General features: G+C 69.8%; 53 protein-coding genes, 2 pseudogenes and 1 riboswitch (1 of these 56 only partly in view). Of the genes and pseudogenes, 32 read left to right on the top strand and 23 right to left on the bottom strand.

The genetic code is table 11. The features are described 5' to 3' along the window. Nucleotides 1–166 precede the first annotated feature (166 nt). Nucleotides 167–490 (top strand): putative quinol monooxygenase, encoded by a 324-nt coding sequence (locus NF20_RS13665; RefSeq protein ID WP_009975396.1) that lies wholly within the window; start codon nucleotides 167–169, stop codon nucleotides 488–490. A gap of 4 nt (nucleotides 491–494) precedes the next feature. Here the strand turns inward: NF20_RS13665 and NF20_RS13660 are convergent, their stop codons facing one another. Further along, nucleotides 495–1,178, bottom strand: a complete 684-nt coding sequence (locus NF20_RS13660) for a hypothetical protein (RefSeq protein WP_009975397.1) — start codon at nucleotides 1,176–1,178, stop codon at nucleotides 495–497. Between the two features lie 117 nt (nucleotides 1,179–1,295). Between NF20_RS13660 and NF20_RS13655 the strand changes: the two genes are divergently transcribed. Next, the gene (locus NF20_RS13655) at nucleotides 1,296–1,493 is read left to right on the top strand and encodes a hypothetical protein (RefSeq protein WP_009975398.1); all 198 of its coding nucleotides are present in this window, start codon (nucleotides 1,296–1,298) and stop codon (nucleotides 1,491–1,493) included. Here the strand turns inward: NF20_RS13655 and NF20_RS13650 are convergent. After that, nucleotides 1,451–2,278, bottom strand: coding sequence for an adenylate/guanylate cyclase domain-containing protein (locus NF20_RS13650; protein ID WP_009975399.1), 828 nt, complete (start codon nucleotides 2,276–2,278; stop codon nucleotides 1,451–1,453). The genes NF20_RS13655 and NF20_RS13650 overlap by 43 nt on opposite strands. Before the next feature lie 122 nt (nucleotides 2,279–2,400). Here NF20_RS13650 and NF20_RS13645 point away from each other — a divergent pair, with 122 nt between their 5' ends. Together NF20_RS13645 and gnd are read left to right on the top strand one after the other, a co-directional pair. Next, a complete protein-coding gene (locus NF20_RS13645) occupies nucleotides 2,401–3,810 on the top strand; it encodes a glucose-6-phosphate dehydrogenase (RefSeq protein ID WP_009975401.1) in 1,410 nt (469 codons plus the stop codon). 16 nt (nucleotides 3,811–3,826) lie between these two features. Further along, the gene (gnd, locus tag NF20_RS13640; protein ID WP_009975403.1) at nucleotides 3,827–4,849 is read left to right on the top strand and encodes a phosphogluconate dehydrogenase (NAD(+)-dependent, decarboxylating); all 1,023 of its coding nucleotides are present in this window, start codon (nucleotides 3,827–3,829) and stop codon (nucleotides 4,847–4,849) included. Nucleotides 4,850–4,862: 13 nt separating this feature from the next. Here gnd and NF20_RS13635 read toward each other — a convergent pair whose 3' ends face one another. Continuing rightward, the gene (locus tag NF20_RS13635) at nucleotides 4,863–5,726 is read right to left on the bottom strand and encodes an alpha/beta fold hydrolase (protein WP_003875404.1); all 864 of its coding nucleotides are present in this window, start codon (nucleotides 5,724–5,726) and stop codon (nucleotides 4,863–4,865) included. Between the two features lie 121 nt (nucleotides 5,727–5,847). Here NF20_RS13635 and NF20_RS13630 point away from each other — a divergent pair, with 121 nt between their 5' ends. From NF20_RS13630 to NF20_RS13620, 3 genes are all read left to right on the top strand, one after another. After that, nucleotides 5,848–6,321: a VOC family protein gene (locus NF20_RS13630; protein WP_009975406.1), complete on the top strand. Its 474-nt coding sequence runs from the start codon at nucleotides 5,848–5,850 to the stop codon at nucleotides 6,319–6,321. Nucleotides 6,322–6,432: 111 nt separating this feature from the next. Continuing rightward, the gene (locus NF20_RS13625; protein WP_031347735.1) at nucleotides 6,433–7,341 is read left to right on the top strand and encodes an alpha/beta fold hydrolase; all 909 of its coding nucleotides are present in this window, start codon (nucleotides 6,433–6,435) and stop codon (nucleotides 7,339–7,341) included. Beyond that, nucleotides 7,342–8,583 (top strand): WS/DGAT domain-containing protein, encoded by a 1,242-nt coding sequence (locus tag NF20_RS13620; RefSeq protein ID WP_023861239.1) that lies wholly within the window; start codon nucleotides 7,342–7,344, stop codon nucleotides 8,581–8,583. It begins immediately after the preceding gene. On the opposite strand, the gene NF20_RS13615 is transcribed toward NF20_RS13620, so the two are convergent. Together NF20_RS13615 and NF20_RS13610 are read right to left on the bottom strand one after the other, a co-directional pair. Further along, nucleotides 8,584–9,189: a hypothetical protein gene (locus NF20_RS13615; RefSeq protein ID WP_011724034.1), complete on the bottom strand. Its 606-nt coding sequence runs from the start codon at nucleotides 9,187–9,189 to the stop codon at nucleotides 8,584–8,586. It abuts the gene before it with no gap. Further along, nucleotides 9,186–10,751: a pyruvate, phosphate dikinase gene (locus tag NF20_RS13610; RefSeq protein WP_019732331.1), complete on the bottom strand. Its 1,566-nt coding sequence runs from the start codon at nucleotides 10,749–10,751 to the stop codon at nucleotides 9,186–9,188. The genes NF20_RS13615 and NF20_RS13610 overlap by 4 nt, the downstream gene beginning before the upstream one ends. A gap of 216 nt (nucleotides 10,752–10,967) precedes the next feature. Between NF20_RS13610 and NF20_RS13605 the strand changes: the two genes are divergently transcribed. Both NF20_RS13605 and NF20_RS13600 read left to right on the top strand, forming a co-directional pair. Continuing rightward, on the top strand, nucleotides 10,968–11,477 hold the full coding sequence (locus NF20_RS13605) for a DoxX family protein (protein WP_019732332.1): 510 nt from the start codon (nucleotides 10,968–10,970) through the stop codon (nucleotides 11,475–11,477). Nucleotides 11,478–11,645: 168 nt separating this feature from the next. Then, on the top strand, nucleotides 11,646–13,394 hold the full coding sequence (locus tag NF20_RS13600) for a DUF3556 domain-containing protein (protein ID WP_010949686.1): 1,749 nt from the start codon (nucleotides 11,646–11,648) through the stop codon (nucleotides 13,392–13,394). A 46-nt stretch (nucleotides 13,395–13,440) separates the two neighbouring features. Here NF20_RS13600 and metE read toward each other — a convergent pair whose 3' ends face one another. The 7 genes from metE to NF20_RS13565 form a co-directional block, all read right to left on the bottom strand. Next, nucleotides 13,441–15,711, bottom strand: a complete 2,271-nt coding sequence (metE, locus tag NF20_RS13595; protein WP_019732333.1) for a 5-methyltetrahydropteroyltriglutamate--homocysteine S-methyltransferase — start codon at nucleotides 15,709–15,711, stop codon at nucleotides 13,441–13,443. 135 nt (nucleotides 15,712–15,846) lie between these two features. Further along, nucleotides 15,847–16,088: riboswitch (cobalamin riboswitch) on the bottom strand. Between the two features lie 68 nt (nucleotides 16,089–16,156). After that, nucleotides 16,157–16,798: an SDR family oxidoreductase gene (locus tag NF20_RS13590; protein WP_031347736.1), complete on the bottom strand. Its 642-nt coding sequence runs from the start codon at nucleotides 16,796–16,798 to the stop codon at nucleotides 16,157–16,159. Between the two features lie 25 nt (nucleotides 16,799–16,823). Then, nucleotides 16,824–17,666: an SDR family oxidoreductase gene (locus tag NF20_RS13585; protein WP_009975421.1), complete on the bottom strand. Its 843-nt coding sequence runs from the start codon at nucleotides 17,664–17,666 to the stop codon at nucleotides 16,824–16,826. Nucleotides 17,667–17,768: 102 nt separating this feature from the next. Next, complete coding sequence (locus NF20_RS13580) at nucleotides 17,769–19,058, bottom strand: TetR/AcrR family transcriptional regulator (protein ID WP_019732334.1); 1,290 nt, start codon at nucleotides 19,056–19,058, stop codon at nucleotides 17,769–17,771. 138 nt (nucleotides 19,059–19,196) lie between these two features. Next, nucleotides 19,197–19,844 carry a nitroreductase family protein gene (locus NF20_RS13575; protein ID WP_023868531.1) on the bottom strand — a complete coding sequence of 216 codons (648 nt, stop codon included), beginning with the start codon at nucleotides 19,842–19,844 and terminating at the stop codon, nucleotides 19,197–19,199. Beyond that, entirely contained in the window at nucleotides 19,844–20,944 is a 1,101-nt protein-coding gene (locus NF20_RS13570; protein ID WP_033710998.1) for an acyl-CoA dehydrogenase family protein, read from the bottom strand. Before NF20_RS13570 ends, NF20_RS13575 begins: the two co-directional genes overlap by 1 nt. Then, complete coding sequence (locus tag NF20_RS13565; RefSeq protein WP_033711004.1) at nucleotides 20,941–22,098, bottom strand: acyl-CoA dehydrogenase family protein; 1,158 nt, start codon at nucleotides 22,096–22,098, stop codon at nucleotides 20,941–20,943. Before NF20_RS13565 ends, NF20_RS13570 begins: the two co-directional genes overlap by 4 nt. A gap of 181 nt (nucleotides 22,099–22,279) precedes the next feature. On the opposite strand from NF20_RS13565, the gene NF20_RS13560 reads away from it, so the two are divergent. From NF20_RS13560 to NF20_RS13520, 9 genes are all read left to right on the top strand, one after another. After that, on the top strand, nucleotides 22,280–24,037 hold the full coding sequence (locus NF20_RS13560; protein ID WP_033710997.1) for a nitric oxide reductase activation protein NorD: 1,758 nt from the start codon (nucleotides 22,280–22,282) through the stop codon (nucleotides 24,035–24,037). Between the two features lie 13 nt (nucleotides 24,038–24,050). Beyond that, nucleotides 24,051–24,893: a CbbQ/NirQ/NorQ/GpvN family protein gene (locus NF20_RS13555; RefSeq protein WP_031348639.1), complete on the top strand. Its 843-nt coding sequence runs from the start codon at nucleotides 24,051–24,053 to the stop codon at nucleotides 24,891–24,893. Nucleotides 24,894–24,975: 82 nt separating this feature from the next. Continuing rightward, nucleotides 24,976–26,094: an ABC transporter substrate-binding protein gene (locus NF20_RS13550; RefSeq protein WP_033710996.1), complete on the top strand. Its 1,119-nt coding sequence runs from the start codon at nucleotides 24,976–24,978 to the stop codon at nucleotides 26,092–26,094. 4 nt (nucleotides 26,095–26,098) lie between these two features. Further along, nucleotides 26,099–27,241: a spirocyclase AveC family protein gene (locus NF20_RS13545; RefSeq protein ID WP_033710995.1), complete on the top strand. Its 1,143-nt coding sequence runs from the start codon at nucleotides 26,099–26,101 to the stop codon at nucleotides 27,239–27,241. Continuing rightward, on the top strand, nucleotides 27,234–28,259 hold the full coding sequence (locus tag NF20_RS13540; protein ID WP_033710993.1) for an SDR family oxidoreductase: 1,026 nt from the start codon (nucleotides 27,234–27,236) through the stop codon (nucleotides 28,257–28,259). The genes NF20_RS13545 and NF20_RS13540 overlap by 8 nt, the downstream gene beginning before the upstream one ends. Before the next feature lie 2 nt (nucleotides 28,260–28,261). Further along, nucleotides 28,262–29,476, top strand: coding sequence for a cytochrome P450 (locus NF20_RS13535; protein WP_033710992.1), 1,215 nt, complete (start codon nucleotides 28,262–28,264; stop codon nucleotides 29,474–29,476). A gap of 90 nt (nucleotides 29,477–29,566) precedes the next feature. Further along, on the top strand, nucleotides 29,567–31,051 hold the full coding sequence (locus tag NF20_RS13530) for an aldehyde dehydrogenase family protein (RefSeq protein ID WP_023861242.1): 1,485 nt from the start codon (nucleotides 29,567–29,569) through the stop codon (nucleotides 31,049–31,051). A 453-nt stretch (nucleotides 31,052–31,504) separates the two neighbouring features. After that, nucleotides 31,505–32,653, top strand: coding sequence for a thiolase family protein (locus NF20_RS13525; protein ID WP_003878513.1), 1,149 nt, complete (start codon nucleotides 31,505–31,507; stop codon nucleotides 32,651–32,653). Beyond that, entirely contained in the window at nucleotides 32,650–33,441 is a 792-nt protein-coding gene (locus tag NF20_RS13520) for a crotonase/enoyl-CoA hydratase family protein (RefSeq protein WP_033710991.1), read from the top strand. The genes NF20_RS13525 and NF20_RS13520 overlap by 4 nt, the downstream gene beginning before the upstream one ends. Nucleotides 33,442–33,450: 9 nt before the next feature. Here the strand turns inward: NF20_RS13520 and NF20_RS13515 are convergent, their stop codons facing one another. The 3 genes from NF20_RS13515 to NF20_RS13505 are packed head-to-tail and all read right to left on the bottom strand — an operon-like array spanning nucleotide 33,451 to nucleotide 36,084. Then, nucleotides 33,451–34,467 (bottom strand): NAD(P)/FAD-dependent oxidoreductase, encoded by a 1,017-nt coding sequence (locus NF20_RS13515; protein WP_155947442.1) that lies wholly within the window; start codon nucleotides 34,465–34,467, stop codon nucleotides 33,451–33,453. Nucleotides 34,468–34,513: 46 nt separating this feature from the next. Then, complete coding sequence (locus tag NF20_RS13510; RefSeq protein WP_011724048.1) at nucleotides 34,514–35,014, bottom strand: isoprenylcysteine carboxyl methyltransferase family protein; 501 nt, start codon at nucleotides 35,012–35,014, stop codon at nucleotides 34,514–34,516. Between the two features lie 20 nt (nucleotides 35,015–35,034). After that, the gene (locus tag NF20_RS13505; RefSeq protein WP_011724049.1) at nucleotides 35,035–36,084 is read right to left on the bottom strand and encodes a type III polyketide synthase; all 1,050 of its coding nucleotides are present in this window, start codon (nucleotides 36,082–36,084) and stop codon (nucleotides 35,035–35,037) included. Nucleotides 36,085–36,369: 285 nt separating this feature from the next. Here NF20_RS13505 and NF20_RS13500 point away from each other — a divergent pair, with 285 nt between their 5' ends. Together NF20_RS13500 and NF20_RS13495 are read left to right on the top strand one after the other, a co-directional pair. Further along, nucleotides 36,370–37,518, top strand: a complete 1,149-nt coding sequence (locus NF20_RS13500) for an NAD(P)H-binding protein (RefSeq protein WP_033710988.1) — start codon at nucleotides 36,370–36,372, stop codon at nucleotides 37,516–37,518. Then, a complete protein-coding gene (locus NF20_RS13495) occupies nucleotides 37,515–38,237 on the top strand; it encodes a CPBP family intramembrane glutamic endopeptidase (RefSeq protein ID WP_033710987.1) in 723 nt (240 codons plus the stop codon). The genes NF20_RS13500 and NF20_RS13495 overlap by 4 nt, the downstream gene beginning before the upstream one ends. Nucleotides 38,238–38,270: 33 nt before the next feature. Here NF20_RS13495 and NF20_RS13490 read toward each other — a convergent pair whose 3' ends face one another. Next, on the bottom strand, nucleotides 38,271–39,083 hold the full coding sequence (locus NF20_RS13490; RefSeq protein WP_033710986.1) for an enoyl-CoA hydratase: 813 nt from the start codon (nucleotides 39,081–39,083) through the stop codon (nucleotides 38,271–38,273). A 119-nt stretch (nucleotides 39,084–39,202) separates the two neighbouring features. Here NF20_RS13490 and NF20_RS13485 point away from each other — a divergent pair, with 119 nt between their 5' ends. Next, complete coding sequence (locus NF20_RS13485) at nucleotides 39,203–40,285, top strand: CaiB/BaiF CoA transferase family protein (protein ID WP_033710984.1); 1,083 nt, start codon at nucleotides 39,203–39,205, stop codon at nucleotides 40,283–40,285. Nucleotides 40,286–40,347: 62 nt separating this feature from the next. After that, on the top strand, nucleotides 40,348–41,112 hold the full coding sequence (locus NF20_RS13480; protein WP_033710983.1) for a 3-hydroxyacyl-CoA dehydrogenase: 765 nt from the start codon (nucleotides 40,348–40,350) through the stop codon (nucleotides 41,110–41,112). Between the two features lie 135 nt (nucleotides 41,113–41,247). Here NF20_RS13480 and NF20_RS28220 read toward each other — a convergent pair whose 3' ends face one another. Continuing rightward, entirely contained in the window at nucleotides 41,248–41,370 is a 123-nt protein-coding gene (locus NF20_RS28220) for a hypothetical protein (RefSeq protein WP_003878506.1), read from the bottom strand. A 312-nt stretch (nucleotides 41,371–41,682) separates the two neighbouring features. On the opposite strand from NF20_RS28220, the gene NF20_RS13475 reads away from it, so the two are divergent. Together NF20_RS13475 and NF20_RS13470 are read left to right on the top strand one after the other, a co-directional pair. Continuing rightward, complete coding sequence (locus NF20_RS13475) at nucleotides 41,683–44,025, top strand: MMPL family transporter (protein ID WP_023861244.1); 2,343 nt, start codon at nucleotides 41,683–41,685, stop codon at nucleotides 44,023–44,025. A gap of 82 nt (nucleotides 44,026–44,107) precedes the next feature. Further along, a complete protein-coding gene (locus NF20_RS13470) occupies nucleotides 44,108–44,743 on the top strand; it encodes a class I SAM-dependent methyltransferase (protein WP_009975471.1) in 636 nt (211 codons plus the stop codon). A gap of 7 nt (nucleotides 44,744–44,750) precedes the next feature. On the opposite strand, the gene NF20_RS13465 is transcribed toward NF20_RS13470, so the two are convergent. Next, complete coding sequence (locus NF20_RS13465; protein WP_023861246.1) at nucleotides 44,751–45,464, bottom strand: NAD-dependent deacylase; 714 nt, start codon at nucleotides 45,462–45,464, stop codon at nucleotides 44,751–44,753. Nucleotides 45,465–45,501: 37 nt separating this feature from the next. Between NF20_RS13465 and NF20_RS13460 the strand changes: the two genes are divergently transcribed. Continuing rightward, complete coding sequence (locus NF20_RS13460; protein ID WP_023861247.1) at nucleotides 45,502–45,867, top strand: GntR family transcriptional regulator; 366 nt, start codon at nucleotides 45,502–45,504, stop codon at nucleotides 45,865–45,867. Between the two features lie 51 nt (nucleotides 45,868–45,918). On the opposite strand, the gene NF20_RS13455 is transcribed toward NF20_RS13460, so the two are convergent. Next, the gene (locus NF20_RS13455; protein WP_085978475.1) at nucleotides 45,919–46,443 is read right to left on the bottom strand and encodes a DUF1697 domain-containing protein; all 525 of its coding nucleotides are present in this window, start codon (nucleotides 46,441–46,443) and stop codon (nucleotides 45,919–45,921) included. A 74-nt stretch (nucleotides 46,444–46,517) separates the two neighbouring features. Between NF20_RS13455 and NF20_RS13450 the strand changes: the two genes are divergently transcribed. The 4 genes from NF20_RS13450 (at nucleotide 46,518) to NF20_RS26325 (ending at nucleotide 48,156) form a co-directional block, all read left to right on the top strand. After that, a complete protein-coding gene (locus NF20_RS13450; RefSeq protein WP_003875444.1) occupies nucleotides 46,518–46,961 on the top strand; it encodes a PPOX class F420-dependent oxidoreductase in 444 nt (147 codons plus the stop codon). 58 nt (nucleotides 46,962–47,019) lie between these two features. Continuing rightward, on the top strand, nucleotides 47,020–47,244 hold the full coding sequence (locus NF20_RS13445; protein WP_023861249.1) for a DUF5302 domain-containing protein: 225 nt from the start codon (nucleotides 47,020–47,022) through the stop codon (nucleotides 47,242–47,244). 161 nt (nucleotides 47,245–47,405) lie between these two features. Beyond that, nucleotides 47,406–47,981: an HhH-GPD-type base excision DNA repair protein gene (locus NF20_RS13440; RefSeq protein WP_023861250.1), complete on the top strand. Its 576-nt coding sequence runs from the start codon at nucleotides 47,406–47,408 to the stop codon at nucleotides 47,979–47,981. 28 nt (nucleotides 47,982–48,009) lie between these two features. Then, nucleotides 48,010–48,156, top strand: coding sequence for a hypothetical protein (locus tag NF20_RS26325; RefSeq protein ID WP_003875447.1), 147 nt, complete (start codon nucleotides 48,010–48,012; stop codon nucleotides 48,154–48,156). A gap of 63 nt (nucleotides 48,157–48,219) precedes the next feature. Here NF20_RS26325 and NF20_RS28645 read toward each other — a convergent pair. Both NF20_RS28645 and NF20_RS28725 read right to left on the bottom strand, forming a co-directional pair. Next, nucleotides 48,220–49,318, bottom strand: a pseudogene (locus tag NF20_RS28645) (hypothetical protein). Between the two features lie 47 nt (nucleotides 49,319–49,365). After that, a pseudogene (locus NF20_RS28725) lies at nucleotides 49,366–50,060 on the bottom strand (hypothetical protein). Between the two features lie 137 nt (nucleotides 50,061–50,197). Between NF20_RS28725 and NF20_RS13425 the strand changes: the two are divergent. Then, nucleotides 50,198–51,511: a mannosyltransferase gene (locus NF20_RS13425; protein WP_023861252.1), complete on the top strand. Its 1,314-nt coding sequence runs from the start codon at nucleotides 50,198–50,200 to the stop codon at nucleotides 51,509–51,511. Between the two features lie 92 nt (nucleotides 51,512–51,603). Here NF20_RS13425 and NF20_RS13420 read toward each other — a convergent pair whose 3' ends face one another. Continuing rightward, on the bottom strand, nucleotides 51,604–51,888 hold the full coding sequence (locus tag NF20_RS13420; RefSeq protein WP_011724058.1) for a 4a-hydroxytetrahydrobiopterin dehydratase: 285 nt from the start codon (nucleotides 51,886–51,888) through the stop codon (nucleotides 51,604–51,606). A gap of 130 nt (nucleotides 51,889–52,018) precedes the next feature. Continuing rightward, entirely contained in the window at nucleotides 52,019–52,792 is a 774-nt protein-coding gene (locus tag NF20_RS13415; protein WP_033711792.1) for a cell division protein DivIVA, read from the bottom strand. A gap of 169 nt (nucleotides 52,793–52,961) precedes the next feature. On the opposite strand from NF20_RS13415, the gene NF20_RS13410 reads away from it, so the two are divergent. Both NF20_RS13410 and NF20_RS13405 read left to right on the top strand, forming a co-directional pair. Then, a complete protein-coding gene (locus NF20_RS13410) occupies nucleotides 52,962–53,354 on the top strand; it encodes a (deoxy)nucleoside triphosphate pyrophosphohydrolase (RefSeq protein WP_031353928.1) in 393 nt (130 codons plus the stop codon). A gap of 418 nt (nucleotides 53,355–53,772) precedes the next feature. Further along, nucleotides 53,773–54,751: the 5' portion of a nitrate reductase subunit alpha gene (locus NF20_RS13405; RefSeq protein ID WP_033711794.1), read on the top strand. 2,714 nt of this gene lie beyond the right edge of the window; the window shows 979 of its 3,693 coding nt (coding positions 1–979); it begins with the start codon at nucleotides 53,773–53,775; its stop codon lies beyond the right edge, outside the window.

The following is a 54,751-nucleotide window of genomic DNA, read 5'->3' as shown; positions in this document are numbered from 1 at the left end:
CCAAAAAAGCGACCTGCCATCGCGGCCGGGGCCGGGCCGCGGTGGCGACCCGGCCCCGATAGGCTGGCGCTGCCCGCGGGCAGGGGCGGGCGTCATCCCAAGTCATCCCAAGTCATCCAGAGCGCCATCCCAAGTCATCCCAGCAGCGAACCGAGGCGGGGCCGCAATGATCTTCATCGTCGTCAAGTTCGAGACCAAACCCGAGTGGGCCGACCGCTGGCCGGACCTCGTCGCCGCGTTCACCGCGGCCACCCGGGCCGAGGAGGGCAACCTGTGGTTCGAGTGGTCGCGCAGCCTGGACGACCCGGCCGAGTACGTGCTGGTGGAGGCGTTCCGCGACGGTGACGCCGGCAGCGCTCACGTCAACAGCGACCACTTCAAGCGGGCGATGCAAGAGCTCCCGCAGGCGCTGAAGTCCACGCCCAAGATCATCAGCCAGACCGTCGAGGCCACCGGGTGGTCGCGGATGGGCGAGATGACGGTCGACTAACCCCTCACCGATCGACCGCGATCTCGATCTCGTCGCCCAGCGCATAGCCCGGCGTGAGCGGAAGCTTGTCGCCGCTCCAGAACGAGCCCGGGTCGAACCAGTTCGAGTACTTCTCGGTGGTGAGCAGACCCATTTCCTCGTAGGTGATCGCCACGGTTTCCGCGCAGTAGGCCGCTTCCAGACCGAGCCGTTGACGTTCCTTTCGTCGGCGCGTTGTCTCCCGAATCTTCTTGTCCACCACGGGGATTCCGCGTGCCCAGTCGTAGGCGGTGGGCAGTCGGCCGCGCAGCCACCGGCCGGTGAGGCGCATGGTGGTGGGAAACGCGGTGCCGTCCATCCGGGCGATCACGCGCAGCAGCCTGTTCTCCTGCTCGCGGGTGGCCGGCGGCGTCAGCTGGCGCAGCCAGCACCGTTGGCGGTAACGCTGCGTCCACTGCAACACCGACTGGTGCAGATCGTTGAGTTGCACGCCACGATGATTCGTCCCGGTCCACAGGTCGACGAGCTTGTCACCCAGCTCGGCGTGCCAGATCAGCGGCGGCAGGTCATCGATGGCCACCGTCATGCCGACGTGATTGACGGGGCTGTTGGTCAACGTCTGGATGGCGCGGTCGGGACCCGAACCGCCGCGAAACAGCCACAGGTCACCGGTCCGGGTCTCCTCGAGCGCTTGGTTCAAGGTGAGCATCGTGTAAGCCCGTCTCCCGCTGCAGTTTTCGCCGACGTCGCCGCCGCCCCGCCCCGCTTCTCGCGGGTAAGGCCATGCGGGGATCCAGTCAATCACAACTACGCCTAGCCTGGTGGCATGCGCAGCATGTGGAAGTGGCTCGGGCTGGCCGGTGCGGCCGGCGTCGTCGCCGGCGGCGTGCTGGTGGTCCGCGACCAACGCAAACGCCGGGCCTATACCGCCGACGAGGTCCGGGATCGTTTGCATCAGCGGCTGGCCGAATACGATGCGATTCAGCCGGGATCGGGCGAGGCCAGCACGGCGAACAACCGGTAGGTGCCGGAGAATCCCTTGAGCTCGACCTCGCGTCCGTCATCGAACCGGATCCCGTCGGAGCGCGAAAGCGCGTCTCGCACCGGCTGACTCACCAGGATCTCCCCGCCGGCGGCCTGGGCGGCGACCCGCGCCGCCATCGCGACGTTGCGGCCGAACAGGTCGTCACCGCGGCGCACCGAGCGGCCCATGTGGATCCCGATCCGGACCCGAATCTCCTCGTGCCGCTTGCGGTTTGCGTTCCGGCGCAACGCGCGCTGCAACTCGATGCCGCACCGCACCGCCTGCTCGGGCCGGGCGAAGGCGACCATGAATCCGTCGCCCTGGCTCTTCACCACGTGACCGGATTGGCGCCGCACCAGATCCGAGACCAGCTTGTCGTGCGAGCTGATCAGCTTGACCCAGGCCCGGTCGCCGATCCGCTCGTTGAGCGCGGTCGATTCCTCGATGTCGGTGAACAGGATCACCACCCGGCCGTCCGGGGTCACCCGGGCCAGGTCGGGCCGCTCCACCTCAGCCCAGTCCGCGAGCTCCTCGATCGAGCTGCGCACCGCCGCGCCGAAACCCTCCTTGCGCACGAGATTGGCGGTGTTCCATACCGTCTTGACCGCTTCCCGCCCGCCCGCGAGCAGCCAGTTGCGGGCGTCGGTGCGCTGACGCAGCTCGTCGAGTTCGGCGCGGCTGCGCACCAGCCGCCGCCACAGCACGGCCAGCGCGCCGGCCTCGACGGCGGCCAGCCCGGCCAGGATGTAGACCGTGACATGCAGCACGTCACCCATGCCGGTCATCCTGTCAGGCGGCGCCGCGGTCGGGCTGGCGCCCCTGCCGGGCTGTGTCTAGTGTTGAGTCCGCCGGCCGCGGGTAGTGAGTCTCAAGGGAGCCGATCGGGTGACTTTCGGGAGGAGCGGTCTTGGCCGACGATGACAGCCATCCATCCGACCTGCTGGTGATCTTCGGAATCACCGGGGACTTGGCGCGCAAGATGACGTTCCGCGCGCTCTACCGGCTGGAGCGCCGCGAGGAGCTCGAGCACCCGATCATCGGCGTGGCCAGCGACGACATCACCCTCGACCAGCTGCTGGACCGCGCCCGGGAGGCGATCAAGGCCACCGGTGAGACGTTCGACGACGCGGTGTTCGACCGCTTGGCGGGCCGGCTTTCCTACCTGTCGGGCGACGTCACCGACACCGGGCTCTACAGCGAGCTCGCCGAGAAGATCGGTGGCGATTCGCGTCCGCTGTACTACCTGGAGATGCCGCCGTCGTTGTTCGCGCCGATCGTGGAGAACCTGGCCAAGGCCGACCTACTGGAACGCGCCAGGGTGGCGGTGGAAAAGCCGTTCGGCCACGACCTGGAATCGGCGCGCGACCTCAACGCCCGGCTGCGCGCGGTGCTCGACGAAGACCAAATCCTGCGCGTAGACCACTTTTTGGGCAAACAGCCGGTCGAAGAACTGCAATACCTGCGGTTCGCCAACAACGCCCTGGCCAAGCTGTGGGACCGCGACAGCATCTCCGAAATCCACATCACCATGGCCGAGGACTTCGGCATCGAGGACCGCGGCAAGTTCTATGACGCGGTGGGGGCGGTGCGCGACGTCGTGCAAAACCATCTGCTGCAGGTGCTCGCGCTGGTCGCCATGGAACCCCCGGTCGGGGCCGGCGCCGACGACCTCAACGACAAGAAGGCCGAGGTGTTCCGGGCCATGCCGTCGCTGGACCCGGAGCACTGCGTGCGTGGCCAGTATCGTGGCTACACCGAAGTCCCCGGTGTGGCAAAGGATTCCACCACCGAGACCTACGTCGCGTTGAGGACCGAGATCGACAACTGGCGCTGGGCCGGGGTGCCGATCTTCCTGCGCGCCGGCAAGGCGTTGCCGCACAAGGTCACCGAGGTCCGGATGTTCCTGCATCACGTGCCCGGCTTCTCCTTCCTGCCCAACCGCCGCCCGCCCGAGCCCAACCAGATCGTGCTGCGCATCGACCCCGATCCCGGGATGCGCCTGCAGCTGTCCGCTCAGGTCGGCGACTCGTGGCACGACGTCCACCTGGACTCCTCGTTCGCGGTGGACCTCGGCGAACCGGTGCGGCCCTACGAACGGCTGCTCTACGCCGCGTTCAACGGCGACCGCCAGCTGTTTGCCCGCGAGGACGCCATCGAAGAGACCTGGCGGATCGTGCAGCCGGTGCTGGACAAGCCGAGCCGCATCCACCAATACGAGCAAGGCTCCTGGGGACCCGAGGCCGCGCAGGCGCTGGTGCACGGTCGCCACGCCTGGCAGCAACCGTGGCTGCCGCAGAGCACGTCCACGAAACGATAAGGAGGCTCGAAACACGATGCAGCTGGGGATGATCGGCCTGGGCCGGATGGGTGCCAACATCGTCCGCCGGGTGGTCAAGGGCGGACACGAATGCGTTGTCTACGACCACAATCCGGACGCGGTCAAGGCGATGGCGGGGGAGGAGAAGACGACCGCGGTCTCCTCGCTGCAAGAGCTCGCCGCGAAGCTGAGCGCCCCGCGGGTGGTGTGGGTGATGGTGCCGGCCGGGACGATCACCACCGGGGTGATCGAGGAGCTGGCCACCACGCTGGAGCCCGGCGACATCGTCATCGACGGCGGCAACTCCTACTACCGTGACGACATTCGTCACTCGAAGACGCTGTCGGAGAAGGGGATTCGGCTGCTGGACTGCGGCACCAGCGGTGGCGTCTGGGGTCGGGAACGCGGTTACTGCCTGATGATCGGCGGCGACGAGGAGGCGTTCGCGCACGCCGAGCCGATCTTCGCCACCGTCGCACCCGGGGTGGACGCCGCGCCGCGGACGCCGGGCCGCGACGGCGAGGTCACCCGGTCGGAGCAGGGGTATCTGCATTGCGGGCCGTCCGGCGCCGGGCACTTCGTGAAGATGGTGCACAACGGCATCGAGTACGGGATGATGGCCTCGCTCGCCGAGGGACTCAACGTGTTGCGCAACGCCGACATCGGCAAGCACGTGCAGGAAGGCGACGCCGAAACCGCGCCGCTGTCCAATCCCGAGTTCTACCAATACGATTTCGACATCCCCGAGGTCGCCGAGGTGTGGCGGCGCGGCAGCGTCATCGGATCCTGGCTGCTGGATCTCACGGCGATCGCGCTGCACGAATCACCGGAGCTCAAGGAGTTCTCCGGGCGGGTCTCCGACTCGGGGGAGGGCCGCTGGACGTCCATCGCCGCGATCGACGAGGGGGTCCCCACGCCGGTGCTGACCACCGCGCTGCAGTCCCGCTTCGCCTCCCGGCATCTCGATGACTTCGCCAACAAGACGCTCTCGGCGATGCGTAAGCAATTCGGCGGGCACGCCGAGAAGCCGGCCAACTAGCCGCGCGGATTTCTCAGCGGCGCTTGACGAACGCCACCACGGCGTCGCTGAACGCGTCGTTGTCGTCGCCGGCCGCGGTGTGCCCGGCGTTGGACAGCTCGACGAACTCCGCGCGCGGCACGGTGGCCAAAAAGTGCCGGACCCCCTCGGGGCTCACCACATCGGAGAGCTTGCCGCGGATCAGCAGGACCGGGATCGACAGGTTCTTGGCGGCCTGCTCGAAGCTTTCGGTGCGCAGTTCGGGATCGTCGCCGGGCTTGGTCATGAACGCCGGGTCCCAGTGCCAGTACCAGCGGCCGTCGCGCAGCCTCAGATTCTTCTTCAGCCCCTCGGGGCTGCGCGGCTTGCTGCGGTAGGGCAGATAGGCGGCGACGGCGTCGGCGGCCTGCTCCAGCGAGTCGAAGCCGTCCAGGCCGCTGATCATGAAGTCGCGGATGCGGGCGCTGCCGTCCTTCTCGAACCGGGGCACCACGTCCACCAGCACCAGGCGGGTCACCTTCGCCGGCCCGGCCCGGTGCGCGGCCAGGATGCCGGTCAGTCCGCCCATGCTCGCCCCGATGATCGTCACCGGCCGCCCGATCGCGTCCAGCACCCGCAGCACGTCGGCTGTCAGCGTCTCGATCTGGTAATCGGCCTGCGGCGAGCGATCGCTGTCGCCGTGCCCCCGGGAATCCAGTGCCACCACGTGCAGCCCCTCGTCGGCCAACGTCTGCCCGGTGTTCTTCCAGGAAAAACGGTTCTGGCCGCCGCCGTGCAGCATCAAGATGCTCGGCCGGCCGGCGCCGTCGGAGCCCCGATTCCATTCGTCGGCGACCAGGGTGATCCCGTCGACGCCGGCAAACTCCACCGTCTCGGGACTGCTGCTGACGGTACTCATGGGTCCTGACGTTACATAGGTGGCATAAGCACTCTTGCGCGGGCCGACGACGCGATGAGTTTCCACGGCCGCCGGGGTCTACCCCAGCACAACCAACCAGCCGGCGAGGAGGCCCGCGGACATGCCATCGATCACCCCGTCCTTGTGGTTTGACGACAACCTGGAGGAGGCGGCCACGTTCTACACCGCGGTGTTCCCGAACTCGCACATCGAGGGGTTCAACCGGACCACCGAGGCCGGCCCGGGCGAGCCCGGGACGGTGCTGTCGGGCAGCTTCGTGCTGGACGGCTCGCGGTTCATCGGGATCAACGGCGGCCCGCACTTCCGGTTTAGCGAGGCGGTGTCGTTCACGGTGCACTGCAAGGACCAGGACGAGGTCGACTACTACTGGGACCGGTTGAGCGACGGCGGCGAGGAATCCCAATGCGGCTGGCTCAAAGACCGCTTCGGCCTGAGCTGGCAAATCGTCCCCGACCGGCTCTTCGAACTGATCGGCGACCCCGATCGCAGCAGGGCGGCGGCGGCCACCCAGGCGATGTATGGCATGCGCAAGATCGTCATCGCCGAGCTGGAGCGGGCCGCGGCATCCTCGTAGCGAAACCCGCTGACGCAGTGACGGTTTGACTTCATACTTACTGCGGTCGGTGCGTCTCGACGACACACGGGTTAGGTTGGTCCGTGCGGACGCGCCGAGCAGGGAGTGAAGATGGCTGAACCAGGCTGGATCGACGTGACCGGCCCTGCGGGGGACCTGAAGGCGCTCACCTGGGGGCCGCCCGACGGCCCGCTCGCGTTGTGTCTGCACGGCTTCCCCGACACGCCGTACGGGTGGCGCAAGCTCGCTCCCCGGCTCGCCGACGCGGGGTGGCGGGTGGTCGCGCCCTTCATGCGCGGATACGCGCCGTCGGCGATCCCGTCCGACGGCAGCTACCACGTGGGTGCGCTGATGGACGACGCGCTGCGGGTGCGCGCGGCCGCCGGCGGTACCGAGAACGACGTGGTGATCGGCCACGACTGGGGGGCGATCGCGGCCACCGGCCTGGCCGCCATGCCCGACAGCCCGTTCGCCAAGGCGGTGCTCATGTCGGTGCCGCCCTCGGCGGCGTTCCGGCGGCGCGGCGGCAGCGCGGCCGAGCGGGGCCGGCTGGCCGCCCATCTGGCCCGCCAGGTGTTCCGCAGCTGGTACATCATGTACTTCCAATTGCCTTGGCTGCCTGAGCGTTCCGCTTCCTGGGTGCTGCCGCTGCTGTGGCGGCGCTGGTCGCCGGGCTACCGCGCCGAGGAGGATCTGCGGCACGTCGACGCCGCGATCGGGGCGCCGGAGAGCTGGCGGGCGGCGCTGGGCCCCTACCGCGCCACCATCCGCAACACCGCACCGCCGGCCCAGTACGCGACGTTGCACCGACTGTGGACCGAGGAGCCGGTGCTGCCGTGTTTGTACCTTCATGGCCGCGACGACGGTTGCATGACATCGGCTTTCGCTCACCAGGTGGAAAAGGTGCTGCCCCCCGGCAGCGAAGTCGACATCGTCGAACATGCCGGGCACTTCCTGCAGCTCGAACAGCCCGACAAGGTCGCCGGCCTGGTGCTCGGGTTCATCGGCTCACCCGGCTGAATGACGGGCCACCGGATGGCGGCCGTCGATGCGCAGTTCTACTGGATGTCGGCCAAGATCCCCAACGACGAGTTCCTGCTGTACGCCTTCGACGGCGAGCCGGCCGATTACCCGGCTGCCGCCGATCAGCTGCGCCGGCGGGCCGACGCGGAGCCGGCGCTGAGCATCCGGGTGCGCGACCGCGGCCGGCTGCGCTACCCGCACTGGGTGCCCGCGGCCGTCGCCCCCGAGCAGGTGGTCCGCCACGAGTTGGCCGAGCACAGCTGGGACGGGTGCCTGGCCGCTGTCGCCGGGCTCGCCGACGACCAACTCGACCTTCGCCGGATGGCCTGGCGGCTGCACGTTTTCGGCCCGGTCGACGGCATTCCGGGGGTCCGCGGGCCGGGCACGGTCGCGGTGCTGCAGGTCGCGCACGCGCTGGCCGACGGCGCCCGCGCCGCGGCGTTGGCCGCCCGGCTTTTCGGCCGGGCCGCCCCGGTGCCCGAGGTGCCCGTCCCGCGGCCGGGCTGGTTGCCCTGGCGGGCCGCGGTGGCCGCGCGCACCCACCGCCAACTGGTGCGCGACACCCGTGCCGGGCGGCTGGCCCCCGGGGCGGGGCCGCGTCCGCTGCTGCCGACGAACGCCCGGCCCGCCGGTGTGCGTTCGCTGCGCACCCTGGTGCGGCACCGCGCGCAGCTGCCCGGTCCGACCGCCACGGTTGCGGTGCTGGGCGCGGTGGCGCAGGCGCTGTCCGATCTGCTTGGCGATCAAGCGGATTCGCTGGGCGCCGAGGTTCCGATGGCCAAACCCGGTGCACCGCAGGCGTACAACCACTTCGGCAACGTCGTGGTGGACCTGCATCCGAGGCTGGGGGCCCAGGCCCGCGCGGAGCGGATCGCGGCCGGCCTGGCCGCCGGGCGGCGCCGCTTCGGGCACCCGGCAACCCGGGCCGCCGACCGCGCATTCGCCGCGGTGCCGGCCGCGCTGTTGCGTTGGGGCGTAGACCAATTCGACGCCGACCAGCGTCCGGACCAGGTGGCCGGCAACACCGTGGTGTCCAGCGTCAATCGCGGGCCGGCCGATTTGAGCTTCGGCGGCGCGCGGGTGGTGCTGACGGCGGGCTATCCCGCGCTGTCGCCGGTGATGGGGCTGACGCACGGCGTGCACGGCATCGGGGACACCATCGCGATCAGCGTGCACGCGGCGGCGTCGGCGGTTCCCGACGTCGACGCCTACCTGGCATTGCTCGACGCGGCGCTATGACTATTGCGCGTCACCGGATCTGGCGGCTTCCTGCCTGGTCAGGCCGACGGCGACGATGAGCTCTTCGTGCAGTTCGAACCACACCGTGTGGTAGGAGTCGATCAGCGGCCTGGTCAGCCATGCCGTGTCGCCGGCCCGCACCTTGCCCAGGGCCGCGGCCAGTTTCGCCGCGTAGCGGTTCAGCCGCGGCAGTTGGGCGGCCGCGGCCTCGATGACCGGCGTCACCCGCGCGTGCGCGTCGTCCAGGCGGGCCAACACGGCGGCGTCGTACTCGGCGTCGTCGTGGCGGTTGGGCGCGCCGTCCTTGAGCTGCCAGTCGGTCACCAGGCGCTTGAAATCGGCGTTGATCGCCCGAAAGTCGTCATAGACGGCGGCCATCGCGGCGGCGTCGATGCCCCGGCGTTCCTCGGCGAGCAGCGCCGTGAGCCGGGCGCTGCCGGCCGGGGTGATCCGCAGGGTGGCGTCCCCGGTCACCAGGCCCGCCGCGCTCAGCCGCTCGACCGTGCCGGCGATTTCGTCGGGATCCGTGCCCAGGGTGGCGGCCAGGTCGGCTCGACTGACCCGGCCCTTGAGCCGAATCGCTTGCAGCACAGCCAGTTCGGTCACGGCGCGCCCTGGCGCAGCGCGGTCAGCATGACCAGCAGCGGGGTGGGCGAGACCACGTCGGTCTGCCCGGCGGCCAGGGCCGCGCGCACGGCGCTCTCGGAGTCGTCGTCCAGCCGCGGATGGTCGCCGCCGGAATGGGCGCGCAGCGGGCTGATCAGCCGCGCGATCTCGGCCAGCTCCCGCAGCTCCGGCGTGTCGTTCTCGGACCACGCGGACAGGGACAATTCGCCTTCGCGCACTTCGCCTTCGGCGCCGTCGACGGTGATCCGCCGGCCCGCCAGCATCGCGGCCACCCCGGCGCCGCAACCCACCACGGCCACCCGGCCCAGTTCCCGGCTGACCACCGCCGCATGGCTGGCCGCGCCGCCCACCTCGGTGACGATGCCCCGCGCGGCCAGCATGCCCGACACGTCTTCGGGCCGGGTGTGGTCGCGCACCAGGATCACCGGTTCGCCCCGCTCGGCGGCGTGCAGCGCCTCGTCGACGTCGGCGTAGGCCGTGCCGGATACCACGCCGGGGCAGGCAGGTAGGCCCTTGGCCAGAAGTGGTGCCGTCAAACGTATTTCGGGTTGCAGGGCGGGCATCAGCAGCGACCGCACGTGCGCCGGGGTGACCCGCCGCAGCGTCTCGGCGTCGTCGATCAGCCCCTCGCGTCGCAGCTGCAGCGCCGAGCGCACCGCCGCCTGCGCCGAGCGTTCCGCCGCCCTGGTCTGCAGCAACCACAGGGCGCCGTCCTCGACGGTGAACTCGATCTCCTGGACGTCACGGTCCAACCGCTCCAGCGTCCGGGCGGCGGCCATCAGCTGGTCGTAGACGGCCGGCTGCTCGTCGCGCAGCGCGGCGATCGGTTCCACGTCGACCGATCCCGACACCACGTCGTCGCCCTGGCCCCCGGGCAGCCACTCGCCGAACGGCTCGTCGTCCCCGGTGATCGGGTTGCGCGAAAAGAATGCTCCCGCACCGGAATTGGGGCCGTGATTGCCGAACACCATGGCCTGCACGACGACGGCGGTGCCGTGCCGGTCGGCGAAACCGTAATGGGCGCGGTAGGCGCGGGCGCGCGGGGAGTTCCACGACGCGAACACCGCCTCGATGCCGGCGCGCAATTGCGTGTACGGGTCGGACGGCACCGGCCGCTCGACACCCACGATGCGCCGGTACATCTCGCGGAACCGCCGGTGGGTGTCGCGGGCGAACGCCGGGCCGTGCTCGGCGGCCAGCGCCTGCTCCACGGAGTCGTTGATGCCGAGGTTCAACAGGGTGTCCATCATCCCGGGCATCGACTGGGTGGCCCCGGAGCGCACGCTGACCAGCAGCGGGTGCGGGCCCCGCCCGAACGCGCGCGAGGTTTGCGCCTGCAGCCAGCCCATCCGGTCCAGCACGTCGTCCCAGACGGCGTCCATCGTCGCCGCGGGGTCGGCCAGATACCGCAGGCCCACCGCGGTGGTGAGGCAGAACGCGGGCGGCACCGGCAGGTGGTGGCGGCGCATCACCTCGATGCCGTGGCCCTTGTTGCCCAGCAGCTCGCGGGGGTGGCTCGATGTGCCGTCCAGCAACACCACGGACTGCTCTGTCGGCGCGGCGTCCCGGTCGCGTGACGCGTTGCGGTGGGCGCCGCTACCTGGTGCGGTGCGAGCCGTGGTGCACCCCCTTCGTGGTGTCGCTGCTGATTCGGGCAACCCCGGAACGCCCGCTATGTTCCCACACGGGCTGGCGGGTGGACTCAGCCGCGCGGCGGTCCTGTCCTCCCCGGCGGCCGATGATCTAGGTTGGCACCTATGACTCCCTACGACGTCGGGTTACTGATCCTGCGGCTGGTGTTGGGCGTGACGTTGGCCGCGCATGGCTACAACAAGTTCTTCGGCGGTGGCCGTATCCCGGGCACCGCGCGGTGGTTCGAGAGCATCGGCATGAAGCCGGGCAAGTTCCACGCCACCGTGGCGGCAACCACGGAAATGGCCGCCGGTCTGGGCCTGGCCGCCGGGTTGCTCACCCCGATCCCGGCGGCGGGCTTCGTCTCGCTGATGCTGGTCGCGGCGTGGACGGTGCACCGCCCCAACGGCTTCTTCATCGTCAAGGAGGGCTGGGAATACAACCTGGTGCTGGCGGCCAGCGCGGTGGTGGTGGCCACCCTGGGCGCCGGCCGGCTCAGCCTGGATTGGCTGGTCTTCGGCAAGAACTGGATGGACGGCTGGAACGGCCTGCTGATCTCGCTGCTGCTCGGCCTGGCCGGGGCCATCGGCCAGCTGGTGATCTTCTACCGGCCGCCGGCCAAGCAAGCCGGGTAGTCCCGGCGCGCACCGGTCCAGCGTCGACTTGTTGCGCCGACACGCCGGGTGATCGCGCAACTAGTCCACGCTCGAGGGCGCGGCCGGGGCCTCGGCCGCGCCCGGGTGCCGCCGCGTTGCCCGAGGTTGCCGGGCGTGTTCCTAGAACGCGTTCTAGTCTTTGACACCATGGGATTTCTGAAGCCCGAGCTGCCGCAGCTCGACATGGCCGAATGGAGCAAGGGCACCCGTAGCGACAAGATCCGCCCGATGGCCAAGCACTGGGCCGAGGTGGGGTTCGGCACCCCGGTCGCCCTGCACCTGTTCTACGTCGTCAAAATCCTGCTCTACATCCTGGGCGGGTGGCTGTTCGCCTCGGCCACCCGGGGTCTCGGCGGCTTCACCCACGTCGCGTCGTGGTGGTCGGAGCCGATCGTCTTCGAAAAGGTCGTGCTCTACACGATGCTGTTCGAGGTGATCGGGCTGGGCTGCGGCTTCGGCCCGCTGAACAACCGCTTCTTCCCGCCGATGGGCTCGATTCTGTACTGGATGCGCTTCGGCACCATCCGGCTGCCACCGTGGCCGGACCGGGTCCCGTTCACCGCGGGCACCAAACGCAAGCCGGTCGACGTCGCGCTGTACGCGCTGTTTCTGCTGCTGACGCTGGCCGCGCTGTTCGCCGACGGCACCGGGCCCGTGCCCGAGCTGGGCACCACGATCGGCCTGCTGCCCGCCTGGAAGATCGTGCTGATCCTGCTGGTGCTGGCGGTGCTGGGGCTGCGCGACAAGGTGATCTTCCTGGCCGCCCGCGGCGAGGTCTACGCCAGCATGGCGGTGACGTTCCTGTTCGGGGCGCCCGACATGATCGTCGGGTCCAAGGTGGTCTTCCTGGTGATCTGGATGGGCGCGGCGACATCCAAACTCAACAAACACTTTCCGTTCGTGATCTCCACGATGATGTCCAACAACCCGCTGGTGCGCCCGCGCTGGCTGAAGCGGAGGTTCTTCGAGAAGTTCCCTGACGATCTGCGCCCCGGCCGGCTGTCACGCTGGATCGCGCATCTGAGCACCGCGATCGAGATGCTGGTGCCGTTGCCGCTGTTCTTCTGTCACGGCGGCTGGCCGGTCACCGTGGCAGCGGTGGTGATGGTGTGCTTCCACCTGGGGATCTTGGTCTCGATTCCGATGGGCGTGCCGCTGGAATGGAACGTGTTCATGATCTTCGGGGTGCTGTCGCTGTTCGTGGCGCACACCGGGATCGGGCTCGGCGACCTTCGGCACCCCGTGGTGGTGGCCGTCCTGTTCGTCGTCATTGCGGGAATCGTGGTGTTGGGCAACATGTTTCCGCGCAAGATCTCGTTTCTGCCCGGGATGCGCTACTACGCCGGCAACTGGGACACCACGCTGTGGTGCATCAAACCGTCGGCCAGCGAAAAGATCAGCCGCGGCATCGTCGCCATCGCCAGCATGCCCCAGGCCCAGCTGGAGCGGTTCTACGGCAGCCCGGAGGCGGCGCAGATCCCGCTCTACATGGGATATGCGTTCCGCGGCTTCAACACTCACGGCCGGGCACTGTTCACGCTGGCGCACCGCGCCATGGCCGGCCAGAACGAGGACGACTACGTCATCACCGACGGCGAGCGGATCTGCAGCACCGCCATCGGCTGGAACTTCGGCGACGGCCACATGCACAACGAGCAGCTGATCGCCGCGCTGCAGGAGCGCTGCCACTTCGAGCCGGGCGAGGTGCGGGTGGTGCTGCTCGACGCGCAGCCCATTCACAAGCAGACGCAGGCCTACCGGCTGGTCGACGCGGCCACCGGTGAGTTCGAGCGCGGCATCGTGCGGGTCGCCGACATGGTCGTGCGGCAACCCTGGGACGACGACGTCCCCGTGCAGGTGGTGTCGGACGACGCGCCGAGCGTCACGCCAGAGTGACGCCGAGCCCGAGCGTCACGCTGGCGTGACGCTCGGGCTCGGCGGCTCAGACCCCGGCCCGAACCTCGTGGGCCGCGGCGACCATGTTCTTCAGCGACGCGCTCACCTCGTCGGGGTTGCGGGTCTTGAGCCCGCAGTCGGGGTTGACCCACAACCGCTCGGCCGGCACCGCCCGCAGCGCCGCGCGCAACGACTCGGCGATCTCGGCGGTGCTCGGCACCCGCGGCGAGTGGATGTCGTAGACACCCGGCCCGACGCTGTTGGAGAAGCCGACCGCGTTCAGGTCGTCGAGCACCTCCATGTGCGAGCGGGCGGCCTCCAGGGAGGTCACGTCGGCGTCCAGGTCGGCGATCGCCCCGATCACCTCACCGAACTCCGAGTAGCACAGATGGGTGTGGATCTGGGTCGAGTCGGCAACCCCGGAGGTGGCCAGCCGGAAAGCGCCTACGGCCCAACGCAAATACTCCTCCTGATCGGCCCGGCGCAGCGGCAACAGCTCGCGCAGCGCCGGCTCGTCGACCTGGATGACCGCGATGCCCGCCGCCTGCAGGTCCACCGTCTCGTCGCGGATGGCCAGCGCCACCTGGTTGGCGGTGTCGGCCAGCGGCTGGTCGTCGCGGACGAACGACCACGCCAGGATCGTCACCGGCCCGGTCAGCATGCCCTTCACCGGCTTGTCGGTCAGTGACTGCGCGTAGGTGATCCACTCGACCGTCATCGGGTGGGTGCGCACCACATCGCCGTACAGGATCGGCGGCCGCACGCAGCGGCTGCCGTAGGACTGTACCCAGCCGTTCTGCGTGGCGAAGAAGCCCTCCAACTGCTCGGCGAAGTACTGCACCATGTCGTTGCGCTCCGGCTCGCCGTGCACCAACACGTCGAGGCCGAGCTGCTCCTGCAACGTGATGACGTCGGCGATCTCCTTTTTCATCCGCCTCTCGTACTCGGCCTGGTCGATCTCGCCGGACCGTAATGCCGCGCGCGCCTTGCGGATTGCCGAGGTCTGCGGGTAGGAGCCGATGGTCGTCGTGGGCAGCGGCGGCAGGTGCAGCCGCGCGTCCTGGCTGGCGCGGCGCTGGGCCGGGTCGCCGCGGTGCGAACCCGACGCGACGATCGAGTCGATGCGGGCCCGGACGCGGTCGTTGTGCAGGCGGGGGTCGCTCTTGCGGGAGGCGACGGCCGCGTTGGACGCCGCGATCTCGTCGGCGACGGCCTCGCGCCCGTCGCGCAGGGCACGCGCCAGCGTCACCACCTCGGCGACCTTCTCCCGCCCGAACGCCAGCCAGCTGCGCAGCGCGTCGTCCAGGTCGGTCTCCGGCTCCAGCGAGTAGGGCACGTGCAGCGTGGAGCACGACGTCGAAACCGCAACGCGCGCTGCCGAACCCAGCAGCGTGGTCAGCTTGTCCAGCGCCGCCGCCAGGTCGGTGCGCCACACGTTGCGGCCGTCGACCACGCCGGCCACCACGGTCTTGCCGGCCAGCTCGGGCACGGCGGCGACGGCGGTGTCGGGGCCGTACACCAGGTCGACGCCGATCGCCTCGATCGGCGTGCGGGCCAGCCCGGCCAGCGACGCCCCCGGGTCACCGAAGTAGGTGGCGACGTAGATGGCCGGCCGGTTGGCCGCCGAGCCCAGCTTGTTGTAGACCGCCTCGGCCAGGGCGGGCGCGTCGGCGCACATGTCGGTCACCAGCGCCGGCTCGTCGAGCTGCACCCACTGCGCCCCGTTGTCGGCGAGCAGCGACAGCAGCTCGGCGTAGATCGGCACCAGCTCCTCGAGCCGCTCGATGGGGGCGCCCGCCCCGTCGACGCCCTTGCTGAGCAGCAGGAAGGTGATCGGCCCGATAACCACAGGCCGGGCCGGAATACCTTGTGCCAGAGCTTCTTTCAGATCCGACAGCACCTTGTCGGGGTTCAGCGCGAACTTGGTGGTGGGCGCGATCTCGGGGACGATGTAGTGGTAGTTGGTGTCGAACCACTTGGTCATCTCCAGCGGTGCGACGTCGGAGTTGCCGCGGGCGGCCGCGAAGTAGCGGTCCAGGTCGTCGGACACCTGCCGGGCCCGCTCCGGCAGCGCGTCGAGCATCACCGCGGTGTCGAGCATCTGGTCGTAATAGGAGAAGGTGTTCACCGGCACCGAATCCAGGCCGGCGGCCGCCAGGCCCGTCCAGGTGTCGCGGCGCAGCGTCGCGGCCACCTTTTCGAGCTCGGCGCGACCGGTGCGGCCGGCCCAGTAGCCCTCGGTGGCGCGCTTGAGTTCGCGCTTCGGCCCGATGCGCGGCGATCCGACAACCGTTGCGGTGAATGCTTGAGGGGTCACGATATTCGTCCTTCAATCGGCGTGGTGGTCACCGCCCGCGGACGTGCAGCCGACCCGTCGGCGGTGGGTACCCGGTACCGACCGCAACGGCTGCAGCCAAACGCCCATTCCACGAGGCGATGAGCCGCCGGACGCGGCGCGCCCGGCACAGCTGGCAGGTCTCCGGACTCGCAGGCGCGCACCGGGTGGTGCGTGCCCGGCCGACGATGCGGTCCCGAAGGGCCGCCGAGGAGCCGGGCAGTTCCTAGTGGCCGTCGCTTCCCAGTCTTGCGACCAGTGCTGGTGACGGCGGTCGTTCCTGCATACCGTTGCGGGACAGTCCCGGATTCTCACCGGGTTCCCTCTTACGAAGCGTTACTAACGTTGCTTCGCTCGATGCTCACGGCGCGGTTGCGACGCGAGCAGACCAGCTGCGTAGCGCAGCTTACCCCGCCGCCGGGCGGGCTCAGCCGGCCAGTGCGACGGCGATCGGCACGTCACCGTTGTTGAAGTCGATGGTGCGCCGGATCGTCGAGTCGTCGGCGAGGGCGGCGGCGGCGACGCTCGCGACGTCGGCGCGCGAGACCTCGCCCTTGCCGCGCCCGACGGCGATGCGGCCGGTGGGCGGGTCCAGGGTGAGCCGGCCCGGCCCCAGGATCGTCCAGTCCAGGTCGCTGGCCCGCAGGTGGGCGTCGGCCGCGGCCTTGGACTCCGCGTAGGGAAAGAACGGATCGTCTTGGGGCACACCATGATCGGGGCCGGCGCCGAAGTAGGACACCATCACGAACCGTTTCACTCCCGACCGGGCGGCGGCGTCGACCACCCGGATCGCCGCGTCGCGGTCGACGGCATACGTGCGGGCCGGGTTGCCGCCGCCGGCCCCCGCGGAGAAGACCACGGCGTCGTGCCCGGCCAGCAGGCCGGCCAGCGCGTCGGTGTCCAGCCGCTCGATGTCGGCCACCACCGGCTTGGCGCCGGTGGCGGCGACGTCGTCGGCGTGATCGGGATTGCGGAACAGCGAAGTCACCGCGTCGCCGCGCTGCGTCAGGATGGCGGACAGCTGCAACGCGACCTTGCCGTGGCCGCCGACGATCACGACTCGTGCCATGACAGCCGACGCTACGCCGGCCCGGTCAGAGCTTCACGCGGCCCATGATGATGTCGATGATCGGCTTGCCCGGCGGGTAGGCGCCGGTCAGCGACGCCATGGTGTGGCCGTAGTCGACCAGCAGCGTGATCCCGTTGATGCCGAAGGCGGCGGCGCTGTTGAGGAACGCCATCACATCACCCATCTGTTCGGGCGTGTGCACCTTGGACCCGGTCTCGTCGCGGTAGTCCTGGGCGAAGGTGAGCCACAGGTCGGCGTTGGCCTGGGCCAGCGGGGTGTCGGTGGGACCGGGGCAGATCGCGTTGATCCGGATGCCCTTCTTCAGCAGCGGATAGCCCTGGGTTGCCACGTAGGCGTTGACGACCTTCTTGGAGAACCCGTAGTGGATGATGCCTTCCGGCTCGTGCGCCTTGACCCATTCCTGCGCCGTCGCGAAGTCCGGGGTGGCCAGGAACTCGTTCAGCAGGTCCAGGTCGTTCTCCCACCCCATGCCCGCGACCGAGGAGATGAAGCAGATCGCCGAGCCCGACGGCAGCTGGTTGCGTTCCAGCAGCCGCTCGATCAGGTAGCGGTGTCCGAGGAAGTTGATCGCCATCAGGTCGGTGGTGCCCTCGGCGATGCCGGCGGCCGAGAACACCGCGTGCACCGGGCCGTCGAGCTGCTCGAGCGCGGCGTCGATGGACGCGGGATCGCGCAGGTCGACCTGGATGGACTTGGCGACGTCGTAGGTCACCGGGGCGTAGTCCAGCACGATGACCTCGGCGCCCAGTTCGGCCGCGGATTTGGCCGCCGCGGCGCCCATGCCGGTCGCACCACCGACCACCAGCGCGCGCTTGCCGTCGTAGCGCAGCCGATCGACAATCGTCATGGAAATCCCCTTCTCGTTAATCGCCAACCCGATTCTAATTGCCCAACTGTATGGGGAACGGTTATTTGGTTTCAATACCTAGATATCGACCGGGTTGTCGACCTAGTTGTCGACGGCGGCGCCGCGGACCGCCACGCCACGCAAAACGGTGTCGCGGACATGCAGCAGAGCTGGGCGTTTGCCGATCTCGGCGAGGATGTTCTCCGGTATCCACTGCAGGGCGATCAGGCAGCGCGCCAGCATCGCGGTGGACGGCGCGGCGATGGCGATCTCACCCGTCCGGAGCCCTTCGGAGAGCAGCGATTTCATCTGCCGCAGGCGGGTGGCGTAGGACCAGCCCGGGTTGGCCGTCGGGGGAGAGAGCCGCATCCAGGCGAGCTGGATCCGGAATTCGTCGGAGAACTGGTCCAGCGCGTTGACGTTGACCCAGCTCAACGCGTCCAGCTTCTCGGTGGGTGTGGCGTCGGAGCGCAGCACGCTGACCCATCCCGCCTCCACCTTCTTGCCGAAGGAGCGCATGATCGAGTCCAGCAGCTCGTCCTTGGACCCGATCACCCGATACACCGTTCCGGTGCCCAGGCCGGCCGCCGCCGCGATGTCCCTGATGGTGGTGACTTCATAACCGCGGCGGCCGAATTCGGCGCGTGCCACCGCGCGCACCAGCGCCGCCTTGTCACCGGGATCGGCGTCGCTGTCGTCGGACCAGGTTTCGATCACCCCGTTGGCGGCGGCGAATGCCTTCGACCGGTCCAGCGCGGCGTCGCTGGGCGGCCGGCTTGCCAAGCCCTGCAAGATGATTCGGCACAGCAGTTCGGCGACCTGGTCGGCGGATGCGGTGTGCCGCATGACGTCGAGACCGACCTGCAGCATGGTTTGGCAGATGCGGTCGGCCAGCGTGGGCAGGTCGATGTCGGGTTTGATGTAGCCGCTCCACCGGCCGGCGCGCAGCGTCTGCAGCATCGCCTCCTGGATGGCCACCGGCCGCTGCCGGGTCAGCTTGGTCAGCTCCGGGTCGGTGCCCGGCCCCTCGTAGAACGACATCTGCAGGGCGGCGCGGTGCTCGACGGCGCAGTTGGCGATCGCCGAGCCGAGCTCGATGATCTGCTCGGGGACCGGACGCGAGTCGGGTTCGTCCAACCTGGCCTGGGCGGCCCGGCCGATCCGCTCCAGGTCGTCTTGGTAGCGGCGGATCAGCTCGACGAGGATGGCCTCTTTGGACTCGAAGTGGTGATAGAGGCTGCCGGGAAGGATGCCGGCGGCATCGGCGATCTCCTGCAACGACGTTCGCAGGCCCGAGGACGCGATCAGGGACGCGGCGGTGGCCAGGATCTCGGCTCGGCGCGTCGGGGAATCGGCGGTGCTGCCGGCTCGGAGCGACTCGGCTTTCGCCATGGTCAGCGGTGTGCAGATCCGGACGACTGCGGGTGCGTGACCATACGCATTCGTCCTCTTTCCGCCGAACCAAATCTTTGTTAGAGGCTATCAGACCGGACCCGGTGAATGCGCTGCACAAGCCGCCGAAATCCCATCCTAGAGCGGCGGCCCGTCCCAACGGTCGCAGGCGATCACTTCCTGGATCGGCCGCCGCCGCGCGGGCCGGAAGGTGCGCCCGGCCCGCAGCCGGCCCACCGGCAGCAGACAGCCCTGGACGTAGGTCGGCGGAATGCCGAGCAGCTGTGCGACTTCGTCTTCGTGATGCAGATGCAGCGTGGTGATGCACGTCCCGTATCCCCGGGTGTGCAGGGCCAGCTGAAAGTTCCACACCGGCGGGAAGATCGAGCCGTACAGCGTGGCCAGGTGGAAGGATTCGTCGCCGTCGATGCGCGGCAAGTAAGGCTCGTAGCAAGGGATTACCAGCATGGGCACCCTGGCCAGGTTCTCGACCAGCCACTCCGTCGACGACATGATGCGGCTCTCGGGTGTTCCGGCGGGCATCAGGCCGGCGAGCAACCGTCCGCCGACCCGCCGCAGATAGGCGTCGCGATACAGCTCGGCGATCCGGGCGCGCAGCGCCGGATCGCTGACCACCAGCCAGCGCCACGACTGCGCGTTCGACCCGTTCGCGGCCTGCAGGCCGATGCGCAGGCACTCGCGGATGTCGCCGGGGTCGACCGGGGCGTCCAGGTCCAGCGACTTGCGCGCCGACGGCGTGGCGGTGAGCAGGTACTCGACATTCATCACGGACTGCCTCTCTTGGCAAGGCGCGCACCGACTTCGGTGAGGTAGCGGTCGGGTCCGCCGAGAAACGCGCTGTAGCCCAGCAACCGCTTGAGATAGAGGTGGGCGTCGTGCTCCCAGGTGTAGCCGATGCCGCCGAAGACCTGGATAGCGGTGTCGGCCACGCCGGCCAGTCGCCCGGCGAACGCCTTCGCCCGCAGCGCGGCCAGATGCCGCTCATCGCCGTCGGGCGCGTCGCTAACCCACAGGGCGTGGATCACCCCGCTGCGGGCCAACTCGACGGTCTCGTACATGTCCACGCACAGATGCTGGACGGCCTGGAACGACCCGATCGGCTGACCGAATTGCGTTCGGGTCTTGGCATATTCGACGGCGAGGTCCATGACGGCGCGGGCGGCGCCGAGCGCGTCGGCGCACGCGGTGATCAGCACGTCGTCAACCACCGCCGCCACGTCGTCCGCCGACGCCGTCGCCAGCCGCCGCGCGGGGGCCGCGTCGAAGGTGACCCGCGACTGTTTGTGGGTCGGGTCGATGTGGTGTTCGGGCCTGACCGCAACCCCGGCCGATCCGGTGTTCACCGCGAAAAGCGCTGTGTCCCCGGCATCTTCGGCCAGAGTCAGCAGGACGTCGGCGGCCGCGGCATCGGGCACGGCGCGGGCCTGCCCGTGCAGCACCGTGGTCTCGCCCTCTCGGGTGGCGGCCATGGGCGGGGTGTCCAGGAAGCAGACGGCGACGTGGGTGGTCCCGTCGGCGATGCCGCGCAGCAGCCCGGCGGCGGTGTCGCCGCCGGGGCACAGTCGGATCAGTGCCCGCGGGGCCGCCACCGCCGTCGACAACCACGGACCCGGATACAGCGCGGCGCCAAGCTCTTCGGCCACGATCCCGGCCTCGACCATCGTCATGCCCGCCCCGCCGTGTTGTTCGGGCACCAGCAGCCCGGTGCAGCCCAGGTCGGCCAGGCCGCGCCATACCGCCGGCTCGATCCCGGTCGGGTCGTCGAGCAGCCGGCGCACGTGGTGTGCGATCGGGGCCTTCTCGGCGAGGAAGCGCCGCGTGGTGTCGCGCAGCGCCACCTGTTCGTCGGTGAGTTCGAGGTTCATTGGCGCGGCAACCCCAGCACCCGTTGGGCGGTGATGTTCTTGTTGATCTGCGTGGTGCCGCCCGCGATGGTCAGCGAGCGCGACGTCAGCCGGTAGTTCGCCCACGCCAGCCCGTCGTCGCGGGAGCCCAGCACGTCGAACGCCAGCGCGGCCAGGTCCTGCCCGATCTCGCCCCACACCGTTTTGGCCAGGCTGGCCGACCCCAGCGCCACCAGTTCCGACCCGCCGTGCAGGGTGGCCGAAATCGACCGCTGGCACAGCACTTCCAGATATTTGATCCGCACCGCGAGTTCGCCGAGGCGCCGCAGCGTGACCGGGTCGTCCAGCGCGCCGGTGCCCGCGGCGGCCAGATCGTCCACCAGCTCTTCCAGCCGCACCTGCATCTCTGCGTACAACCGGGCGGCCCCGGCCCGTTCGTGGCTCAGCGTGGTGGTGGCCACCTGCCAGCCCGCATTGAGCGGGCCGAGCAACGCGTCCGCCGGCACCCGCACGTCGTGGAAGAAGACCTCGGCGAAATCGGCGTCGCCGCCCAGCGTGACCAGCGGACGGGCCTCGATGCCGGGCAGCGTCATGTCGACGATCAGGCACGAGATCCCCTTGTGCTTGGGCGCATCCGGATCGGTGCGCACATAAAGCTGGCACCAGTCGGCGCGGTGGCCCAGCGAGGTCCACATCTTCTGCCCGGTGACTACGAAGTCGTCACCGTGGCGCACCGCACGGGTGCGCAGCGCCGCGAGATCGGACCCGGCATCGGGTTCCGACATGCCCTGGCACCAGATGTCGTCGGCGCGCATCATGCGCGGCAGCAGCCGCTGCTTCTGCGCCTCGGTGCCGTACTGCATGATCGCCGGCGCGATGTTGTTCAAGCCAATGACGTTGAGCGGCAAGGGAGCTCGCGCCCGGGTGGTCTCCTCGGTGTAGACCAGCTGCTCGAGCACCGTCGCGCCGCGACCACCGTATTCGCGCGGCCAGGACACCGCGGCCCATCCCGCGTCGGCCATCGTCTGGTTCCACGCCCGCAGCATCTCGAACGCGGCGTCGTCACGGCCGCCGGCGCGGCGTGCTTTCACCAGCTCGTCGGTCAGGTTGTCCGACAGCCAGTCACGCAGCTCGGTGCGGAACCGTTCCACTTCCGCGGGATAGCAGAAATCCATTTTGCCGGACACTACGTCGGGGCGGATTCGAGGTCAATGACGCGACGCCGCGAGCGGCCGTCGGTGACACGGCGCCACCCGACGGTGAACTCAATCATCATGTGCTCCCGACTCATTGACTGCCGTGCAGCCGGACTCTACGGTTGGAACAGATATTTGGTCAACAAGTCGGAGGTTGAGCATGGGGGATGACGCCTGTGCCGACCAGTGGCAAGCCCTGGGCATGCTCGCCTCCGCGCTCGCGGGCCGGGCCGTCGCGGTCGCCGGGCTGCCACCGGGGGAGCCGGCGTGGACCGACGGCCAGACGATCTACGTCGACGCCGGCGCGCCCGGGGCGCTCAAATCCCTAGCGGTGCAGGCGTCGATGATCGCCGCCGGCAGCCTGCGCCCCGACGTCGTGGGCCGGTTGCTGCGGCACCGCAAGCTGGCCCAGCGCTACCTGACCGTCGAAGGCCACCGCGCGCTGGTGGCCAACGCGCCGGTGCTGCCCCGCGTGTTGGCGTCCCTGGGCGACCGTGGCGTCGCCGGCCGCAGCGATTCCCCGCGGGCGTCGCTGGCGCTGGCCGCCGCACGGGTGGCGCTGCCCGACCCGGCGCCGGAATTCGGGGTGATCCGGGCGGGGAAGGTGCTTGCCGCATGCGGGCGGGCCGCCCGGCCGGACCAGCCCGACGACAAGGCGGCACCCGCGCACGTCCCGCGGCGCGACGGGGCCGCCGACCTCGCGGAGCTCGACGACGCGGCGGTCGACGACTCGGACGACCCGGACCTGTTCACCAGCCCGGTCGGCGGGGGCGGCGCCCTCGGCAAGTGGCTGAAGAAGCTGCTGTCGTCGGCGCGCAAGACCGGCACCGGCGGCGGGCCGCCGGGCGCGGACAGCCCCACGCATCGCACCGATTCCGGAAAGCGCGGTGCCTACGCCGTCGCCTCGCTGGCGTCGGCCCCCGCCGACGTGGGGAACGACGAGGATCCCGCCGACGGGGTGCGGTATCCGGAATGGGACGTGGCGCGCGGGAGTTACCGGCCCGCCTGGTGCACCGTGCGCGAGGTCGAGCCGGCCATCACGGCGCGGGCCACGCTGGCCGTCGACGACGCCATCGCGGTGCGCCGCCCGCTCGCGCGACTGGGCATGGGTCTGCACCGGCGGCACCGGCAGCCGCAGGGCGACGACATCGACATCGACGCCGCGGTGGAGGCACGGGTCGAGGTACGGGCCGGGTCGGTGCCCGACGAGGCGGTGTACCTGGACAGCCTGCGGCGCCGCCGCGACCTGTCGGTGCTGCTGCTCCTCGACGTGTCGGGGTCGGCGGCCGAGCCGGGCACCGTCGGGCGCACCGTGCATGAGCAGCAGCGCGCAGCGGTCGCCGATCTCGCTGTGGCGCTTCATGATTTGGGGGATCGGGTCGCCCTGTACGCCTACTACTCGCAGGGCCGGCGCGCGGTGAGCATGGTGCCGGTGAAGCGGTTCGACGACCAGCTCAACGCCCAGGTGATCAGGCGGCTCAACAGCCTCGAGCCCGGCGCGTACTCCCGGCTGGGCGCGGCCATCCGGCACGGCTCGGCGATCTTGGAGGCGCGCGGCGGCACGTCGCGACGGCTGTTGGTGGTGCTGTCCGACGGGCTGGCCTACGACCACGGATACGAGCGGGCCTACGGTGCCGCGGATGCGCGCCGGGCGCTGACCGAGGCGCGCCGGCGGGGGACCGGCTGCGTGTGCCTGACCGTCGGCGCGGGGACCGACGTGCAGTCCCTGCGCCGGGTATTCGGCACTACCGCGCACGCGACGATCGCGCGCCCCGATCAGCTGGCCGGGGTGATCGGTCCGCTGTTCCGCTCGGCCCTGCGCGCGGCGGAGGTCCGCCGCCGCACCGCCGCGAACGCGCGTGCCGGTACCGCGACATCCCGCCGGCCGCACACATCGGCGCACGTGGGCGCCGGCTAACAGAAGGGAAGCCATGGTCGACCAGTCCGGACTTGCATACGTCCACGCCGCCGAGGCGCGCCCGTACTACCGGGCGGTCGGAAGCGAGGAGGCCGTCTTCAAGGCCGCGTACCGGCAGGGCCTGGCGCTCGTCCTCAAGGGCCCGACGGGCTGCGGGAAGACCCGGTTCGTCGAAGCGATGGCCTACGACCTGGGCCGGCCGCTGATCACCGTCGCCTGCCACGACGACCTGACCACCGCCGACCTGGTGGGCCGCTACCTGCTGCGCGGCGACGAGACCGTGTGGGTGGACGGCCCGCTGACCCGGGCGGTGCGGGAGGGGGCGATCTGCTACCTCGACGAGGTGGTGGAGGCCCGCCAGGACACCACCGTGGTGCTGCACCCGCTGGCCGACCACCGCCGGCAGCTGCCCATCGAGCGACTCGGCATCACGCTGGACGCCGCGCCCGGCTTCGGGCTGGTGGTGTCCTACAACCCCGGCTATCAGAGCGTGCTGAAGGATCTCAAGGATTCGACGCGCCAGCGCATGGTCGCCATCGAATTCGATTTCCCCGCAGCCGATGTCGAGGAGGGGATCGTCGCGCACGAGGCGGGCGTGGACGCCGCCACCGCGGCCGAGCTGGTCCGGTTCGGGCAGGCCATCCGCCGGCTGGAAACCGCCGGGTTGCGCGAGGTCGCGTCGACGCGGGTGCTGATCGCGGCGGGCAGGCTGGTTGCCGAGGGCCTGAGCCTGCCCGAGGCGGCCCGGGCCGCCATCGCCGGGCCGTTGACCGACGACGTGGCGGTGGGCAAGGCCCTGGGCGAGATGATCGGCATCTACTTCGGGTCGGGCGGTTCGCTCGGGTCCGATGATTGACGCTGCATACCGCCCCGGCTAGGGTCTGAACAAATATTAGGTTTACAGACCGGTGCGCGCGAATTTGTCCTTGGGAGGTCAGATGTCCTACGAAAGCAGCGCTGAGCCGATCAAGGTCGGCTATCTGATGGACTTCGCCCTGCCGCCGGGGTTCCCCGAGGAGATGAAGGCCGACTTCACCCGCTGTTTCGACCTCGTCTTCGCCGAGGCCGCCGAGCAGGGCGTGCTGGACCGAGCGGTCCAGATGATCTACCGCGAGGTGGAGGGCCTGCCCAAAGGATCGGTCAAAGCGGTCATCGACGCCTTCGGCGAACTCGTCGACGAGGGCTGCCTGGTGGTGTTCGGGCCGCACATCACCGACAACTGCGTGCCCACCCGCGAGGCGATCGAAGAGCGGTTCAAGGTGCCGGCGCTCAGCGTCACCGGCACCGACGACTGGCTGGGTGAATGGACCTTCTCCTTCCCGCAGGGGTCGATGACCGACGAGCCGATCTTCATCGCGGATCTCGTTGCCAAGCGCGGACTTTCCGAGATCGGAGTGCTCGTCGAGCAGAACCTGATCGGCGAAAGCTACCTGAAGAACCTGCGCAGCGCCTGCCGGCGCAAGGGCATTCGCATCGTCGCCGAGGCGGCCATCGCGCAAACCGCGCAGGACATCAACGAGGCCGTGCGCACGCTGCACGACGCCAAGTCCGAAGCGATCGTGCACCTGGGTTTCGGGTTCGGCATCGTGTTCATCAATCCGGCACTGCAGGCGGTCGATTGGGATCCGCCGCGCTTCACCACCACCGCCTTCCAGAACGCCTGGGTCAACCCGATCATGTGGAACGCCTTCATGGGCTGGGTCGGCGTCGACCAATACGACGAGGACAACCGGATCGGACAGGACTTCCTCGACCGGTACGCCGCAAAGTACGGGGGCCGGCGGCCGGAATATTGCGTGCCGGTGGTCAACTGCGACGTCGCCGCCACCCTGGTGCGGGCCTTCGCCGATGCGCATCCGCTCAGCCCGCGCGGGGTCAAGGAGGCGCTGGAGCGGGTGAAGATGATGCCGGCGGCCTCCGGTGCGCCCGGCACCCGGGTGTCGTTCGGCAAGTGGACGCGACGCGCCTGGATGGGCGCCGGGTATCTGGTGGCCAGAACCCTCGACGCGGACGGCGTCAACTCGCATCTGGTCGATCGTTTCGGAGAGGAAGCTTGACCTGATGTCCACTAAACAGACCACTTCGCCTGCGGCACAACAGGAATCGGGTGCGCGGCGAACCGGCACACGCGGCTGGGGCGGCTGGGTGGCCGGCGCCGGCTTGGCGGCGTTCGCGCTCTTCTTCATCGCGAACTGCCGCGTCGCGCTGGATCCGCGGGTGGCCAATCCGAACGTGCAGGGCCGTCCGCGCCCGGTGAAGTTCATCTTCGGCCTGGATTACATGACGTTCATCCAGATCTCCACCGTGGTCATGCTGATCGTGTTGGTGGCGGTCTTCGTCAGGGGATGGCGCCGCAACCCGGGCAGCCCGGCGATGCTGATGTTCCTGTGCACCACCCTGATCGTGTGGCAGGACCCGATCATGAACTGGGCGCCGTTCGCGGTGTACAACCCCGACCTGATCCACTGGCCGGAATCCTGGCCGTTGGTGTCGTTGTCGCCGACTGTGGAGCCGTTCGTCGTATTCGGTTATGTGACTTTCTATTTCGGACCGTACTTCCCGGCGGTGTGGATTCTGCGCAGGCTTCAGGCCAAGTACGGCCCGCAGTCGTTCTTCGCGCGGCACCCGCTGGTCAGCCTGGGCGTGCTGACCTGCGCGATCGGTTTCGTCTTCGACGCCTGGCTGGAGATCCAGCTGGTCCACATGGGCATGTACATCTATTCACAGGTCATCCCCTGGGGTTCGGTATTCACCGGCACCACCTTCCAGTTCCCGCTGATCTGGGAGTCGTTCTCGGTGACCTTCGTGATGGTCCCGGCCGCGATCCTGTGCTATCGCGACGACACCGGCAAATCGGTGGCCGAAAAGCTGGCCGCCAAAGCCAAACTCTTCCCGGCGCGGCCGGTGCTCGGCACCTTCCTGGTGATGTTCGTCATCATCAACGTGTCCTACTTCGCCTACGGGGCGTGGTTCGCCGTCATCAAGGCCACCAAGGCGGCGACCTCCGTCGCCTGCCCCTGGCCGTATCCGGAAGCCAAAGTCTATGACCCACAGGGTTTTTACGAGAAGTCCGGCGCGCAGGGCCCATACTCGGTCGGCATCTGGTCGACCTGGATGAGCGGGCAACCCCACGGCCGCCCCGACGTGCAGCCGCCACCACCCGGTGCGGGCGCCTGCGCGACCACCGCGGTCGGGCATGGCTGAGCCGCGCAGCGTCGTCATCACCGGCGCATCCCGCGGACTGGGGTTCGCCTCCGCGCTGCGGATGTATCGCGAAGGGTGGCGGGTGGTCGCCGCCATGCGAACACCGGATCAGGGAATGCCCCTGTTGCGCCGGGCCATTCGGGACGGCACCGGGCAGGACCCCGACGACGACCGGTTGATCGGCGTACAGCTCGATCTGACCGACAGCGCGTCGGTCGCCGCGGCCGCCAAGGCCATCGAGGAAGCCGTGGGCGCACCGTATGCGATAGTGCACAACGCCGGGATCTCGGCCGCCGGAATGGTGGAGGAGACCGATACGGCGTTGTGGCAGCGGATGTTCGCCACCAGCGTGCTGGGCCCGGTTGCGCTCACCCAGGCCCTGTTGCCGTCCATGCGGGCCGCCGGGCGGGGGCGGATCGTCCTGGTGTCCAGCGCGGCCGGGGTTCGCGGCCAGCCCGGCACCGCGCCGTACTCGGCGGCCAAGGGGGCGCTGGAACGGTGGGGCGAATCGCTGGCGGGCGAGATCGCGCCGTTCGGTTTGGGGGTGACGGTGCTGGTGGCCGGCACCTATGACACCGAGATCATCACCGACGCCGGCACCACCGACGACCGCAACTTCAGCGGCCCCTATGCCCGCCTGCACACCACCATGAACACCCGCGGGCGCTTGGCGGTCAGTTTCGCCCGGCGGCCCGAGCGGTTCACCGACGGCCTGTGCAAGGCGCTCGACGACCGGGCGCCGTTCCGCCGCCGCGGGGTCGGCCCCGACGCGTCGGTGTTGTTGGCCGCCAACAGGATCCTGCCAGCGTCGGGCATGCACCACCTGTCGCGGTTGGTGCTGGGCATACCGCGTCAGGGATCGATGCGGGACGGGGCGTGGCCGCTGACGCACGGCCAGCGGGCCATGGTGTTGGTGGCGCGGGTGCTTCCGCAGCCGGTGTTGCAGCGCCTGGCCGCGCTGGCCGGGCGGTTCTCGTCACCGAAAAGCGCGGCACGTCAAGGGGATCAAGAGGGGTAATCATGGAGCAACTTTTCGACGACCTGGAAGACTTCGGCGCCTTCGACGACGCGGTCTCCGGGGACGTGCGCGACCCGTACACCGAATTGGCCCGGCTGCGCCGCGAGGAGCCGATTCAGCGATTGGACACCTCGGGCATGCCGCACGAGGAATCCAAGCCGGTGTTCATCGTCTACCGCCACGAGGACGCCCAGCAGATGCTGCGCGACAACGAGACGTTCTCGTCGGCCGCCGTCATCGCGGCGTTCGGGCCGGTGCTGGGCGAGCGCGTGATGCTGGGTATGGACGAGCCGGTGCACGGACGGCTGCGGTCGCTGGTGTCAAAGGCGTTCTCGCAGAAGGCATTGGCGCGCTGGCAGGACGAGCTGGTCGGGCGGGTGGGCAACAGCCTGATCGACAGGTTCGCCGGCAACGGCAAGGCCGATCTGGTCAAGGAGTTCACCTTCGACTATCCCAGCCGGATCATCGCGGGCCTGCTGGGCCTGCCCGAGCAGGACTACCCGCAGTTTCAGCGGTGGTCCATCTCGTTGCTGAGCTGGATCCTGAATCCGGAACGCGGGCTTGCCGCCTCGGCCGCGCTGTGCGACTACTTCGCGCCGATCCTGGCGGCGCGGCGCGCAGAGCCCAAGGACGATCTGATCAGCGGGCTGGCCCAGGCCGAGATCGACGGCGAGAAGCTGGAAGACGAGGAGATCTACTCCTTCCTGCGGCTGCTGCTGCCGGCCGGGGTGGAGACGACGTACCGGGCACTGGGCAGCCTGCTGCTCGCGCTGCTGTCCGATCCGGAGCAGTTGGATGCCATCCGCGGGGACCGCTCGCTGCTGCCGCAGGCCATCGAGGAGGGCGTGCGCTGGGAGCCCCCGCTGCTGACCATCACCCGGGTGGCCACCCGCGACACCGAACTCGGCGGGGTGCCGATCCCGGCCGGCTCCACGGTGATGCCGATGCTGGGCGCCGCCAACCGGCAGGAGGACCGCTACCCCGACCCGGACAGGTTCGACATCTTCCGCGCGCCCAAAAGTCATCTGGGCTGGGGGCACGGCGTGCACGTCTGCCTGGGCATGCATCTGGCCCGCCTGGAGATGCGCACCGCCGTCAACCTGCTGCTGGACCGGCTGCCGAACCTTCGGCTGGACCCCGACGCCGACGATCCCCACATCCGGGGCCAGGTGTTCCGGTCGCCGACGTCGGTCCCGGTGCTGTTCGACCCGCAATAACCAGCCCGGCGGCGGCCGCAGCTTGCCAATCGGCTAGTTTCCGGTAAGGCTCTCCGTAGCCCCTCCGCGACCCAGAAGAGAGTGACAGATATGACTGAGGCTGTAAAGGTCCGCTTCGAGCCGAAGATGATGATCGACGGCAAGCTCGTCGACGGGCAGGCCGGAACCTTCACCAACATCAACCCCGCCACCGAGGAGCCGCTCGGCGAGGTCGCCGACGCCTCGAAGGAGGACATGCACCGGGCCATCGACGCCGCCCGGCGGGCCTTCGACGAGACGGACTGGTCGACCAACCGGGAGCTGCGCAAGCGCTGCCTGCTGCAGCTGCACGAGGCGATCGAGTCGGAGAAGGAGGAGCTGCGCGAGGAGCTCATCCTCGAGGTGGGTTCGCCGCGGGCCATCACGTTCGGGCCCCAGCTGGACGCCCCGCTGGAAGACGGGCTCAAATATCCCGCGCGATTGATCGACGAGTACGCCTGGGAGACCGACCTGGGCGACAAGGTGATCAGCCTGACCGGCACGCTGACCACCCGCAAGGTCTGGCGTGAGCCGGTGGGCGTGGTCGGCGCCATCGTGCCGTGGAACTTCCCGTTCGAGGTCACCCTCAACAAGCTCGGCCAGGCGCTGGGCACCGGCAACACCGTTGTGCTCAAGCCGGCGCCGAACACCCCGTTCAACGCCACCCGGCTGGGCCGGCTGATCGCCGAGAAGACCGACATCCCGGCGGGCGTGGTGAATGTCGTCACCGCCTCGGATCACTTTGTGGGAGAAGAGCTCACGCTCTCGCCCAAGGTCGATCTGATCTCGTTCACCGGGTCGACGGTGGTCGGGCAGCGGATCATGGAAAAGGGCGCGGCGACCATGAAGCGGCTGTTCCTGGAGCTGGGCGGCAAGTCGGCCACGATCGTCCTGGAGGACGCCGATTTCGGGATGGCCTGCGCGATCGGGATCGCGCCGTGTATGCACGCCGGGCAGGGCTGCGCCAACCCCACCCGGATGCTGCTGCCGCGGTCCCGCTACGACGAGGGGGTGGCGATCCTCAAGGGCATCTACGAGAACGTCACTTGCGGCGACCCGCAGGACCCCGGAACCCTTTGCGGCCCGGTCATTTCGCAGGTGCAGCGCGACCGCGTGATGGGCTACATCCGCAAGGGGGTCGAAGAGGGCGCCACCGCACTGGTCGGCGGGCCCGACGCGCCCACCGGTTTCGACAAGGGATACTACGTGCGGCCAACGCTTTTCACCGACGTCGACAACTCGATGACGATCGCCCAGGAGGAGATCTTTGGACCGGTGTTGTGCGTCATCCCGTTCGACGACGAGGAGGACGCCATCCGGATCGCCAACGACAGCAGGTACGGCCTGGCCGGCAACGTGATGTCGGGCTCGCTGGAGCGCTCGCTTTCGGTGGCGCGCCGGATTCGGGCCGGCTTCATGGGCGTCAACGGCGGCGCGCCCTACGGCGCCGACACCCCGTTCGGTGGCTACAAGTACAGCGGGGTCGGGCGCCAGAACGGTGTGGCCGGATTCGACCAGTACACCGAGATCAAGTCGGTCGCCTATCCGGCCGGCTAGCCGTCCGATGCCTGGTGCCACGTAAAGCGCTGCCACGCAACGCCTTCGACGATGTGCGCCGGGCTTGGGGCTGACTGCCGTTGGCGGCCGGGCCGCGCCTGCTCAATGGGCCGGGCCTGGACGTGCTGCGCGGGCGCATGTCCGGTCGCCGCCGGTGACGCCGTCGCCGGATGACCTAATCTTTGTTCAGTCGGGTCTGCGTCGCCCCGCCGCCGCGCGTCGGGCGGTTCCGCCCGATCGGGTGAGTGGTCCATGCGTCCCCGGCCGAATGCGCCAGCACATGCGCTGGCGGATTCGCGCGGGGTGTCATCGTCACCCGCTGGTGCGCATGTGGCCGATGTGGCCATGCCCCCGGCGCCGAGCGACCCCGCCCTCCGACCTGCCAACCCCTTGGTCGACAATCGAGGCAAGACTCACTCTTCTCGAAGTCCACGTGTCAAAGGAGACAAGACCATGGCTGAAGCCGTCATCGTCGAGGCAGTGCGCTCACCGATCGGCAAGCGCAACGGCGGGTTGTCGGGGGTGCATCCGGCCGAGCTTTCCGCGCAGGTGCTCAACGGCCTGGTCGACAAGGCCGGCGTCGACCCGGGCATCGTCGACGACGTCATCTGGGGCTGCGTCATGCAGGCCGGCGAACAGGCCCTCGACATCGGCCGCACCGCGCTGCTGACCGCCGGCTGGCCCGAGACCGTGCCGGGCGTGACCGTCGACCGGCAGTGCGGGTCGAGCCAGCAGTCCATCCACTTCGCGGCGGCGGGCGTGATCGCCGGGCACTACGACGTCGTCGTCGCCGGCGGCGTCGAGTCGATGTCGCGCACCCCGATGGGCGCGTCGCTGGCCAACGGCGGGCGGCCCTACCCCCAGGCCTTCCTGGACCGCTACCAGGGCCAGATCCCGAACCAGGGCATCGGTGCGGAGATGATCGCCGAGAAGTGGGGCTTCGACCGCACCGCGCTCGACGAATTCTCCCTGGCGTCGCACGAAAAGGCCGCGGCCGCACAGGATTCCGGCGCATTCGACGACCAGATCGTGGGCATCAAGGACCAGGACGGCAATGTCGTCTTGAAGGACGAGGGCATCCGGCGCGGCACCCCGATGGAGAAGATGGCCTCGCTGAAGCCGGCGTTCAAGGAGGACGGCGTGATTCACGCCGGCAACTCCTCGCAGATCTCCGACGGTTCGGCGGCCATCCTCTTCATGTCCGCGGAGAAGGCAAAGGAGTTGGGGCTCAAGCCAATCGCGAAGGTGCACACCGCGACGCTGGCCGGGGCCGACCCGGTGATCATGCTGACCGCGCCCATCCCGGCGACGCAGAAGGTGCTCAAGAAGTCCGGCCTGTCCATCGACGACATCGGCGTCTACGAGGTCAACGAGGCCTTCGCTCCGGTCCCGATGGCGTGGCTCAAGGACATCGGCGCCGACGAGAAGAAGCTCAACCCCAACGGCGGGGCGATCGCGTTGGGCCACCCGCTCGGCGGCTCGGGCGCCCGGATCATGACCACGCTGCTGTATCACATGCGGGACAAGGGAATTCGCTACGGCCTGCAGACCATGTGCGAGGGCGGCGGGCAGGCCAACGCCACCATCGTGGAACTGTTGTGACCGACGCGCCGGGGGCCCTGGCCGAACGCCGGGGCAACGTGATGGTGATAACCATCAACCGGCCGGAAGCCCGCAACGCGGTCAACGCCGCGGTCAGCATCGGCGTCGGGGATGCGCTCGAAGAGGCGCAACACGACCCCGAGGTGCGGGCGGTGGTGCTCACCGGCGCGGGCGACAAGTCGTTCTGCGCCGGGGCCGACCTCAAGGCCATCGCGCGGCGGGAGAACCTGTATCACCCTGACCATCCCGAATGGGGCTTCGCCGGCTACGTGCGTCACTTCATCGACAAGCCCACCATCGCGGCGGTCAACGGCACCGCCCTGGGCGGGGGCACCGAGCTGGCGCTGGCCAGCGACCTGGTGGTGGCCGACGAGCGGGCCCAGTTCGGGCTGCCGGAGGTCAAGCGCGGCCTGATCGCCGCCGCCGGTGGGGTGTTCCGGATCGCCGAGCAGCTGCCCCGCAAGGTGGCGATGCGGCTGCTGCTGACCGGCGAGCCGCTGTCCGCGGCCGCCGCCCGCGACTGGGGCCTGATCAACGAGGTGGTCGAGGCCGGCTCTGTGCTGGACGCCGCGCTGGCGCTGGCCTCGGCGATCACCGTGAACGCCCCGCTGTCGGTGCAGGCCAGCAAGCGGATCGCCTACGGCGTCGACGACGGCGTGGTGGTCGGCGACGAACCCGGCTGGGACCGCACCATGCGCGAGATGCGGGTCCTGCTCAAGTCGGAGGACGCCAAGGAGGGCCCGCGGGCGTTCGCCGAGAAGCGGGAGCCGGTCTGGCAGGCGCGCTGAACCCACGCCCTAGCGGGCCAGGATGTTCACCCCGGCGCGGAACGCGCCGGGCAACAGCGCGCCGGCCGGCACGATGGCGCGGCGCACCGCCCGCGGTGTGCTGGCCAGCACCAGCGTGCGGGTGAGCAGCCGATAGTCGCGGGTGATCTGGTGCCACGCGGCTTCATATGACGCCGGCCTCTCGTCGACGATGGCCCGGACCGCCGCGGCGGCCTGCTTGACCGCCAGGCTGATGCCCTCGCCGGTCAGCGCATCCTCATAGCCGGCCGCGTCGCCGACCAGCAGGACGCGCCCGGCGACGCGGCGGGAAACCACCTGCCGCAACGGGCCGCAGCCGCGCGGCCGGCCACGATCGGCGGCGGGTAGTCGCGCGGCCAGCCCCGGGAACCAGCCCAGGTCGGGACGTCCGCGCGAGAGTATCGCCACGCCGACCAGGTCCGGTTCGACCGGCGTCACATACGCCTCACCCCAGCGCGACCAGTGCACCTCGACGAATTCCGACCACGCCGGCACCCGGTAGTGCCAGCGCACGCCGTAGCGCCGCGGCGTCCCGGCCGTCGCCGCGATGCCGACGGCGCGCCGCACGGTCGAGTGCAGCCCGTCGGCCGCCACCAACCACCTCGCGCGCACACCGGCGGCCGACACGCCGTGCGCATCCTGCGCGACGCTGCTCACCCGCGCCCGGATCCATTCGGTGTCTTGCTCTTTGGCGCGCGCGGCCAGTGCGGCGTGCAACGTGGTGCGACGCACTCCGCGGCCGGGCCCGTCACGAAACCGGGCCTGGGCCCGCCGGTGCTCGCTCAGGTAGGCGATGCCCTGGAAGGGCATGCCGGCCGGGTCCACACCCAGCGCGGTCAGCGCGGCCAGCCCGCCCGGCATCAGGCCCTCGCCGCACGCCTTGTCGGTGGGCGCCTCGCGCGGCTCGGCCACGATCACCGAAAGCCCAAGGCGGCGAGCGTGTAACGCCGTGGCCAACCCGCCCGGACCGCCGCCGACGACCAACAGGTCCGCGTCGTAAGCCATCAGCGCCGCTCCTCCTCGCGTCGCTTCGCATCGTCGCCGGCGCGGTCGTTCACGTGTAACCCAAGGCCGAATTCTCCACCCGCAGACGCACTCTCAGCAGCGCGGCGTTGGCCAGCGTGAACACCGCCGCGGTGAGCCACGCCGTGTGTACCAACGGCAACGCCAACCCTTCGGCCACCACTGCAACATAGTTCGGATGGTGCAACCAACGGTAGGGGCCGTCGCGCACCAGCGGGGCCTGCGGCAACACGATGACCCGGGTGTTCCACCGTCGGCCCAAGGTGGTGATGCACCACCAGCGCAGCCCCTGGCTGGCCGCCACCACCGCCAGCATCGGCCAGCCCAGCCAGCCGAGGAACGGCCGGTGCAGCGCCCACGGTTCCACCAGGCAGCCGGCCAGCAGCGCGGTGTGGATGAACACCATTACCGGGTAGTGGGAGCGGCCAAACTCCTTGCCGCCCTGGGTAAACGACCAGCGCGCGTTCCGGGTGGACACCAGCAGCTCGGCGACCCGCTCCAGCCCGACCGCCAGCACCAGCAGGTAATACATGGCTACAGTCTTTACCAGTCCTAGAAGGCCAGCAGCACCAGCTCGGAGCAGAACGCCGGGCCCATCGCGATCATCAGGCCGATCGAGCCGGGGGCCGGCGGATCGGCCAGGTTGGCCGCGAGCACGTCCAGCACTGATACCGAGGAAAGATTCCCGTTCTCGCGCAACGAGTTTCGTGTGTGGTCGAGTGCGTCGGCGGGCAGGTCCAAGACGCTCTCGACGGCCTCGATCACCCGGGGCCCGCCCGGGTGGCACACCCACGTCGTCACGTCGCGAGGCGCCAACCCGTGGTCGGCGAGGAAGTCACGGACGTCCTCGCCCAGGTACTTCTCGGCGATGTTGGCGACGTCGGCGGACAACACGATCCGGAACCCGTCGCCGCCGATCTTCCAGCCCATGACTTCCTCGGTGTCCGGATAGATCCGGCTGCGGGTCGCCAGGATGCGCGGGCCGGTGTGTTCGGCGCCGGCCCGGCGGGCGCCCTCGGTGATCACCGCGGCCGCCCCGTCGCCGAAAAGGCTGGTGGCGACCAGGTTGGCGATCGAGGTGTCGTGCCGCTGGATGGTCAGCGAGCACAGTTCGACCGCCAGCAGCGCGGCCGTCTGGTCGGGGAATGCGCGCAGGTAGTCGTGCATGCGCGCCACTCCGGCCGCACCGGCCACGCAGCCCAGGCCGAACAGCGGGACGCGCTTGACATCAGGCCGCAGCCCCACCCGCGTGGCCAGCCGCGCCTCCAACGTCGGTACGGCCAGCCCGGTGACCGTCGTCGAGAAGACGATGTCGACCTCCGACGGCTTGACCTTGGCCCGGTCCAGCGCCGCCACCAGCGCCTGCTCGCCGAGGTCGAGCGCGACCTCGAGGTAGGCGTCGTTGGCCTCGCTGAAGCCGCTCAGCTCGCGGTAGCGCGGCAGCCGCAACGCGGTGTTGCGGAACTCGACTCCGCTGCTGTGCGCGAAACGCCGAAACTCCGGGCCGGCAATGTCGGTCAGCGCCCGGATGGCTTCGCTCTGCGTGTAGCGGTTGGGCGGAAACTTGACCGCAACACCGGTGATCGACGGACTTTCCCCCACGATCTCCCCTGAAACTGTGCTCGTGCCGACGAAATCGCGGCTCCCCCTTTGATCCATGTACCGGTGACGACGGGGCCGCGCCGATGGTTCAAACGCGCCTCGCCTCGCCGCGCCCGTAACGCCACGGCGGGAATTCGACCCGAAAATCGCCCTGACGTTACGGACGCGGTGGGAACCCCGCCTACGCGCGCGGTGGGAACCCCGCCTACGTACGCGGTGGGAACCCCGCCTCCGTACGCGGTGGGAACTCCGGCCCGTCGCCGGGCTGGGCTAGGGTCGGGGGTTATGCGGGTTCTGGTCACCGGCGCCACCGGCTACGTGGGATCGCGGCTGGTCACGGCGCTGCTGGCGGGTGGGCACGACGTCTTGGCCGCGACCCGAAACCCGTTGCGGCTCAAGCATTTCGGCTGGTTCGACGAGATCACCCCGGTGCCTCTCGACGCGGCCGATCCGGCGTCGCTGCGGTCGGCGTTCGCCGGATGCGGCCCGGTCGACGTGGTGTATTACCTGGTGCACGCCATCGGCCAGCCCGGTTTCCGCGACGCCGACAAGGCCGCGGCCGCCAACCTCGCCGCCGCGGCCAAGGACGCCGGGGTGCGGCGCATCGTCTACCTGGGCGGCTTCGTGCCCGCCGGGGAGGTGCTGTCCGAGCATCTGACCAGCCGGGCCGAGGTGGCCGAGGCGCTCGCGGTGCCGGACGGCCCGGAGCTGGTGTGGCTGGGCGCCGCGATGATCATCGGCGCCGGCTCGACGTCGTTCGAGATGATGCGGTATGTGGGAGATCGCTTCCCGCTCATGCCGATACCGAGCTGGATGGACAACCCCATCGACCCCATCTCCATCCGCGACGTGCTGCACTACCTGCTCGCCGCCGCCGACCGTGACCTGGTGCCCGCCGGCGCCTACGACATCTCCGGCCCCGACACCACGTCCTACCGGCGGCTGCTCAAGACCTACGCGCGGCTGTCCGGCCGGTGGCATACCGGGCTGCCGGTGGGTCGGGTGGACACCGGGCTGGCGTCACTGGTCACCGGCGTCGCGCTGCCGGTGCCGCCGGGGCTGGCCGGCGACCTGGTCGAGTCGCTGGACCACCCGATGGTGGCCTCCGGCAGCGATCTGCGGCAGCGGGTCCCCGACCCGCCCGGCGGGCTGCTCGGCGTCGACGACGCCATCGCCCGGGCGCTGGACGACCGGTCGTACCGGCGGCCCCGGCCGGTCAACGCGCTGGCCGATCCGCACCACCTCGCCGACACCGATCCCGGGTGGGCCGGCGGCGACGCGCGGCGCATCCGCCAGCTCGCCGGGCGGGTCACCCCTGCCATCGCACGGCCGACCCTGGGGCTGGTGAACAAGGTCCCCGGTCCGGTGGCCGGAGCGGTTCGCACCGGCCTCGACATCCTGATCGCTCTGACCCCGAAGGTGCGTCCCGCATGAGCCAGTCAACGAGCCCGTACCACACCAGCGTCTTCGCCGAGCTGCGCCGCGCCATCACCAATGTTGCCGTGCCCCACAATGAACCGCCGGCCATCGTCCGGCGCCGACGCGTCGTCGTGGCGATCACCCTGGTGCTCGGGGCCGCGGTGCTGGGCTACTCGTTGCGCCGCCATCCGGGCGAGACCAGCTTCTACTGGCTGACGCTGGGCCTGGCGGCGGTGTGGACCGTCGGGGCGCTGAGCTCCGGCCCGCTGCACCTGGGCGGCATCTGCTGGCGGGGCCGCAACCAACGCCCCGTCATCACCGGGACGACCGTCGGGCTGTTGCTGGGCGGCGCATTCGTGGTGGGCGGGCTGATCGCCCGGGAAATCCCGGCCGTGTCCGCGTTGATCACCCGGGTGCTGCTGTTCGCCCACCACGGATGGTTACCGCTGGTGGTGGCGATCACGGTGATCAACGGCATCGCCGAGGAACTGTTCTTCCGCGGCGCGCTGTACACCGCGCTGGGCCGGTATCACCCGGTGCTGATCTCGACCCTGCTGTACACGGCGGCGACCATGGCCGCCGGCAACCCGATGCTCGGATTCGCCGCGGTCATCCTCGGTACGGTGTGCGCGCTGGAACGCCGGGCCAGCGGCGGCGTGCTGGCGCCGGTTCTGACGCACTGCGGGTGGGGCCTGATCATGGTGCTGGCACTGCCGCCCGTGTTCGGGCTCTGACCAATCCGTTGCGCCGTTGCGGCGCAACGGGATTCAGCGATCGGTGAAGTTGGGGGTGCGCCGCTGCTGGAAGGCGGTGGCGCCCTCGACGAAGTCGGCGGACTTCAGCAGCACCGACTGTCCGTCGAATTCACGCTGCAGGGCCGGGTCCAGCTGAGTGAGCGTGGCCGCGTTGATCGCCAGCTTGGTCTTGGCGAACGCGACGGCCGGACCGCTGAGCAACCGTGCGATCACCTTGTCCACCTCGGCCTCGAACTCGTCGGCCGGGTAGACCGCGGTGACCAGCCCCCAGGACAACGCCTCGGCGGCCGGCAGGCGTTCGGGCAGCAGCGCCATCTGCATGGCCCGGATCCGGCCCACCGCGGCGGCCACCAACGCCGACGCGCCGCCGTCGGGCATCAACCCGATCTTGGTGAAGGCAAGCATGAAAAACGCGTTCTCCGAAGCCAATACGACGTCGCAGGCCAACGCGATGGAGACGCCGACGCCGGCCGCCGGGCCCTGCACGACGGCGACCACCGGGTGGGGCAGCGCGGCGATCGCCCGCACCAGCCGATTGATCTCCAGGATGATCTCGTCCGGCGGGACGCCGCCGCCGCCGGAGACGTCGTCGGCGCTGATGCCCGCCCCGGAGCTGAAGCCGCGGCCCGCCCCGCCGATCCGCACCACCTTGACCTCGGGGTCGGTGGCCGCGTACTCCATCGCGTCGGCGATGCCGGTGATCACCGGAACGGTCAGGGAATTCAGGCTGTCGGGCCGGTTGATGGTCACCGAGAACACGCCGTCGGACAGCGTGACGTCGAGGCCTGCGACGGGGGCGAGGGTGGCGATCGCGGATGAAGGCATGGGCTCACCATAAGTGACCGGGGTGCGCGGGCTTTCGGCACGGCTGCGAAGATGTCGATCGACCGGTTGTTAGAGGCGAACGGTCGACGGCGTCAGAGCGGACGAAAGGTCGATGGATCATGGCTGGACCGTTGCAGGGACTGCGTGTTGTCGAGTTGTCCGGCATTGGGCCGGGCCCGCACGCCGCGATGATCCTGGGGGACCTGGGCGCCGACGTGGTGCGCATCGACCGGCCATCCGGCGCCCCCGGCGGTGTCGTCAAGGACGCCATGAGCCGCAATCGCCGCATCGTCACCGCCGACCTGAAATCCGACCAGGGGCGCGAGCTGGTGCTCAAACTGGTCGCCAAGGCCGACGTGCTGATCGAGGGCTACCGCCCGGGCGTCACCGAGCGGCTCGGCCTGGGCCCGCAGGACTGCGCCAAGGTCAACGACCGGCTGATCTACGCCCGGATGACCGGCTGGGGTCAGACCGGCCCGCGCAGCCAGCAGGCCGGCCACGACATCAACTACATCTCGCTGAACGGCATCCTGCACGCCATCGGCCGGGCGAACGAACGCCCCGTCCCGCCGCTGAACCTGGTCGGCGACTTCGGCGGCGGCTCGATGTTCCTGCTGCTCGGCATCCTGTCCGCACTGTGGGAGCGGCAGAGCTCCGGCAAGGGCCAAATCGTCGACGCCGCCATGGTGGACGGCTCCAGCGTGCTGGTCCAGATGATGTGGCAGATGCGGGCCTCGGGGATGTGGACCGACGCGCGCGGCACCAACCTGCTCGACGGCGGCGCTCCCTACTACGACACCTACGAGTGCGCCGACGGGCGCTACGTCGCGGTCGGCGCCATCGAGCCGCAGTTCTACGCGGCGATGCTGGCCGGGCTGGGCCTGGACGGTGCCGACCTGCCCGGGCAGAACGACGTCAGCCGCTGGCCCGAGCTGCGCGCCGCGCTGACCGAGAAGTTCGCCAGCCGCGACCGCGACCACTGGGCCAAGGTGTTCGCCGACTCCGACGCCTGCGTGACGCCGGTGCTGGCCTTCGGCGAGGTGCAGACCGAGCCGCACATCACCGAGCGCAACACCTTCTACGAGGTGGACGGGGGACTGCAGCCGCTGCCGGCGCCGCGGTTCTCCCGCACCGCCCCGGAGACGCCGCGCCCCGCGGCGCCGCTGACCGACGCGACGGCCATACTCGACGAGTGGGTATAGTCCCGACCAACCAGTTGGCTGGCTAGGGCTCGGGATTCGAAGGGAATTCAGGAAGGACTCGCATGGAGATCAAGGACGCCGTCGCCGTCGTCACCGGGGGTGCCTCCGGTCTGGGTCTGGCCACCACCAAACGCCTGCTCGACCGCGGCGCGCAGGTGGTGGTCATCGACCTGCGCGGCGAAGACACGGTTCGCGAGCTGGGGGACCGGGCGCGGTTCGTGCAGGCCGACGTCACCGACGAGGCCGCCGTCGGCAAGGCGCTGGACACCGCGGAGTCGATGGGACCGCTGCGCATCAACGTCAACTGCGCCGGCATCGGCAACGCCATCAAGACGCTGTCCAAGGACGGCCCGTTCCCGCTGGACGCGTTCAAGAAGGTGGTCGGGGTGAACCTGATCGGCACCTTCAACGTGCTGCGGCTGGCCGCCGAGCGGATCGCCAAGAGCGAGCCGATCGGGCCCGGAACAAGCCCGGAGCGCGGCGTCATCATCAACACCGCCTCGGTCGCGGCGTTCGAGGGCCAGATCGGACAGGCCGCCTACTCGGCGTCCAAGGGCGGCGTGGTGGGCATGACGCTGCCCATCGCCCGCGACCTGGCCCGCGAGCTCATCCGGGTGGTGACCATCGCGCCGGGGCTGTTCAAGACCCCGCTGCTGGGCTCGCTGCCCGAGGAGGCGCAGGCCTCGCTGGGCAAGCAGGTGCCGCACCCGGCCCGGCTGGGCGATCCCGACGAGTACGGCGCCCTGGCCGTGCACATCGTCGAGAACCCGATGCTCAACGGCGAGGTCATCCGCTTGGACGGCGCCATTCGCATGGCGCCCCGCTGAGCCACACCGCTACGCAAACGAATGGGCCCCCGCATCCGCGGGGGCCCATTCGGGAGAACAATGGTTACTTGCGGAACCATCGACTGACAGCGGGTTCGGCCATTAACAGCCGTGCGAGCATGCTCATGGTCGGGCTCAGCTCGCTGCTTGCAGTTCGTCGAACTGCTCCGAGGTCTCGCCTTCCACCAGCACGTCGCCGTGGTAGAGGGCCTCGAAGTCAACCTTGATGACGTCGGCACTTGTGTCGTCGATCCACATGACACTGAGCGTATGGGCCACCATTAAGGAATCCTTGAGTCACGATTCGGAAAACGTTGGCAATTTACTTCCGGGTAGGTTCGCCGCCGTCAGCGCCGCAAAATGCGCCGTGAGCTGCTTAATTGCCGCATATTTTTCTGAGCGGACTCTTACTGTCGAACAGGTTTGAAAGCCGCCGTTGAACGGTGACACCGCCCGGCTGCGTCTCTAAAGAGAACACTGTTGGACGCGTGAAAATTAGCGTTTGTTAGGTTGTCGCGGACAATCCAGCGGCCAGCGCAATGGGGCGCACCGGCAGCGGAAGGGCTCACAATGCTGCAGAAAATCGCCCGAGTCGCCATCGCGGCCCCGCGTCGGATCATCGCACTGGGCGTGCTGGTCTTCCTGGCCGCCGCCGTCTTCGGCATCCCGGTCGCCAAGAGCCTGTCACCCGGCGGGTTCCAGGACCCCGACTCCGAGTCGGCCCGGGCCATCGGGGTGCTGACCGACAAGTTCGGCCAGAGCGGCCAGCAGATGCTGATCCTGGTCACCGCCCCCGGCGGCAGCAACAGCGACCCGGCCCGCAGGGTGGGCACCGAGCTGGTCGAGCAGTTGCAGCGCTCCCCGCTGGTGTACAACGTGTCCTCGCCCTGGACCGCGCCGCCGCAGGCCTCGGCGGACCTGGTGAGCCGCGACGGCAAGTCCGGGCTCATCGTGGTCAACCTCAAGGGCGGCGAGAACTTCGTGCAGAACAACGCCCAAACCCTGGCCGACCAATTCGTCCACGACCGCGACGGCGTCACCGTCCGCGCCGGCGGCGCGGCCATGCAGTACGCCCAGATCAACACCCAGAACCAGGCCGACCTGCTGGTGATGGAGATGATCGCGCTGCCGCTGAGCTTCCTGGTGCTGATCTGGGTATTCGGCGGGCTGCTGGCCGCGGCACTGCCGATGGCGCTGGGTGCGCTGGCCGTCGTCGGTTCCATGTCGGTGCTGCGCCTGATCACCTTCACCACCGAGGTGTCGATCTTCGCGCTCAACCTCAGCACCGCCCTGGGCCTGGCGCTGGCCATCGACTACACCCTGCTGATCGTCAGCCGCTACCGCGACGAGCTGGCCGAGGGGCACGACCGGGACCAGGCGCTGATCCGGACCATGGCCACCTCGGGCCGCACCGTGCTGTTCTCAGCGGTCACCGTGGCGTTGTCGATGTCGGCGACGGTGGCCTTCCCGATGTACTTCCTCAAGTCGTTCGCCTATGCCGGCGTGGCCACCGTCGCGTTCGTGGCGACCGCCTCGATCGTGATCACCCCGGCCGCGATCGTGCTGCTCGGCGACCGGCTGGACGCGCTGGACGTGCGCCGGCTGCTGCGGCGGGCGTTGCGGCGCGCCCAACCGGTGCGCAAACCCGTCGAGCAGCTGTTCTGGTACCGGTCCAGCAAGTTCGTGATGCGCCGCTGGGCGCCCGTCGGCCTGATCGTCGTCGGGCTGTTGCTGCTGCTCGGGCTGCCGTTCTTCTCGGTCAAGTGGGGGTTCCCGGACGACCGGGTGCTGCCCCGGTCGGCATCGGCGCATCAGGTCGGTGACCGGCTGCGCAGCGGCTTCGCCCACGACTCGGCGACCTCGGTGCCCGTCGTCATCCCCGACGCCGCCGGCCTGAGCCCGGCCGACCTGGACGACTACGCCGCCGCGCTGTCCCGGGTGCCCGACGTGTCGGCGGTGTCGGCCCCGGGCGGCACGTTCACCGGCGGCACCCGGGTGGGCCCACCGGCCGGGGCCACCGGGCTGGGCGACGGCAGCGCGTTTCTGACCGTGAGCAGCACCGCGCCGCTGTTCTCCACGGCGAACGACGTCCAGCTCAAGCGGTTGCACGAGGTACCCGGACCGGCCGGCCGGTCGGTCGAGATGGGCGGGGTCGCGCAGGTCAACCGGGACAGCGTCGACGCGGTGACGGACCGGCTGCCGCTGGTGCTGGGATTGATGGCGGCGATCACCTTCGTGTTGCTGTTCCTGCTCACCGGCAGCGTGCTGCTGCCGGCCAAGGCGCTCGCGTGCAATTTCCTGTCGTTGACCGCGGCGTTCGGCGCGCTGGTGTGGATCTTCCAGGACGGCCACCTCGGCGCGCTGGGAACCACGCCGAGCGGGACGCTGGTGGCCAACATGCCGGTGCTGCTGTTCTGCATCGCGTTCGGGTTGTCGATGGACTACGAGGTGTTCCTGCTGTCCCGGATCCGCGAGTACTGGCTGGCCTCCGGCGCCGCCCGGCCGGCCCGGCCGACCCCGAAGCGGGCGCACGCCGCCAACGACGAGAGCGTGGCGCTGGGCGTCGCCCGCACCGGCCGGGTCATCACCGCGGCCGCGCTGGTGATGTCGATGTCGTTCGCCGCCCTGATCGCCGCCCACGTCTCGTTCATGCGGATGTTCGGCCTGGGCCTGACGCTTGCCGTGTTCGCCGACGCCACCCTGGTGCGGATGGTGGTGGTGCCGGCGTTCATGCATGTGATGGGCCGGTGGAACTGGTGGGCGCCCAAGCCGCTGGCGTGGCTGCACGACCGGTTCGGCATCAGCGAGGCGGCCGACGAAGAACCCCGCCTCGCCGAGCCTGCCCTCGGACCCGTCGGATCCGTCGGATTGCCCGGCGGCGCGGTCGCCGAACCGGTGCCCAACATCGGTTGACGGCCGTTCGGCCAACCGCCCGTCGAGTGTGGCGGTCGGACCCTATTCTGAGGCTCATTCGAGGCGGAAGGTGCACACAGGCATGACAACGGTGGTCGTCGACAACCCGTTCTTCGCGCGCATCTGGCCGGTCGTCGCCACGCACGAGACGGCGGCGGTGCGGGCCCTTCGCCGGGAGAACGTGGCCGGCCTGACCGGCCGGGTGCTGGAGGTCGGCGCGGGCATCGGGACCAACTTTCCGCTCTACCCGGAGACGGTCGACGAGGTGATCGCGGTGGAGCCCGAGCCGCGGCTGGCCGACCGGGCCCGCGCGGCGGCGCAGGTGGTGCCGGTTCGGGTCGTGGTGACCGGCGAGACGGCCGAAGCGGTCGGCGGCGACGAGCCGTTCGACGCGGTGGTGTGCTCGCTGGTGTTGTGTTCGGTGCGCGACCCTCAGAACGTGTTGCGGCGCCTGTATTCGTTGCTGCGCCCGGGCGGGCAGCTGCGCTACCTCGAGCACATCGCCAGTGCCGGCGCGCGGGGTCGCTTTCAGCGTTTCGTCGATGCGACGTTGTGGCCGCGGCTGTTCGGTAACTGCCACACCCATCGCGACACCGAACGCTCGATCGTCGAGGCGGGGTTCGACGTCGACGCGTCGCGGCGGGAGTGGACGTTGCCGGCCTGGTCGCCGATGCCGGTGTCGGAGCTGTTGCTGGGCCGCGCGCACCGGCCCGCCTAGTCCGCGCTCAGTTGAGCAGCGCCGGCAACCGCTGCAGCAGCCTGGGCAAGGCCTGGCTGGCCGTCTCCCGGATGCTGAGCGTGGCGCTGGCCGACAGCGGCGTGACCTCGGGATTGACCTCGACGACGGCGGCGCCGCGGGACAACGCCAGCTCGGCCAGCCCGGCCGCCGGATACACGATCGCCGAGGTGCCCACCACCACCATCACGTCGGCGGACTCGGTCGCCTCGACGGCACGCCGCCACGGCTCGTCGGGCAGCTGTTCGCCGAACCACACGATGTCGGGCCTGATCAGGCCGCCGCATCCGCACACCGGGGGTTGCACCTCCAGCGCCGGTTCGGCCATCGCCGGCAGCTCGCCGGTGTAGGGCTTTGCGCAACGGGCGCAACGGAATTGGAACAGGCTGCCGTGCAGGTGGTGCACGGGCCGGCTACCGGCCCGCTCGTGCAGGTCGTCGACGTTCTGGGTGATGACGCTGACCTCGGCGTGGTCTTGCCAGGCGGCGATCGCGCGATGACCCGCGTTCGGCGCGACGTCGGCCACCAGGTAGTGACGCCACAGATACCAGCCCCAGACGCGCTGCGGGTTGTCGCGCCACCCCTGGGTGCTGGACAGCTCGTAGGGGTCGAAGCGGGCCCACAGTCCGTTCTTGTCGTCGCGAAAGGTCGGCACCCCGCTCTCCGCGGAGATGCCCGCGCCGCTGAGCACCGCTATGCGCATCCCACCAAGATAGCCGCGGCTGAGCGATACTGAACGAGTGGAGCTGGGTGACCGGTTGCGGGTCGACATGAAGGCGGGCAAGCCGCTTTTCGACCAGCTCAGGACGCAGGTGATCGAGGGGGTGCGCGAGGGCGCGCTGCCACCCGGCACCCGGTTGCCCACCGTGCGGGAGCTGGCCGGCCAGCTCGGCGTCGCCGTCAACACCGTGGCCCGCGCCTACCGCGAGCTGGAATCGGCCGCCATCATCGAAACCCGGGGCCGCTTCGGCACTTTCGTCGCCCGCTACGACCCCACCGACGCCGCGATGGCGGCCGCGGCCCGCGAGTACGTCCGGGTGGCACGCGGCCTGGGGTTGGACAAGGCGGACGCCGTGCGCTATATCGAATCGGTGCCCGACGAGTGAGAAGCCCGGACGGGGGCTGAAAAACCTTGCCGCCGTGGGGTTTTGCGACGGCTAGCTCAACACCTTGACCAGGGTGCGCAGATTGCGGGTGGTGGTCGACGACTTGTACCGCGGCTTGCCCATCGTCTTGCCGATGGTGCTGTCCAGGGTGCTGCCCTTGGGCACCTGCCAGTAGAGCACGCCAAGCGGATCGGGGCCGCGGCGGATCCTCTCGTCGGGCCCGGCCGGCAGGGCGGCGAGTTCGTCCAGCACGGCGGCGTCGGCCACGAACGTGACATAGGACTGGTAGCCGTCGACCTCGCGCTCGAACGGATAGCCGTCGACCACCCGGCGCACGGTGTCGAGGTCATAGACCAGCACCCAGGCGTCGTAGCCGAACCGTTCGCGCAACGCGGCTTCGGCCTTCGCGCGCACCGCCGCCGCGCCGGCCTTCGACTGCAGCAGGACGTTGCCGCTGGCCAGGACGGTCCGCACCGCAGTGAAGCCGGCGTCGGTCAGGGCCTTTTTCACGTCGGCCATCTTGAGATTGACGCCGCCGACGTTGACGCCCCGCAGAAACGCCGCGTATTCGGTCATGCCCCGATTCCACCAGCTCGGCCCGGTGACGACCATCGGGGGCCGCCGGTCGGCGTGCGACGTAGGCTTTCGGCATGGGACGCCAAGTTTTCGACGACAAACTGTTGGCCGTCATCAGTGGAAATTCTCTCGGGGTGCTGGCCACCATCAAACGCGACGGGCGACCGCAGCTGTCGAATGTGCAGTACCACTTCGACCCGCGCAGCCTGGTGATCCAGGTGTCGATCACCGAGCCGCGCGCCAAGACCCGCAACCTGCGCCGGGACCCGCGGGCATCGATCCTGGTCGACGCCGACGACGGATGGTCCTATGCCGTGGCCGAGGGCACCGCGGAACTCACCCCGCCGGCGGCCGCGCCCGACGACGACACCGTGCAGGGGCTGATTGCGTTGTACCGCAACATCGCTGGTGAACATCCGGACTGGGATGAGTACCGGCAGGCGATGGTCACCGATCGGCGGGTGTTGCTGACGCTGCCGATCTCGCACGTCTACGGCATGCCGCCCGGGATGCGCTAGCCGCGCCGTCACGCTGTCCCGCCCTGCCCGCCGGGTGGTCCGGGGCTAGGCTGCCGCTATGGTTGCATCGAGTGCCCGGCAGGGTTCAACGTCGTCGAAGTCTTCGGGCGGCGCCGGATCGTCGAAGTCCGACGACGACACCAAGCGCAGATTCCGGGAAGCCCTGGACCGCAAGATGGCGAAATCCACCGGCGGCTCCGAGCACAAGGACGGCGCCGGCAAGCAGTCGCGGGCGCACGGTCCGGTGGAGAGCCGCCGGGAATTCCGCCGCAAGAGCGGCTGATGCTTCTATAGTCGATCATGTTGTGCGCCAATGTGTTTCGGCGCTGGTGATCGCTCTGTACGAGACGGCCGGCGCGGTGGGGATTCCGCCGCGCCGAGCGTGCGGTCCGCGGCGTGAACGCCCTGGACGCGGGGCCGGGGGCGCGGTTCTAGACTGTCTGCGTGCCGAAACTGCAGCTTGTCCAAGAGCCGGCCGCCGACGCCCTGCTGGACGAGAACCCGTTCGCGTTGCTGGTCGGCATGCTGCTCGATCAGCAGGTGCCGATCGAGACCGCCTTCGCCGGCCCCAAGAAGATCGCCGACCGGATGGGCCGGCTGGACGCCGCGACGATCGCCGACTACGACCCGGACAAGTTCGCCGCACTGTGTTCGGAAAGGCCTGCCATACACCGGTTTCCGGGGTCGATGGCCAAGCGCATCCAGGCCCTGGCGCAGCTGCTGGTGGACCGCTACGACGGCGATGCCGCCGCGCTGTGGACCGCCGGTGAGCCCGACGGCAAGGAGCTGCTGCGCCGGCTCAAGGGGCTGCCCGGCTTCGGCGAGCAGAAGGCGCGGATCTTCCTGGCGCTGCTGGGCAAGCAGTACGGGGTGACGCCGCCCGGCTGGCGGGAAGCCGCCGGCGAGTTCGGCAAAGCCGGCACCTACCTGTCTGTCGCCGACATCGTCGACGCCCGGTCGCTCGGGCAGGTGCGGTCCTACAAGAAGCAGATGAAGGCGGCGGCCAAGGCGGCCAAGTAGTGAGTGCACGGAAGGGAAGGGCGACAACGTGAAGACACACATAACGTGTCCGTGCGGCGAAGCCATCGTCGGCAAGGACGAGGACGAGCTGGTGGAATTGACCCAGGCTCACCTCGCCAGCGTTCATCCTGGCCTCGAATACGACCGCGACGCCATCTTGTTCATGGCCTACTGAGCGCGAACGCGCCCGCCCCGGGCCGGGACGCGCGCGTTCGCGGGCGGTGCAGCGGTGACGCCGTTACGGCACCACCGTGGAGCCGATGGTGGGCATGAACTGGCACTGCCGTTCCTTGGTGGTGACCTGCCCGAAGATCGTCGACATGATGCTGCCCGAGCCGGTGTCGGCGATCGCGCTCAACGTCGTGGGCCCGTCCGGGTTGATGTCCGGCCGCGGTTTCAGCGCGACGGTTCCGGATTTGCCGGTGGTCAGGTTGACCCAGGTGACGTTCAACGGCAGCTTCTGCTCCTCGGCGGGCCCGGGCGTGCCGACCGCCGTGAACACGTAGGCGGTCTGGCCGGGCCGGGCCGGGGCGGGGATCTTGGCCGGCCCCGCCACCGAGAGCGCGGTGGCGATGGCGCTGCTGCCGTCGGCCAGGCAGTTGGTGCCGATCGAGGGATACATGAAGTCCTGCGTGGGCGGCGCGTCGGCGCCGAACCCGGGCGCCGCCGCGGGGCCGGCGCGGCGTCGGGTGCGCCCGGGTTGCCGGGCCGCGGCGGCGGCGCCGGTGGCGGCGGAACCGGTGCGGCGGCCGGGACGGTGGCCGGCTGAACCGGCCGGGCGCGGGAGCCGCGGCGGGTGCCGGAGCGGACGGCGGGTGGCGGCGGTGCCGGAGCCGACGGCGGGTGGCGGCGGGTGCCGGAGCCGACGGCGCAGCGGCGGCGGGTGCCGGGCCGGCCGCGTGCGCCGGGTCGATGCCGGTCGGCAGGTGAGCCTGCAGACCGGGTTCGATGCCGGTTGCCGGCACGTGCTGGACCGGCGCGCCGTCCGGCGGGGTCACGCCGTTGGGCACCGGCGAGCCGGGCTCGGCGACGAACTGGTTCACCGCCGCGGCCACGTTCTTCGACTCGGTGGGCGCGGTCGGGTTGTGACTGAAGGCTTGCGCGGCGGCCATCAGCAGCTGGGTGGCTTGCTGCGGGTCGGTGGCCGCTTGCTGGATCAGCGGGCTGAGCTGCGACAAGGCGGGCAGGCCCGGCAATTGCGGGGCGGCGTTGGGTGGTGGTGCCGGCTGGGGCGCCGCCGCCGGGTCGGCTGCCGCGCCCGGGCACAGCCCGAGCGCGGCAACCGATGCCGTGACGACAGCGGCCAAACCTTTGGACAGAATCCAAGTGGTTGCCACGGTGTCCTCCGGTTCTCAGTAGTGGGTTAGCCGATTGACGGTGCTGCTCAAGGCAGGGCAGCGAGCAGCGGTGCCACCGGACCGGCCGGGCTGGCCGCCGGCGCGGGTGCCGCGGGTGCGGCGGGGGCCGCCGGTGCGCCGGGGCCTGCCCGACGCCAGCGCCGGCAGATCCTTGGGCAGCGTCACCTGCGCGGGCACGCTGACCGGCAGGCCGGCCGGCATCGCCGGCATGTTGACCTGCGCCTGCGGCAGCTGCGGGCGGGCGGCGTGGCGGGCGCCGCCGGTGCCGACAACCCGGGATCGCCGGCAGGCCGGGGATCGACGAAGAGGCCGGAGCGGCGGGAGCCGCGGCCGAGGGCTGCGCGCCCGTCAATCCCTGGATCATTCCGGGGATGCCACCTGTCGCCGTCGACGGCGCCGAGGGCGCCGCCGCCTGCGGCAGGCCCGGGATGGAGGGCACGGCCGCCGGGGACGACGCGGTCACCGGCGAGCCGGCCGCCGGAACACCCGGGAAGCTGATGCCCGGGGTGGCCGGCGGCGCCGGCGGCGTGGCGCCCAGCGCGGTCGCGAGGTTCTGCAGGATTTGCGGTGCGTTGGCCGCCGAGCTGATCAGCTGCTGCGGGATGTTGGGCACCGGCGGAGTGGGCACGGGGTCGGCGTGGGCGATTCCGCCCGTCAGTAGCGCTGCGGACGAGCCGACCACGACGGCGGCTGCACGCAAGTAAGTCCAAATGGTTGGCATGACTCTCCCTGGTTGATCGATTACAGGTCCCGCCGCCGAAGCTACTTTGATGCAGATGGGACTCAAGTGACACGTGTGGCATTTATTTGATCGTTACCGATACGAGCGACAGCGGTGACCGGTCGCGCGAAAACCGCTTGAAAACGGGTCATCTGGGCACCGAGGCCACGGCGGCGCGCGCCCCGATCGCTAAAGTCGGGCGGATAGACACCACCTCGGCCGCCCCGGCGGCACCCAGCACCCGGCGTGCAGCGGACGTCCTCGCGGTGGCGGCCCCGCTGCTGCTCGTCGCGAGCGTCGCCGCGCGCCTGGCCTGGACGTACCTGGTCCCCAACGGCGCGAACTTCGTCGACCTGCACGTCTACCTCGGCGGAGCGGCCGCGCTCGACCACCCCGGCACGCTGTACAGCTACGTCTACGCCGACCAGACGCCGGACTTCCCGCTGCCGTTCACCTATCCGCCGTTCGCGGCCATCGTCTTCTACCCGCTGCACCTGTTGCCGTTCGGCCTGGTGGCCCTGGGTTGGCAACTGGCGACCATCGCCGCGCTGTACGGCGCCGTCCGGATCAGCCAGCGCCTGCTGGGCGTGCCGGCCGGCGCCCACGGCCGGCGTGTCGCGATGGTGTGGACGGCGGTCACCATCTGGATCGAGCCGCTGCGCAGCACCTTCGACTACGGGCAGGTCAACGTGTTGCTGATGACCGCGGTGCTGTGGGCGGTCTACAGCACGCGATGGTGGGTGTCGGGTCTGCTGGTCGGATTGGCGGCCGGCATCAAGTTGACTCCCGCGGTCTCCGGTGTGTACCTGGCCGGTGCCCGGCGGTGGGCCGCGACGGTGTTCTCAGCCGTCATTTTCCTTGCCACCATTGGGATTTCGGTCCTCGTCGTCGGCGACCAGACGCGCTACTACTTCACCGAGCTGCTCGGCGACGCCCACCGGGTCGGCCCCATCGCCACCTCGTTCAATCAGTCCTGGCGCGGCGGTCTCTCACGAATCCTGGGTCACGACGTGGGATTCGGACCGTTGCTGGTGACCGCCGTCGCGGGCACCGCGGTGCTGGCCGTGCTGGCTTGGCGCGCACTGGACCGCTCCGACCGGCTGGGCAGGTTGATCGTGGTGGAGGTGTTCGGGCTGCTGCTCTCGCCGATCTCCTGGACACACCACTGGGTGTGGCTGGTGCCGCTGATGATCTGGGCGATCCACGGCCCGGTGCGCGCCTGGCGCGGCGCGCGCCTCGTGGGGTGGGGTTGGCTGGCGCTGACCCTCATCGGGGTGCCGTGGTTGTTGAGCTTCGCGCAACCGAACATCTGGCAGATCGGCCGGCCGTGGTATCTGGCCTGGGCGGGGTTGGTCTACATCGTCGCGGCGGTAGCGACGTTGATCTGGATCGCGGCCGCCGGCCGCCGCGCCGGTCACCAGGTCACCGCGCCGAGCGTCACGCCAGCGTGACCGCCGCGGCCGAGCGTCACGCCAGCGTGACCGCCGCGGCCGAGCGTCACGCCAGCGTGACCGCCGCGGGCGCAGGCGAGGGCGGGCGAGGGCTAGCTGCCGACGATGCCGTTGATGTCGCGCGCCATGTCGACGTCGTTTTGGGTGATACCGCCCTCGGAATGCGTGACGAGCGCGAAAGTCACTGTCCGCCAACGAATGTCGATGTCGGGGTGGTGATCCTTGCTTTCCGCGTGCTCGGCTACCCGGCGCACGGCGTCGATGCCGTCCAGGAAGCTGGGAAACTTGATCGACCGCCGCAGCGCGCCGTCGGCACGCTCCCATCCGTCCAGATCGGGCAGTGCGGCGTCGATTTGCTCATCCGTTAACACAGCCATAGCTCTGTCCTCAAGGCGCTTTTGCGGTAGGGGTGCCGGGTCCACCGTCCACCACGCCCCAGCTTAGTTTCCCGTCACCAGATGTACAGGACACGTCGCGAAAGAGCGGTGAACCCCAGCGGCCGGTCGACTACGAGGCGACCGCGGGACCCGGCGCCTGATTCTTCGGGTCCAAGGGCACCACGACGCTGGCTTCCGAAGGACTCGTTCGTTCTTGATAGGCGGATTCCAGGCTGGCCGGAAGACCTTGGAGGTCGCGGGCCACGTCCATCAGTTCCTCCAAGATCATGATGCGTTGCTGATTCGCTTCCTCGACCGTGCGCCGTGCCCGCTCATCGAGATCATCGGCCTTCTGCTTCGCCTCGGCGAGGAGCCGCGCGCACTCACGCTCAGCTTCCTGGCGCGCCTCGTCGATCGACGCTTGGGTCTCCGCACGCATCGTCGCGAGTTCGGCCTCGAGTTCCTTCTGGGCTTCCTCGCGCTCCGTTTCCAACGCCTCCCGCTGTGCGGCCATGTCCGCCAACAGCTCTTGGTGCTCTCGATGCGATGCTTCGACCTGCGCCGCGGCCGCCGCGATCATCGACTCCGCCTCGGCCTGCGCCTCGGCCTGCATCCGGGAAATCTCCTCGAGCGTGCGGCGCAGCATCTTCGTCATCCGATGCTGGATCGCGTACGGCGTCGGCGAGGTGTCCGAGAGGTGGGCAACCTCGTCCTTGAGGCAGGCGACTTCGATCCGCAGCGCGGCCAATTGGTCGCCGGATTCGTTTCGCTGCGCCCTGAGGTTCTGAACTTCGTCGATCAGAAGCTTCTGCTTGGCCAGCAACGCCTCGACGTAGGCATCGACCGCGGCGGGGTCATAGCCCCGGAACACGCGTGAGAACGCCGTTGCGGGTTCGGTGATCATGTGCCAACCCCCATTCTGCAAAAGTGCCTGGCAGAGGCCACACCGGCCACCGTCAAGTATTCCACGGTCTCCGCGAAACCGTAAGAGAGTTGTTGTGCGGCAAGGGAATTGGGTGCGATGCGCGGGTAAGGAGGGCGGCGTGCGCGCCGACGGTATACCGTCACTGGCCATGCCGACCCAGATCGTGGTCGCCGGGGCCCTCATCCGCGGTTCGCGCCTGTTGGTGGCCCAGCGCGCCCGCCCGCCGGAGTTGGCCGGGCGCTGGGAACTGCCCGGCGGCAAGGTCGCGCCCGGCGAGACCGAGCGCGACGCGCTGGCCCGCGAGTTGGCCGAGGAGCTGGATCTGCGGGTCGGCGACATCGCGGTGGGCGACCGGCTCGGCGGGGACATCGCGGTCGACGGTGGGATGACGCTGCGCGCCTACCGGGTGCGGTTGCTGCGCGGCCGACCGGAAGCGCGCGACCATCGGGCTCTGCGCTGGATCACCGCGGCGCAGCTGCACGACCTCGACTGGGTGCCGGCCGATCGCGGCTGGCTGGGCGACCTGGCGCGGGTCCTTTAACCAAGTCCACAGACTTCCGGCAGCTGACGCACAGCCGTGTTGCAGGTCGTCGCAGTGAACTGAATAGAACAATATGACTTGTAATAACGACGCCACACGAATCTGCCCTGGATGTGCGTGCCGATAGCGAGCCGAGTGCTTGTTCCGACCGTGCCGTCCCGGCTTCGGTGCCGGACCGGCAGGCTTCCCGCTGCCCGCATACCGGCGCGGCTCACCTGGTGTTTTGCCAGCCGGTCGCGCGCCCTCGCCGCGGCGGCGGCGGCCTATGCTGGGCCCGTATCGCCCCCAGCCCGCGGGCCTGAAATGCCGACGGACGAGCCGATCCGGGCTGGTGTGGACGGGTGGGTCCACCCCGCCGGTCACAACTGAGAGCGTGCCCAGCTCGCGGCGTGACGCTATCGACCAGGAGGAGTACTTCTTGACTGCCACACCCCACGTCGGTGGAGTGCTCGAGGAGCTGCTGGAGCGCAGCGGGCGGTTCTTCACGCCGGGCGAGTTCTCCGCCGACCTGCGCACGGTGACCCGGCAGGGCGGCCGCGAGGCCGACGTGTTCTACCGCGACCGGTGGAGCCATGACAAGGTGGTTCGCTCCACGCACGGGGTGAACTGCACCGGGTCGTGCTCGTGGAAGATCTACGTCAAGGACGGCATCATCACCTGGGAGACCCAGCAGACCGACTACCCGTCGGTCGGTCCGGACCGGCCCGAGTACGAGCCGCGGGGCTGCCCCCGCGGCGCGTCGTTTTCCTGGTACAGCTACTCGCCCACCCGGGTGCGCTACCCGTACGCACGCGGCGTCCTGGTCGAGATGTACCGGGAAGCCAAGGCACGCCTCGGCGATCCGGTGCTGGCCTGGGCCGACATCCAGGCCGACCCCGAGCGCCGCCGCCGCTACCAGCGGGCCCGCGGCAAGGGCGGACTGGTCCGGATCACCTGGGCCGAGGCCACCGAGCTGATCGCCGCCGCCCACGTGCACACCATCAAGACCTACGGCCCCGACCGGGTGGCCGGATTCTCGCCGATCCCGGCGATGTCGATGGTGTCCTACACCGCCGGCTCCCGGTTCTTCGAGCTGATCGGCGCCCCGATGACCTCGTTCTACGACTGGTACGCCGATCTGCCGGTGGCCTCGCCCCAGGTGTTCGGCGACCAGACCGACGTCCCCGAATCCGGGGACTGGTGGGACGCAGCGTATTTGATGATGTGGGGCTCGAACGTCCCGATCACCCGCACGCCCGACGCGCACTGGATGGCCGAGGCGCGCTACCGCGGCACCAAGGTGGTCACCGTCAGCCCGGACTACGCCGACAACACCAAGTTCGCCGACGAGTGGATGCCCTGCGCCGCCGGCACCGATGGGGCGCTGGCGATGGCGATGGGCCACGTCATCCTCTCGG

This window comes from Mycobacterium sp. MAC_080597_8934, from assembly GCF_000523975.1.
In the GTDB taxonomy this organism is placed as follows: Bacteria; Actinomycetota; Actinomycetes; order Mycobacteriales; family Mycobacteriaceae; genus Mycobacterium; species Mycobacterium avium.
The sequence above is the reverse complement of the archived record's forward strand: the minus strand, read 5'-3'. Positions and strand labels throughout refer to the sequence as shown.

What these genes read in the sequence shown, in the direction of transcription:
- NF20_RS13660 (WP_009975397.1), bottom strand. Translation starts at nt 1,178, where the DNA reads ATGCTCACCTTGAACCAAGCGCTCGAGGAGACCCGGACCGGTGACCTG.
- NF20_RS13465 (WP_023861246.1), bottom strand. Translation starts at nt 45,464, where the DNA reads ATGCGCATAGCGGTGCTCAGCGGCGCGGGCATCTCCGCGGAGAGCGGG.
- NF20_RS13555 (WP_031348639.1), top strand. Translation starts at nt 24,051, where the DNA reads ATGGTCGACCAGTCCGGACTTGCATACGTCCACGCCGCCGAGGCGCGC.
- NF20_RS13445 (WP_023861249.1), top strand. Translation starts at nt 47,020, where the DNA reads ATGGTTGCATCGAGTGCCCGGCAGGGTTCAACGTCGTCGAAGTCTTCG.
- NF20_RS28220 (WP_003878506.1), bottom strand. Translation starts at nt 41,370, where the DNA reads ATGTGGATCGACGACACAAGTGCCGACGTCATCAAGGTTGACTTCGAG.
- NF20_RS13635 (WP_003875404.1), bottom strand. Translation starts at nt 5,726, where the DNA reads ATGAGTACCGTCAGCAGCAGTCCCGAGACGGTGGAGTTTGCCGGCGTC.
- NF20_RS13650 (WP_009975399.1), bottom strand. Translation starts at nt 2,278, where the DNA reads ATGACCGGCATGGGTGACGTGCTGCATGTCACGGTCTACATCCTGGCC.
- NF20_RS13590 (WP_031347736.1), bottom strand. Translation starts at nt 16,798, where the DNA reads ATGGCACGAGTCGTGATCGTCGGCGGCCACGGCAAGGTCGCGTTGCAG.
- NF20_RS13415 (WP_033711792.1), bottom strand. Translation starts at nt 52,792, where the DNA reads ATGATCACCGAACCCGCAACGGCGTTCTCACGCGTGTTCCGGGGCTAT.
- NF20_RS13575 (WP_023868531.1), bottom strand. Translation starts at nt 19,844, where the DNA reads ATGAATGTCGAGTACCTGCTCACCGCCACGCCGTCGGCGCGCAAGTCG.
- NF20_RS13480 (WP_033710983.1), top strand. Translation starts at nt 40,348, where the DNA reads ATGGAGATCAAGGACGCCGTCGCCGTCGTCACCGGGGGTGCCTCCGGT.
- NF20_RS13495 (WP_033710987.1), top strand. Translation starts at nt 37,515, where the DNA reads ATGAGCCAGTCAACGAGCCCGTACCACACCAGCGTCTTCGCCGAGCTG.
- NF20_RS13585 (WP_009975421.1), bottom strand. Translation starts at nt 17,666, where the DNA reads ATGACGATTGTCGATCGGCTGCGCTACGACGGCAAGCGCGCGCTGGTG.
- NF20_RS13540 (WP_033710993.1), top strand. Translation starts at nt 27,234, where the DNA reads ATGGCTGAGCCGCGCAGCGTCGTCATCACCGGCGCATCCCGCGGACTG.
- NF20_RS13565 (WP_033711004.1), bottom strand. Translation starts at nt 22,098, where the DNA reads ATGGATTTCTGCTATCCCGCGGAAGTGGAACGGTTCCGCACCGAGCTG.
- NF20_RS13485 (WP_033710984.1), top strand. Translation starts at nt 39,203, where the DNA reads ATGGCTGGACCGTTGCAGGGACTGCGTGTTGTCGAGTTGTCCGGCATT.
- NF20_RS13475 (WP_023861244.1), top strand. Translation starts at nt 41,683, where the DNA reads ATGCTGCAGAAAATCGCCCGAGTCGCCATCGCGGCCCCGCGTCGGATC.
- NF20_RS13510 (WP_011724048.1), bottom strand. Translation starts at nt 35,014, where the DNA reads ATGTATTACCTGCTGGTGCTGGCGGTCGGGCTGGAGCGGGTCGCCGAG.
- NF20_RS13550 (WP_033710996.1), top strand. Translation starts at nt 24,976, where the DNA reads ATGTCCTACGAAAGCAGCGCTGAGCCGATCAAGGTCGGCTATCTGATG.
- NF20_RS13420 (WP_011724058.1), bottom strand. Translation starts at nt 51,888, where the DNA reads ATGGCTGTGTTAACGGATGAGCAAATCGACGCCGCACTGCCCGATCTG.
- NF20_RS13580 (WP_019732334.1), bottom strand. Translation starts at nt 19,058, where the DNA reads ATGGCGAAAGCCGAGTCGCTCCGAGCCGGCAGCACCGCCGATTCCCCG.
- NF20_RS13470 (WP_009975471.1), top strand. Translation starts at nt 44,108, where the DNA reads ATGACAACGGTGGTCGTCGACAACCCGTTCTTCGCGCGCATCTGGCCG.
- NF20_RS13500 (WP_033710988.1), top strand. Translation starts at nt 36,370, where the DNA reads ATGCGGGTTCTGGTCACCGGCGCCACCGGCTACGTGGGATCGCGGCTG.
- NF20_RS13665 (WP_009975396.1), top strand. Translation starts at nt 167, where the DNA reads ATGATCTTCATCGTCGTCAAGTTCGAGACCAAACCCGAGTGGGCCGAC.
- NF20_RS13450 (WP_003875444.1), top strand. Translation starts at nt 46,518, where the DNA reads ATGGGACGCCAAGTTTTCGACGACAAACTGTTGGCCGTCATCAGTGGA.
- NF20_RS13605 (WP_019732332.1), top strand. Translation starts at nt 10,968, where the DNA reads ATGACTCCCTACGACGTCGGGTTACTGATCCTGCGGCTGGTGTTGGGC.
- NF20_RS13560 (WP_033710997.1), top strand. Translation starts at nt 22,280, where the DNA reads ATGGGGGATGACGCCTGTGCCGACCAGTGGCAAGCCCTGGGCATGCTC.
- NF20_RS13535 (WP_033710992.1), top strand. Translation starts at nt 28,262, where the DNA reads ATGGAGCAACTTTTCGACGACCTGGAAGACTTCGGCGCCTTCGACGAC.
- gnd (WP_009975403.1), top strand. Translation starts at nt 3,827, where the DNA reads ATGCAGCTGGGGATGATCGGCCTGGGCCGGATGGGTGCCAACATCGTC.
- NF20_RS13570 (WP_033710998.1), bottom strand. Translation starts at nt 20,944, where the DNA reads ATGAACCTCGAACTCACCGACGAACAGGTGGCGCTGCGCGACACCACG.
- NF20_RS13525 (WP_003878513.1), top strand. Translation starts at nt 31,505, where the DNA reads ATGGCTGAAGCCGTCATCGTCGAGGCAGTGCGCTCACCGATCGGCAAG.
- NF20_RS13455 (WP_085978475.1), bottom strand. Translation starts at nt 46,443, where the DNA reads ATGACCGAATACGCGGCGTTTCTGCGGGGCGTCAACGTCGGCGGCGTC.
- NF20_RS13545 (WP_033710995.1), top strand. Translation starts at nt 26,099, where the DNA reads ATGTCCACTAAACAGACCACTTCGCCTGCGGCACAACAGGAATCGGGT.
- NF20_RS13490 (WP_033710986.1), bottom strand. Translation starts at nt 39,083, where the DNA reads ATGCCTTCATCCGCGATCGCCACCCTCGCCCCCGTCGCAGGCCTCGAC.
- NF20_RS13625 (WP_031347735.1), top strand. Translation starts at nt 6,433, where the DNA reads ATGGCTGAACCAGGCTGGATCGACGTGACCGGCCCTGCGGGGGACCTG.
- NF20_RS13530 (WP_023861242.1), top strand. Translation starts at nt 29,567, where the DNA reads ATGACTGAGGCTGTAAAGGTCCGCTTCGAGCCGAAGATGATGATCGAC.
- NF20_RS13600 (WP_010949686.1), top strand. Translation starts at nt 11,646, where the DNA reads ATGGGATTTCTGAAGCCCGAGCTGCCGCAGCTCGACATGGCCGAATGG.
- NF20_RS13410 (WP_031353928.1), top strand. Translation starts at nt 52,962, where the DNA reads ATGCCGACCCAGATCGTGGTCGCCGGGGCCCTCATCCGCGGTTCGCGC.
- NF20_RS13630 (WP_009975406.1), top strand. Translation starts at nt 5,848, where the DNA reads ATGCCATCGATCACCCCGTCCTTGTGGTTTGACGACAACCTGGAGGAG.
- NF20_RS13620 (WP_023861239.1), top strand. Translation starts at nt 7,342, where the DNA reads ATGACGGGCCACCGGATGGCGGCCGTCGATGCGCAGTTCTACTGGATG.
- NF20_RS13655 (WP_009975398.1), top strand. Translation starts at nt 1,296, where the DNA reads ATGCGCAGCATGTGGAAGTGGCTCGGGCTGGCCGGTGCGGCCGGCGTC.